The sequence below is a fragment of the Pseudomonas profundi genome (genome assembly GCF_008638305.1).
GTDB classification, from domain to species: domain Bacteria; phylum Pseudomonadota; class Gammaproteobacteria; order Pseudomonadales; family Pseudomonadaceae; genus Halopseudomonas; species Halopseudomonas profundi.
The window spans coordinates 229,020-286,690 of the sequence record NZ_VTPZ01000003.1 but is presented as its reverse complement, the minus strand read 5'-3'; the positions used below and the strand labels follow the sequence as shown (position 1 = coordinate 286,690).

The 57,671-nt window shown below is 59.4% G+C and carries 50 protein-coding genes (2 of these 50 cut by a window edge); 29 read left to right on the top strand and 21 right to left on the bottom strand.

Annotated elements, in window-relative coordinates; translation table 11 throughout:
- A protein-coding gene (locus FZE95_RS06365) for an amidohydrolase (RefSeq protein ID WP_150299998.1) crosses the window boundary here: on the top strand, positions 1–142 show its 3' portion. Its footprint begins 1,193 nt before the window's first position; only the last 142 of its 1,335 coding nucleotides appear in the window; its start codon lies beyond the left edge, outside the window; it ends in the stop codon at positions 140–142.
- A gap of 42 nt (positions 143–184) precedes the next feature.
- Here the strand turns inward: FZE95_RS06365 and mnmE are convergent, their stop codons facing one another.
- From mnmE to rpmH, 5 genes are all read right to left on the bottom strand, one after another.
- Positions 185–1,555 (bottom strand): tRNA uridine-5-carboxymethylaminomethyl(34) synthesis GTPase MnmE, encoded by a 1,371-nt coding sequence (gene mnmE / locus FZE95_RS06360; protein ID WP_150299997.1) that lies wholly within the window; start codon positions 1,553–1,555, stop codon positions 185–187.
- Between the two features lie 81 nt (positions 1,556–1,636).
- On the bottom strand, positions 1,637–3,334 hold the full coding sequence (gene yidC, locus FZE95_RS06355) for a membrane protein insertase YidC (RefSeq protein WP_150299996.1): 1,698 nt from the start codon (positions 3,332–3,334) through the stop codon (positions 1,637–1,639).
- Positions 3,331–3,582 (bottom strand): membrane protein insertion efficiency factor YidD, encoded by a 252-nt coding sequence (gene yidD, locus FZE95_RS06350; RefSeq protein ID WP_218573654.1) that lies wholly within the window; start codon positions 3,580–3,582, stop codon positions 3,331–3,333. The genes yidC and yidD overlap by 4 nt, the downstream gene beginning before the upstream one ends.
- Entirely contained in the window at positions 3,575–3,973 is a 399-nt protein-coding gene (rnpA, locus tag FZE95_RS06345) for a ribonuclease P protein component (protein WP_150299994.1), read from the bottom strand. The genes yidD and rnpA overlap by 8 nt, the downstream gene beginning before the upstream one ends.
- A 14-nt stretch (positions 3,974–3,987) precedes the next feature.
- Complete coding sequence (gene rpmH / locus FZE95_RS06340) at positions 3,988–4,122, bottom strand: 50S ribosomal protein L34 (RefSeq protein WP_105644045.1); 135 nt, start codon at positions 4,120–4,122, stop codon at positions 3,988–3,990.
- A gap of 589 nt (positions 4,123–4,711) precedes the next feature.
- Here rpmH and dnaA point away from each other — a divergent pair.
- Genes dnaA through gyrB form a run of 4 tightly spaced genes read left to right on the top strand, consistent with a single transcriptional unit; the run spans position 4,712 to position 10,880 of the window.
- Entirely contained in the window at positions 4,712–6,187 is a 1,476-nt protein-coding gene (gene dnaA, locus FZE95_RS06335) for a chromosomal replication initiator protein DnaA (protein ID WP_150299993.1), read from the top strand.
- Between the two features lie 52 nt (positions 6,188–6,239).
- Entirely contained in the window at positions 6,240–7,343 is a 1,104-nt protein-coding gene (gene dnaN / locus FZE95_RS06330; protein WP_150299992.1) for a DNA polymerase III subunit beta, read from the top strand.
- 8 nt (positions 7,344–7,351) lie between these two features.
- Positions 7,352–8,446 (top strand): DNA replication/repair protein RecF, encoded by a 1,095-nt coding sequence (gene recF, locus FZE95_RS06325; protein ID WP_150299991.1) that lies wholly within the window; start codon positions 7,352–7,354, stop codon positions 8,444–8,446.
- 19 nt (positions 8,447–8,465) lie between these two features.
- Positions 8,466–10,880: a DNA topoisomerase (ATP-hydrolyzing) subunit B gene (gene gyrB / locus FZE95_RS06320; RefSeq protein WP_150299990.1), complete on the top strand. Its 2,415-nt coding sequence runs from the start codon at positions 8,466–8,468 to the stop codon at positions 10,878–10,880.
- Positions 10,881–10,978: 98 nt separating this feature from the next.
- Here gyrB and FZE95_RS06315 read toward each other — a convergent pair whose 3' ends face one another.
- From FZE95_RS06315 to glyQ, 6 genes are all read right to left on the bottom strand, one after another.
- Positions 10,979–11,224, bottom strand: coding sequence for a hypothetical protein (locus FZE95_RS06315; RefSeq protein WP_150299989.1), 246 nt, complete (start codon positions 11,222–11,224; stop codon positions 10,979–10,981).
- A gap of 376 nt (positions 11,225–11,600) precedes the next feature.
- Positions 11,601–12,995, bottom strand: coding sequence for a glycoside hydrolase family 5 protein (locus FZE95_RS06310; RefSeq protein WP_223824987.1), 1,395 nt, complete (start codon positions 12,993–12,995; stop codon positions 11,601–11,603).
- A gap of 284 nt (positions 12,996–13,279) precedes the next feature.
- Positions 13,280–14,014, bottom strand: coding sequence for a lysophospholipid acyltransferase family protein (locus FZE95_RS06305; protein WP_150299988.1), 735 nt, complete (start codon positions 14,012–14,014; stop codon positions 13,280–13,282).
- Between the two features lie 2 nt (positions 14,015–14,016).
- Positions 14,017–14,550: a D-glycero-beta-D-manno-heptose 1,7-bisphosphate 7-phosphatase gene (gene gmhB, locus FZE95_RS06300; protein WP_150299987.1), complete on the bottom strand. Its 534-nt coding sequence runs from the start codon at positions 14,548–14,550 to the stop codon at positions 14,017–14,019.
- A 369-nt stretch (positions 14,551–14,919) separates the two neighbouring features.
- Positions 14,920–16,974 (bottom strand): glycine--tRNA ligase subunit beta, encoded by a 2,055-nt coding sequence (gene glyS, locus FZE95_RS06295; protein WP_150299986.1) that lies wholly within the window; start codon positions 16,972–16,974, stop codon positions 14,920–14,922.
- Positions 16,974–17,921, bottom strand: coding sequence for a glycine--tRNA ligase subunit alpha (gene glyQ, locus FZE95_RS06290; protein ID WP_150299985.1), 948 nt, complete (start codon positions 17,919–17,921; stop codon positions 16,974–16,976). The genes glyS and glyQ overlap by 1 nt, the downstream gene beginning before the upstream one ends.
- A gap of 521 nt (positions 17,922–18,442) precedes the next feature.
- On the opposite strand from glyQ, the gene FZE95_RS06285 reads away from it, so the two are divergent.
- The 3 genes from FZE95_RS06285 to FZE95_RS06275 all read left to right on the top strand — a co-directional run bounded on the left by FZE95_RS06285 (position 18,443) and on the right by FZE95_RS06275 (position 20,290).
- Positions 18,443–19,003: a DNA-3-methyladenine glycosylase I gene (locus FZE95_RS06285; protein ID WP_150300080.1), complete on the top strand. Its 561-nt coding sequence runs from the start codon at positions 18,443–18,445 to the stop codon at positions 19,001–19,003.
- 69 nt (positions 19,004–19,072) lie between these two features.
- Positions 19,073–19,960, top strand: coding sequence for a lysophospholipid acyltransferase (locus FZE95_RS06280; protein WP_150299984.1), 888 nt, complete (start codon positions 19,073–19,075; stop codon positions 19,958–19,960).
- Between the two features lie 60 nt (positions 19,961–20,020).
- Positions 20,021–20,290: a PilZ domain-containing protein gene (locus tag FZE95_RS06275; protein WP_150299983.1), complete on the top strand. Its 270-nt coding sequence runs from the start codon at positions 20,021–20,023 to the stop codon at positions 20,288–20,290.
- A gap of 39 nt (positions 20,291–20,329) precedes the next feature.
- Here the strand turns inward: FZE95_RS06275 and FZE95_RS06270 are convergent, their stop codons facing one another.
- The 5 genes from FZE95_RS06270 to def form a co-directional block, all read right to left on the bottom strand.
- Entirely contained in the window at positions 20,330–21,778 is a 1,449-nt protein-coding gene (locus FZE95_RS06270) for a TrkH family potassium uptake protein (protein WP_150299982.1), read from the bottom strand.
- A 13-nt stretch (positions 21,779–21,791) separates the two neighbouring features.
- Positions 21,792–23,165 carry a Trk system potassium transporter TrkA gene (gene trkA, locus FZE95_RS06265; protein WP_150299981.1) on the bottom strand — a complete coding sequence of 458 codons (1,374 nt, stop codon included), beginning with the start codon at positions 23,163–23,165 and terminating at the stop codon, positions 21,792–21,794.
- Positions 23,162–24,514, bottom strand: coding sequence for a 16S rRNA (cytosine(967)-C(5))-methyltransferase RsmB (gene rsmB, locus FZE95_RS06260; RefSeq protein ID WP_150299980.1), 1,353 nt, complete (start codon positions 24,512–24,514; stop codon positions 23,162–23,164). The genes trkA and rsmB overlap by 4 nt, the downstream gene beginning before the upstream one ends.
- Positions 24,511–25,464 (bottom strand): methionyl-tRNA formyltransferase, encoded by a 954-nt coding sequence (gene fmt, locus FZE95_RS06255; protein ID WP_150299979.1) that lies wholly within the window; start codon positions 25,462–25,464, stop codon positions 24,511–24,513. Before fmt ends, rsmB begins: the two co-directional genes overlap by 4 nt.
- 64 nt (positions 25,465–25,528) lie before the next feature.
- On the bottom strand, positions 25,529–26,041 hold the full coding sequence (gene def / locus FZE95_RS06250) for a peptide deformylase (protein WP_150299978.1): 513 nt from the start codon (positions 26,039–26,041) through the stop codon (positions 25,529–25,531).
- A 148-nt stretch (positions 26,042–26,189) separates the two neighbouring features.
- Here def and FZE95_RS06245 point away from each other — a divergent pair, with 148 nt between their 5' ends.
- The 5 genes from FZE95_RS06245 (at position 26,190) to aroE (ending at position 30,896) form a co-directional block, all read left to right on the top strand.
- Positions 26,190–27,215, top strand: a complete 1,026-nt coding sequence (locus FZE95_RS06245; RefSeq protein ID WP_150299977.1) for a LysM peptidoglycan-binding domain-containing protein — start codon at positions 26,190–26,192, stop codon at positions 27,213–27,215.
- A gap of 205 nt (positions 27,216–27,420) precedes the next feature.
- The gene (gene dprA, locus FZE95_RS06240; RefSeq protein ID WP_150299976.1) at positions 27,421–28,530 is read left to right on the top strand and encodes a DNA-processing protein DprA; all 1,110 of its coding nucleotides are present in this window, start codon (positions 27,421–27,423) and stop codon (positions 28,528–28,530) included.
- Between the two features lie 60 nt (positions 28,531–28,590).
- On the top strand, positions 28,591–29,148 hold the full coding sequence (locus FZE95_RS06235; protein WP_150299975.1) for an L-threonylcarbamoyladenylate synthase: 558 nt from the start codon (positions 28,591–28,593) through the stop codon (positions 29,146–29,148).
- A 9-nt stretch (positions 29,149–29,157) separates the two neighbouring features.
- Complete coding sequence (gene hemF / locus FZE95_RS06230) at positions 29,158–30,090, top strand: oxygen-dependent coproporphyrinogen oxidase (protein WP_150299974.1); 933 nt, start codon at positions 29,158–29,160, stop codon at positions 30,088–30,090.
- Complete coding sequence (aroE, locus tag FZE95_RS06225) at positions 30,090–30,896, top strand: shikimate dehydrogenase (protein WP_150299973.1); 807 nt, start codon at positions 30,090–30,092, stop codon at positions 30,894–30,896. The genes hemF and aroE overlap by 1 nt, the downstream gene beginning before the upstream one ends.
- A gap of 58 nt (positions 30,897–30,954) precedes the next feature.
- Here aroE and trpA read toward each other — a convergent pair whose 3' ends face one another.
- On the bottom strand, positions 30,955–31,767 hold the full coding sequence (gene trpA, locus FZE95_RS06220) for a tryptophan synthase subunit alpha (RefSeq protein WP_150299972.1): 813 nt from the start codon (positions 31,765–31,767) through the stop codon (positions 30,955–30,957).
- On the bottom strand, positions 31,764–32,978 hold the full coding sequence (gene trpB / locus FZE95_RS06215) for a tryptophan synthase subunit beta (protein WP_150299971.1): 1,215 nt from the start codon (positions 32,976–32,978) through the stop codon (positions 31,764–31,766). The genes trpA and trpB overlap by 4 nt, the downstream gene beginning before the upstream one ends.
- Before the next feature lie 125 nt (positions 32,979–33,103).
- Here trpB and FZE95_RS06210 point away from each other — a divergent pair, with 125 nt between their 5' ends.
- The 16 genes from FZE95_RS06210 (at position 33,104) to FZE95_RS06135 (ending at position 52,854) form a co-directional block, all read left to right on the top strand.
- Positions 33,104–34,024, top strand: a complete 921-nt coding sequence (locus FZE95_RS06210; RefSeq protein ID WP_150299970.1) for a LysR family transcriptional regulator — start codon at positions 33,104–33,106, stop codon at positions 34,022–34,024.
- A 2-nt stretch (positions 34,025–34,026) separates the two neighbouring features.
- On the top strand, positions 34,027–35,088 hold the full coding sequence (locus tag FZE95_RS06205) for an aminopeptidase (RefSeq protein ID WP_150299969.1): 1,062 nt from the start codon (positions 34,027–34,029) through the stop codon (positions 35,086–35,088).
- Between the two features lie 229 nt (positions 35,089–35,317).
- The gene (locus tag FZE95_RS06200; RefSeq protein WP_150299968.1) at positions 35,318–36,331 is read left to right on the top strand and encodes a zinc-binding alcohol dehydrogenase family protein; all 1,014 of its coding nucleotides are present in this window, start codon (positions 35,318–35,320) and stop codon (positions 36,329–36,331) included.
- A gap of 313 nt (positions 36,332–36,644) precedes the next feature.
- Positions 36,645–37,808: an isovaleryl-CoA dehydrogenase gene (locus FZE95_RS06195; protein WP_150299967.1), complete on the top strand. Its 1,164-nt coding sequence runs from the start codon at positions 36,645–36,647 to the stop codon at positions 37,806–37,808.
- Positions 37,809–38,114: 306 nt separating this feature from the next.
- Positions 38,115–39,719: a carboxyl transferase domain-containing protein gene (locus FZE95_RS06190; RefSeq protein WP_397387099.1), complete on the top strand. Its 1,605-nt coding sequence runs from the start codon at positions 38,115–38,117 to the stop codon at positions 39,717–39,719.
- Positions 39,720–39,763: 44 nt separating this feature from the next.
- Positions 39,764–40,555 (top strand): gamma-carboxygeranoyl-CoA hydratase, encoded by a 792-nt coding sequence (locus tag FZE95_RS06185; protein ID WP_150299965.1) that lies wholly within the window; start codon positions 39,764–39,766, stop codon positions 40,553–40,555.
- A complete protein-coding gene (locus FZE95_RS06180) occupies positions 40,552–42,474 on the top strand; it encodes an acetyl/propionyl/methylcrotonyl-CoA carboxylase subunit alpha (protein WP_150299964.1) in 1,923 nt (640 codons plus the stop codon). The genes FZE95_RS06185 and FZE95_RS06180 overlap by 4 nt, the downstream gene beginning before the upstream one ends.
- Before the next feature lie 21 nt (positions 42,475–42,495).
- A complete protein-coding gene (locus FZE95_RS06175) occupies positions 42,496–43,404 on the top strand; it encodes a hydroxymethylglutaryl-CoA lyase (RefSeq protein ID WP_150299963.1) in 909 nt (302 codons plus the stop codon).
- 11 nt (positions 43,405–43,415) lie between these two features.
- On the top strand, positions 43,416–45,371 hold the full coding sequence (locus FZE95_RS06170; protein ID WP_150299962.1) for an acetoacetate--CoA ligase: 1,956 nt from the start codon (positions 43,416–43,418) through the stop codon (positions 45,369–45,371).
- 544 nt (positions 45,372–45,915) lie between these two features.
- Positions 45,916–47,733 carry a thiamine pyrophosphate-requiring protein gene (locus FZE95_RS06165; protein ID WP_150299961.1) on the top strand — a complete coding sequence of 606 codons (1,818 nt, stop codon included), beginning with the start codon at positions 45,916–45,918 and terminating at the stop codon, positions 47,731–47,733.
- Positions 47,730–48,839, top strand: a complete 1,110-nt coding sequence (locus FZE95_RS06160; protein ID WP_150299960.1) for an enolase C-terminal domain-like protein — start codon at positions 47,730–47,732, stop codon at positions 48,837–48,839. The genes FZE95_RS06165 and FZE95_RS06160 overlap by 4 nt, the downstream gene beginning before the upstream one ends.
- A 39-nt stretch (positions 48,840–48,878) precedes the next feature.
- A complete protein-coding gene (locus FZE95_RS06155; RefSeq protein WP_150299959.1) occupies positions 48,879–49,841 on the top strand; it encodes a hypothetical protein in 963 nt (320 codons plus the stop codon).
- Complete coding sequence (locus FZE95_RS06150; protein ID WP_150299958.1) at positions 49,838–50,479, top strand: gluconate 2-dehydrogenase subunit 3 family protein; 642 nt, start codon at positions 49,838–49,840, stop codon at positions 50,477–50,479. The genes FZE95_RS06155 and FZE95_RS06150 overlap by 4 nt, the downstream gene beginning before the upstream one ends.
- Positions 50,469–52,127, top strand: a complete 1,659-nt coding sequence (locus FZE95_RS06145) for a GMC family oxidoreductase (protein ID WP_150299957.1) — start codon at positions 50,469–50,471, stop codon at positions 52,125–52,127. Before FZE95_RS06150 ends, FZE95_RS06145 begins: the two co-directional genes overlap by 11 nt.
- A gap of 149 nt (positions 52,128–52,276) precedes the next feature.
- On the top strand, positions 52,277–52,480 hold the full coding sequence (locus tag FZE95_RS06140; RefSeq protein WP_150299956.1) for a type II toxin-antitoxin system VapB family antitoxin: 204 nt from the start codon (positions 52,277–52,279) through the stop codon (positions 52,478–52,480).
- A 5-nt stretch (positions 52,481–52,485) separates the two neighbouring features.
- Positions 52,486–52,854 carry a type II toxin-antitoxin system VapC family toxin gene (locus FZE95_RS06135; RefSeq protein WP_223824990.1) on the top strand — a complete coding sequence of 123 codons (369 nt, stop codon included), beginning with the start codon at positions 52,486–52,488 and terminating at the stop codon, positions 52,852–52,854.
- Between the two features lie 28 nt (positions 52,855–52,882).
- Here FZE95_RS06135 and FZE95_RS06130 read toward each other — a convergent pair whose 3' ends face one another.
- The 3 genes from FZE95_RS06130 to FZE95_RS06120 form a co-directional block, all read right to left on the bottom strand.
- Positions 52,883–54,541, bottom strand: a complete 1,659-nt coding sequence (locus FZE95_RS06130) for a diguanylate cyclase (RefSeq protein WP_150299954.1) — start codon at positions 54,539–54,541, stop codon at positions 52,883–52,885.
- The gene (locus FZE95_RS06125) at positions 54,528–54,920 is read right to left on the bottom strand and encodes a response regulator (protein WP_150299953.1); all 393 of its coding nucleotides are present in this window, start codon (positions 54,918–54,920) and stop codon (positions 54,528–54,530) included. Before FZE95_RS06125 ends, FZE95_RS06130 begins: the two co-directional genes overlap by 14 nt.
- Positions 54,921–54,982: 62 nt before the next feature.
- On the bottom strand, positions 54,983–57,671 hold the 3' portion of the coding sequence (locus FZE95_RS06120; RefSeq protein ID WP_150299952.1) for a PAS domain-containing protein. The gene runs 1,781 nt beyond the window's last position; only the last 2,689 of its 4,470 coding nucleotides appear in the window; the start codon falls outside the window, past its right edge; the stop codon is at positions 54,983–54,985.

The window sequence follows — 57,671 nt, the reverse complement described above, 5'->3', positions numbered from 1 at the left end:
GGTTACGCCCCCAGACCAGGATCCAGCCGAGGCTGCACCCAATCACAACCCCGAGTTTTTCGTACATGAAGAGGCGCTGGTGGTGGGCGCCCGGGCCATGGCGTCAATGGCGGTGAGTTATCTACACCAATCCGAAGAGTGATATGTGCGCAGCCGTATGTTTTGCATGCGGCTGCGCAGCAGCTCACTTGCCGATACAGAAACTGGAGAAAATCCTGCCCAACAGATCGTCGGCACTGAAATCCCCGGTGATCTGACCCAGGGCCTGTTGTGCCATTCGAAGATCCTCTGCAAGCAGCTCTCCGGCGCCCATCAGGGTCAGCTGTCGATGCCCATGATCAAGATGCTCGCTAGCCTGCTCCAGCGCCTCCAGATGCCTGCGGCGAGCACTGAACAAGCTCTCCGCAGTCTGTTGATAACCCATGCAGGTTTTCAGATGCTCGCGCAGCAAGTCGATGCCTGCGCCCTGCTTGGCGCTCAGATGCAGTAATTCACTGCCGTCCTGGCCCTGCGTCTGGCCTACCGGCTCCTGCGTCAGGTCGGTCTTGTTGTAGATCAGCGTTACCTTGCCGGGGTCCGGCTGCTGCAGCAGAAACTCGGGCCATAGCTGATCGGGGTTCTGAGCTTCAGGCTGTGATGCGTCAACCACCAGCAAAATGCGGTCAGCCTCGTTTATCGCCGTCATGGCTCGCTCAACCCCGATTTTCTCCACCAGATCCTCGGTGTCACGCAGTCCGGCTGTATCGATGATGTGCAGTGGCATGCCATCGATGTGGATATGCTCGCGCAGGATGTCCCGCGTGGTGCCGGCGACATCCGTAACGATGGCGCTTTCGCGCCCGGCAAGCGCATTGAGCAGACTTGATTTCCCGGCATTGGGCCGACCCGCAATCACCACGTTCATGCCATCGCGCAACAACGCGCCCTGTCCGGCCTCGCTACGCACTTTTGCCAGCCTTTCACGTACGTCCTGCAGCTGGCTGAGTACATGACCATCGGCCAGGAAATCGATTTCCTCCTCCGGAAAATCGATCGCCGCTTCCACGTAGATACGCAGATTGGTGAGTGCTTCGGTAAGGCCCTGCACCCGCTGCGAGAAGGCGCCCTGAAGTGATTGCACGGCATTGCGCGCCGCCTGTTCGGAGCTCGCTTCGATCAGATCGGCAATGGCTTCGGCTTGGGCCAGGTCGAGCTTGTCATTCAGAAAGGCTCGCTCACTGAATTCGCCGGGTCGGGCCAGCCGCGCGCCGCATCCGATACAGGCCTTGAGCAGCAGATCCATGACGACGGGACCACCATGACCATGCAATTCGAGCACATCTTCGCCCGTGAAGGAATGTGGGCCCGGGAAGAACAGCGTCAGGCCCTGGTCCAGAGGCTGATCATCAGTCCAGAGCGTGCCGAAATGCGCATGCCGCGGTACCGGTTGCAATCGTGAAACCTGGCTGGCCACATCAAGCGCACCGGGTCCGGATACTCGCACTATGCCCACACCGCCTTGACCGGGAGCGGTGGCGATAGCCGCAATGGTGTCGGCGTGATAACTGCGATTCATGGGGCGCTCCTGAAGGAATTGCACGGATTATAGATAGCAAAACGCCCCGAAATCGGGGCGTTTTAAACGAGCTGCCAGTGATCAGGCCTTGGCTGCTGCGCCTTTTTCGATCTGGCGAGTAATGTACCACTGCTGCGCGATCGACAGCATGTTGTTCACTACCCAGTACAGCACCAGACCCGCCGGGAACCACAGGAAGAAGAAGGTGAAGATGATAGGTAGCATCTTCATCACTTTTGCCTGCATCGGATCCGGTGGTGCAGGATTCAGCTGCTGCTGGATGAACATGGTTGCACCCATCAGGATAGGCAGGATGAAGTAGGGATCTTTCTGTGACAGATCCACGATCCAGCCCAGCCATTCGGCCTGGCGCATCTCCACGCTCTCCATCAATGTCCAGTACAACGCGATGAATACGGGCATCTGCACAAGGATCGGTAGACAGCCACCCAGCGGATTGATCTTTTCCTTCTTGTACAGCTCCATCATCGCAGCCGACATTTTCTGACGATCGTCGCCATGCTGCTCACGCAATGCCTGCAGCTTGGGCGCCACGCGGCGCATGTTGGCCATGGAGCGGTAACTGGTCGCAGAAAGCGGGAAAAACACCAGTTTGATCAGAATGGTGAGCAGGATAATGCTCCAGCCCCAGTTACCGACAAAGCTGTGGATAAGACTCAGCACAAAGAATAGTGGCTGGGCGATCCACCAGAGGAAACCGTAATCAACCGTCAGCTCCAGCCCTTCGGAAATTTGCTCGAGACGGTCCTGAATCTTCGGGCCGGCATAGAAATCCGCTGAAATGGTGCCTTGTTGACCAGCAGCGACGCTGGATGCCGGGCTGATGAAACCGACAATGTAATTACCCTGGCTATCTTTGCGTGTCTGGTAGACGTTGCTCTGATCCGCTGCAGGTACCCAGGCGCTGACAAAATAATGCTGCAACCAGGCGATCCAGCCACCGTTGACCGGTTCGCGCAGACGTACGTCGTCCATATCACCGAGGCTGATTTTCTCGTAGGAATCATCCGCTGCCCAGTACGCCGCACCCAGATAAGTCGCCATGCCGGTCGCGCTGGAACTGGACGGATCACCGCTGCCATCGCGCTTGATCTGACCAAACAGGTTGCCGTTCCAGGTTGCTTCGCTCTGGTTATCGACAATGTACTCGACACCGATCAGATAATCGCCACGCGTGAAAGTGAAACGCTTGGTATAGCTGACATTGTTCTCTTCAAAACGAAGGTCGACGACCAGTGTGTCGTCTCCATCGTCCAGAACATAGGAGTTCTGCTCAACGCTGTACGTTGGCCGGCCGGCTTCGCGCGCATCCGGGCCATCCTGTCCGGCCAGTCCGCTCTGGGCGATATAGATACGGTTGGACGATTGTTCCAGTAGCTGGAATGGCAGGTCCGGCCGATCCTTGCGGGTCGGATAGCCCGGAAGAGACAACGAAACGATATCGCCGCCAACCGGATTGATGCTGACGTGGAGCTGGTCGGTTCTGACCCTGATCAACTCTGAGCCGGCAGCGGATTCAACCGGTGCACTGTCGTTCGCAGTCATAGGTGCACTGGCGTCAGGCACGTCATCATTGCCAGCTGTCTGGTTCTGATCTATCGCAGGTACATCCGGTAAATCGTTCTCACCACCAGCAGGAGCGGTGTCGGTGACAGCAGGCGGCAGGTCCACATCGCCATAGTCGTTATTCCACTGCAGCACCATGAGATAAGTAATCACGAGCAAGGCAGCTATGAGGATATTTCGTTGCATGTTCATGGTTTGTCGGCCATCTGGGAAGTACGGTGAGCAGGCTTTGACGGTACGGGATCGTAACCACCCGGGTTCCATGGATGACAACGAGAAAGACGTTGCGCACTCATTGCGCAGCCGCGAAGAAAACCGTGTTGCTCGATGGCTTCCTGGGCGTAACAGGAACAGGAGGGATAGAAACGACAATGACTGGCCATCAGCGGACTGATAGCGTATCGATAAATCTTGATCAGTCCGAGCGCGAGGTTACGCATTGGATGACGGAGATCCGGAACGGCGTGATTGATTCTGTTTGCCAGCCGACTTGATAAGCCGACGCCACATTTCTGAGAACAGCGAATGTAACGCCGCATTATCAATATCACCCAAGCCCCTGCGGGCCAGGACGACAATGTCCAGGTCTTCCAGTTCAGCACGATGATGTCTGAAGGAATCGCGTGCGATGCGTTTGACCTTGTTGCGATCTACCGCACGGCGGACATTCTTTTTGGCAATGACCAAACCCAACCTGCTATGGCTCAGGCCATTACGTCTGGCCAGCAACAACAAGTTAGGTCCCGAGGCCTTGCAAGTGGCTCCATCGAAGACGTTCTTGAATTGTGCAGGCGTAAGCAGCCTGTATTCAGGACCGAATCCGAGATCCACCTGTGATCCCGGGCTTAAGCTGACAGCTGCTTGCGGCCTTTCGCGCGACGACGGGCCAGAACGGCACGGCCGTTCTTGGTGGCCATACGGGCACGGAAACCATGGTTACGCTTGCGCTTCAAAACGCTGGGTTGAAATGTTCTTTTCATCTTCAGATACCTGATTGATTCATGCCAGAGCTGGTGAGCCCCTTCAAGGGACCGGTGATTCTAGAGAAGAAGGTCTGTTCGGTCAATTCGATTCGCATCCCATATTTAAAAAAACAATATAAGAGTAATTCTTTTTAAAAGATTGATGATGTTGATGTAAATGAGCAGCCACTTTTCTGTGGATAAGCCGCTCAAGGGCAATGACACTGCGCATTTCAGCGGAGCATAACCTGGTGCACAAGCTGTTTCGGAATGACCTCGACTGATGTGGACCTGCTGTGGATAACCAGGTCGGATATCCACAGGCCGTTTTCACACCCGGTTATCCACCCGGTTTTGGACAGAGTTCATCGCGGGTTGTACACAACCTTCAAGACCCCTGGTTTCGCTTGTTCGGCGTTTATATCGCTGCTTGTCGTTGCGAGAAACTGGCTTGTGGCATACCGCCGCAAACCATGGATCGGTGTGGATAAGTCGAGGGGTTCCAGCTAGAATACTGCCCCTAGGCAAAGCCAGAATGGCTGCACAGTGACGTGCACTGTTTTCATTCAAAAACAAGCCGCTAGGGTATAGCGCACCGGGGGATTTAGTGTCTGTTGCACTCTGGCAGCAATGCATCGATTTTTTACGAGATGAGCTACCTGCTCAGCAGTTCAATACCTGGATTCGTCCGTTGCAGGTAGACGGTGACGATCACGAGTTGCGGCTGTATGCGCCGAACAGGTTTGTTCTCGATTGGGTTAATGACAAATACCTCAATCGCATACAGGAGTTGCTGGATGATCTGTCGCAGGGGCAGGCTCCGTTACTGTCTTTATTGATTGGTAGCCGTCGCGCGACCTCCACCGGCAATGCTCAAAGCCCAGCGGTTCGGGCGGAGACAAATAGACAGGGGCCCGCTACTGCGACTGCCCCGGTCACGCCACGTACCCAGGTTATTTCCCAGGGCTTTCAACCCGAACCAACTGCGGACTCACCCCGACAAGCCGACTATGACCCGCATCCGCCGCAACGCGCCGATTCAGGTCCATCGGTCGTCAAGCACACAAGCTATCTCAACCGCAGCTTCACCTTTGAGAATTTCGTTGAGGGCAAATCCAACCAGCTTGCTCGGGCGGCAGCCTGGCAGGTGGCGGATAATCCCAAGCATGGTTATAACCCCTTGTTTCTATATGGCGGGGTCGGCCTGGGTAAGACACACCTTATGCATGCGGTCGGCAATCATCTTCTGAAGAAAAATCCGGCAGCCAAGATCGTTTATCTGCACTCGGAGCGCTTTGTCGCGGATATGGTCAAGGCATTGCAGATGAACGCCATCAATGATTTCAAACGCTACTACCGTTCAGTTGACGCCTTGCTCATCGACGACATTCAGTTTTTCGCCAAGAAGGAGCGCTCTCAGGAGGAATTCTTCCATACTTTCAACGCGTTGCTTGAAGGTAACCAGCAAGTCATTCTGACCAGCGACCGGTATCCCAAGGAAATCGACGGGCTTGAGGAACGTCTCAAATCGCGTTTTGGTTGGGGCCTGACAGTTGCTGTCGAACCCCCTGAGCTTGAGACTCGGGTCGCGATTTTGATGAAGAAGGCTGAACAGTCGCGGGTGGATCTACCCCATGACGCCGCGTTCTTTATCGCCCAGCGTATTCGCTCGAACGTCCGCGAGCTGGAAGGCGCATTGAAACGGGTTATCGCCAGCGCGCACTTCATGGGCCGCGACATCACTATCGAGTTGATTCGCGAATCGCTGAAGGATCTGCTGGCTCTGCGCGACAAATTGGTGAGTATTGATAATATCCAGCGAACCGTTGCCGAGTACTACAAGATAAAATTATCGGATCTGTTATCCAAGCGCCGCTCGCGTTCGGTAGCACGCCCGCGTCAGGTGGCCATGGCTTTGTCCAAGGAACTGACCAACCACAGTCTTCCGGAGATCGGTGACGCTTTTGGCGGACGCGATCACACTACGGTCCTGCATGCGACACGGAAAATTGCCGAGTTACGTGAAATGGATGCCGACATCCGCGAAGATTATAAAAATCTGCTCAGGACATTGACCACCTGATCAAGGTGATGCCTGGCAACCAAGCCATCCTGCACGAGGTCGAAGGAAGACAATGCAATTCACCATTCAGCGCGAAGCCCTGTTGAAGCCCCTGCAACTGGTGGCCGGTGTTGTAGAGCGGCGCCAGACTCTACCGGTGCTATCCAATGTTCTGCTGGTAGTCGACGGCAATACCCTGTCGCTCACCGGTACGGACCTGGAAGTTGAACTCGTCGGTCGCATCAATCTGGAAGAAGGCGCCGAGGCTGGCGAAATTACAGTCCCCGCGCGCAAACTGATGGATATTTGCAAGTCATTGCCGGACGACGCGACCCTCACGGTAAAGGTTGATGATAATAAAGCCGTGATCAAGGCAGGTCGTAGCCGTTTCACCCTGGCCACTCTGCCTGCAGCTGACTTTCCTAATGTCGAAGACGGCCCTGGCGCGATGAGTTTCGCGGTCGGCCAGAACAAGCTTCGTCGGTTGATCGAGCGCACCAGCTTTGCCATGGCTCAGCAGGACGTGCGCTACTACCTCAACGGCATGTTGCTGGAAATCAACAACGGCCAGTTGCGTTCTGTAGCCACCGACGGTCATCGTATGGCCATGTGTACGGTCGACGCCGGTATCGACTACCAGGAACGTTACCAGTTGATCGTTCCTCGCAAGGGGATACTTGAGCTGGCGCGCCTGCTGGGCGAGGCGGATGATCTGGTTAACATTACTCTGGGCTCGCATCATATTCGCGCGACGACGGGGGATTTCACCTTCACCTCCAAACTGGTGGATGGCAAATTTCCCGATTACGAGCGGGTACTTCCGCGTGGCGGCGACAAGGTGGTTCTGGCTGACAGGCAGACTATGCGTAACGCCTTTGCCCGTACGGCTATTCTGTCCAACGAAAAATATCGGGGGATTCGTTTGATGCTCAGTGAAGGTCAGTTGAAGATTCAGGCGAACAACCCTGAGCAGGAAGAAGCCGAAGAAGAAATTATTGTTGATTACTCAGGCGCTTCGTTGGAGATTGGCTTTAACGTTAGCTATTTGTTGGACGTGATGAACGTTTTGGGCAGTGAGCACGTGAAGCTGATCTTGTCTGACGCGAACAGCAGCGCGCTGGTGCAGGAGTCCGAGAATGACGACAGCCTGTACGTCGTCATGCCCATGCGTCTCTAACCCCAACAATGCCCCTTAAGCGCCTTGCCGTTACCGGGGTGCGCAATTTGCACCCGGTAACGCTCTTCCCTTCCCCCCGCATCAATATCATTTCTGGTCCCAACGGCAGCGGCAAAACCAGTTTGCTCGAAGCCGTTCATATCCTTGGTATGGCGCGATCATTCCGCAGCACCAAATTGCAACCGGTAATTCAGCACGAACAAGACGCCTGTACAGTGTTTGCTGAGGTTGTTCTGCATTCCGGCCAATCATGTTCCATGGGGATCACGCGGAACCGCCAAGCCGAATATCAGATTCGATTGAACGGTCAAACGGCGCGTAGCACAGCGCAGCTCGCTGAAACCCTTCCCTTGCAGCTCATCAATCCTGACAGTTTCAAGTTGCTGGAAGGTGCGCCCAAACAGCGCCGCCAGTACCTGGACTGGGGAGTGTTCCACGTGGAACATCGGTTCCTTCCCGCTTGGCAGCGATTGCAAAAAAGCCTCAAGCAACGGAATTCGTTGCTCCGGCGTGGTAGAATCGAGCGTTCGATGATCAGCCCTTGGGAGGCCGAACTGATACAGGCCGGTGAGCAGATCGATACGTATCGGCAGGTTTATCTCAAAAAGCTTAAGCCAGCCTTTGAGCATGTACTCGCTCAGCTGATCGAGTTGCCTGACCTTAAGCTGAGTTACTTTCGTGGCTGGGATAAGGATAAGGCGCTGAAGGCGGTGTTGGATGCTCAGTTCGAGCGCGATGTGCAATTGGGGCACACGCAAGCGGGTCCGCAGCGCGCCGATCTACGCTTGCGTATGCACAGCATGAACGCGGTTGACATACTGTCCAGAGGACAACAGAAGCTGGTTGTGTGTGCGTTGAAAATTGCCCAGGGCTATCTATTGCGGGATAGCGACAAGCTGAAGGATTGTGTATTTCTTATCGATGATCTGCCATCCGAACTTGACCAGCAACACAGGAAGTCGCTGTGTGCATTACTCGAAGCACTAGAGTGCCAGGTTTTTATTAGTTGCGTTGAGCCGGAACAGCTGGATGGCTGTTGGCAAGACGCAACACCTCGGGCCATGTTCCACGTGGAACATGGTCAAATTATACAGACCGAATGACGTCTGGAGTGACTACAAGATGACTGAAGAAAGAGCTTACGATTCCTCAAGTATTAAGGTCCTCAAGGGCCTCGATGCGGTGCGCAAACGCCCGGGCATGTACATCGGGGACACGGACGACGGTACCGGTCTCCATCACATGGTCTTTGAGGTGGTTGATAACTCGATCGATGAAGCCCTTGCCGGTCACTGCACGGACATCAACATCATTATTCACGCTGATGAATCCATCACCGTTAACGATAACGGGCGGGGCATTCCGGTAGACGCTCATGAAGAGGGTGTTTCGGCGGCAGAAGTGATCATGACGGTGCTGCATGCCGGCGGTAAGTTCGACGAGAATAGTTATAAGGTATCCGGCGGGCTTCATGGCGTAGGCGTGTCCGTGGTTAACGCGCTGTCTGAGAAGCTTGTGCTGACGATTCGCCGCGAAGGCAAGGTGTGGGAGCAGGATTACTCCCACGGCGTCCCTCTGGCGCCTTTGAAGCCCATTGGTGACGCTGATACCAACGGTACGCAGATCTACTTCAAGCCCTCCTCCGAAACATTCACCAGCATCAGCTTCTCATGGGATATCCTCGCCAAGCGTCTGCGTGAACTGTCTTTCCTGAACTCCGGTGTGGGCATTAATTTGATCGATGAACGTACCGGTCGGCAGGAACTATTCAAGTATGAAGGCGGCCTTCGCGCGTTCGTTGAGTACCTCAACGTGAACAAGACCGCGGTCAACTCCGTCTTCCATTTTGATATACAGCGCGACGACGGTATTGCCGTTGAGGTCGCGATGCAGTGGAACGACAGCTTCAATGAGAGTCTGTTGTGTTTCACCAACAACATTCCGCAGCGGGACGGTGGGACCCACCTGGCGGGTTTCCGCAGCGCACTGACGCGGACGCTCAATAGTTATATTGAGCAGGAAGGCTTGTTGAAGAAAATGAAGGTCAGCACTTCAGGCGACGATGCTCGTGAAGGTTTGACAGCCATCATTTCCGTTAAAGTCCCGGATCCGAAGTTTTCTTCCCAGACCAAAGACAAGCTGGTCTCTTCGGAGGTGAAAACCGCTGTTGAGCAGGAAATGAACAAGCAGTTTGCTGACTATTTGCTGGAACGGCCCAACGAAGCCAAGGCGGTCGTCGGCAAGATGATTGATGCGGCACGTGCGCGCGAGGCGGCTCGTAAGGCACGGGAGATGACGCGTCGTAAGGGTGCGCTGGATATCGCCGGGCTGCCAGGAAAATTGGCAGACTGTCAGGAGAAAGACCCCGCCTTGTCCGAACTCTACATAGTGGAGGGCGATTCCGCCGGCGGCTCAGCCAAACAGGGCCGCAACCGTAAAACACAGGCCATACTCCCGCTCAAGGGCAAGATTCTGAACGTCGAGAAAGCCCGCTTCGACAAGATGCTTTCTTCTGCCGAGGTTGGCACGCTGATTACTGCGCTGGGCTGCGGCATCGGCCGCGAAGAGTTCAATATAGACAAGCTGCGTTATCACAACATCATCATCATGACCGATGCCGACGTTGACGGCTCGCACATCCGGACATTGTTGCTGACGTTCTTTTTCCGGCAGATGCCGTTGTTGATCGAACGGGGTTACATTTATATCGCACAGCCTCCGCTCTACAAGATCAAGAAAGGCAAGCAGGAGCAGTACCTCAAGGATGACGATGCGCTGCAGGATTATCTCACGCAATCTGCGTTGGAGGATTCCTACCTGTTCGTCAACGAGCATGCACCTGGGATCACTGGCGAACATCTCGAGAAAATCGTTCAGGAATTCCGTGCGGTAATGAAGACGCTGGATCGCCTGTCACGCTTGTATCCAATTGAACTGATGGAGCATTTCATCTATCTGCCGCGCCTGACCGCCGAAAACGTGGCGGACAAGGCGTTCATGGAAGAATGGATCGGCAAGTTCGAAACCATGGTCAAGACCGGAGAGAAATCAGGCCAGCAATACAATATCAGCCTGCGCGAAGACCGCGAGCGTAATCTCTGGTTGCCGCAGGTAGAGTCGATTTCCCACGGTCTATCCAGCTATTACACCTTCAATCGGGATCTGTTTGCGAGTAACGATTACCGGACCATGGCTGAGCTGGGCGAGAAACTGCAGAGCTTGCTCGAAGATGGCGCCTATATGCAGCGTGGCGAAAAGAAAAAGCCGATCACCCATTTCAAGGAAGGTCTGGAATGGATGATGAACGAAACCGCCAGACGTCATACTATCCAGCGCTATAAGGGACTGGGAGAGATGAATCCCGATCAGCTGTGGGAGACGACCATGGATCCCGACAGCCGTCGCATGTTGCGAGTGAACATTGAAGATGCCATCGCCGCTGACCAGATCTTCAATACCTTGATGGGCGACCACGTCGAACCGCGGCGCGAATTCATCGAGAGCAATGCGCTGGCGGTGTCCAATCTGGATGTGTGACCACTAGAAGCGAACACAAGCCAGCGTTTCTGCTAAAAAACCCGGGAGGCATCAGCCTCCCGGGTTTTTTATTGGTTGTCGAGAGCACTTGATTCTATCTAGCCCACTGCCTGGCGACGCGGTTCTACGCTCTGCTCGGTTATGATCGATTCAGAGGTAGCGTGCAGAATATTACTGATCTGACCTTCCAGAGATTCGAGGTGCGCGAGCATGTTTTCATGAGAAATGAGCAACTCGCAGTCGTCAGGACATTGGGCTAGCGCCTGTTTTCCCATTTCTACAAACCATCTGGTTTTCTCTATACGAAGCTGAAGCTGAGCGATGTGATTATCGACTTGTATCATGAGGGTTACTTCCTTTTCAGGCGCTTAACAAATATCCCTTTCGCATCTCGAACGGCTGGATTTGGAGCCGGGATATGGCTTGTCATTTCTTGATGTCTGCTGCGGTCTTCAACGAACCGAAAGGTCAGAATCTTTCGCCATTTTTTTGTCTTGCATGAATTGTTATTTTCGCGGGAGCTGCCCTGCTAGCTCACTCAGTATCAGTCTAGTGCGGAAAATGTGTGACGCAGTACCGCTTGTCTGATTCGAGTGGTCTACTGCGCTCTTTCAGACAACTCGTCAACACAGATCTGACTCAGTGCGAGCGTATAGTGTCTGGTTGAACGTCGGCCAAAAAAAGACCGGCATAAGCCGGCCTTTGAAATGCAGGTATCAGTTACGGTAGCGGCCCGAAATCTGTGCAGTTGCCGGTATCGATGTATTTCTTGAGTACGTCCCACTGCGCCTTCTGCTTACCGTCCTTGCCAGGTTCGACCGAGAGCTTGTAGTTGCCCCAGGATGGCCCTGCTGCCCAATAGCTTACCGGAATGCAGTTCTCCTGCAGATACCCGAGCATATTATCCATAGCTTTCAGATACTTGGGATCGTTGGGTACGCCGAACTCCCCGATATGCCCGCGTTTGTAGTTCTCCTTGAGCCAGTTCACGAATGGCTTGACCCGGTTCACACCTACCATTGGATCGAATTTTTCATAGGCCTGTTTATAGCTGCCACTGGCGTCCGGATCGAGATAGACATGCGCTGAAAACACCAGGGTATTAGACGGGTCATCAAGTTCCAGTAGCGCGTCGGCATATTTAGGCCAGCGAGCGGCGCTGGACCAGGAGGTCCCTTCGATGAAGATCGGCTTCAGAGTGTCGTGCTTGCGCACTCCGTCGATGCCGGCCTGGGCGGCAGCCGGCCATTTATCGTCGGCGCCGTAGGGCTCGTTCATGATGTCATAGGCGTATAGCGCAGGGTGATTACCCCAGCGCTCCGCTATGCGCGACAGCAAGTCCTCAAAGGCTTCTACCGGTACCTTCTTGGTACCGATCACGTCGCCGCGGTAGCGGGCGTAATTGTGGACGTCGAGCAGGATATCAATGTAGTTGTGTTCAGCCTGATCCAACATATCGTCGATATGCCCGGCATACACTTCATCGAATTTGCCTTTCAGTTTTGGTTGAAGCCGCTCCCACTTGATAGGGAAGCGTACCGAGGTGATGCCTTTCTCTGCCCAGCGGTCGAAATAGGCGTCCGGTGGGAAAAAGTAATGTGTTCCTTCTTTACCTGGTAGCGCGCTGCTGGTGAACTCGGCCCCTGCCACGTTGAGACCGATCAATGCTATTGGACCGCCGGTGTCGATATCGCCAGCGCGCGCCTTGTTGTCCGATTTATTATTCGTTTTGGTGCCGGTCGACGGCGTGCTGCCCGCCTTTTGGTCGCCAGTGTCGCTGGCCTCCTCGCTGACAGAATCGGGCGCCTCGCCAGCTTCGATCTGTTCGATTTCAGGGTCTTCAAATTCGGGTTCGCTATCGCCACTGCCGCTACGACAACCTTGGCTGGAAACTACTATCAGACCAAGCGCGACAGGCATCAGCCATCTACGAAAGGGATGGAGGCTGTCCGTCTTCATGGGTAAACCTTCTTGTTCGAGTGAGTTGGGAACGGAGAAGATAGTAAGAGGCAGATGGCAATCTGTGGCCAAGGCGATGCCGGTTTGTGACCAAGGTTTGGTTGAGGCTTTAAAAGAGTGACAAGGGTCGCAAAACGAAACGGCAAAGCCGCGCATTTCGGGGACTCCGAGCGGTTGAGATGAGGCTTTCCTGAAGCGCTTAACCCGCCCCAAACCCTTGTGTTTGATGGTTTAGTGCCTTATACGGGTGCCCTTTCCTTGCGGCCCGGTAACCGACCAGATTGAAATCAAGGATTCGGTCGGTCAGGCTGTTTTTATGAATTAGCGTATGGGATTAAGGAGGACTCACAGGAGAGAGAAGGTTGTGCTGCCGTTGAGAAGACGAGCCCGGCGGTGTGTCCGTTGCCGGGCTGCTATGGCGGGGTGAAGGGTGAACTTGGTTAGCGGGCGGTGGTTTCGGCCAGCGCGTCGTTTACCCACTGCTCGGCGCGCTTGTTCAGCTCGACGATAGACCGTGGATCGGTGCCCTTGGGGTACATTGCCGGGCCGATTTTCACCGTTATGGTGCCGGGGCGTTTGCCCCAGCCGACCTTGGGCCAGAACTCACCGGCGTTGTGTGCCACCGGTACTACCGGCACGTTATTACTGCAGGCCAGCGCGGTGCCGCCACGTGAAAACTTCACCGGCGTGCCGGGAAGCACGCGGGTGCCCTCCGGAAATACCAGAATCCAGAAGCCTTCTGCCAACCGCTCCCCTCCTACCTTGGCGAGCTGCCTGAGCGAATCACGTCCATTGCTACGGTCGATGGCGATAGGTTTAGCCAGAGCGAAGGCCCAGCCAAAGAAGGGAACATAGAGCAATTCCTTTTTTATCAGTTGGGTCTGTGGACGAAACACTTGCTGCAAAAAGAAGGTTTCCCAGGTGCTCTGATGGTTCGCCAGAATCACTCCGACCTGCTCAGGGATATTTTCCTGGCCGATTACCTCATAGCGGATCCCGACCAGATGCCGGGTCAGCCAGATTGCCATACGGCTCCACCAGCCGATGATCAGCGTATATCGCCAATGCGGCGACAGAAAGGGCGCGACGATCAGCATCAGCAAACCCCAGATGCCTGCGCTTGCGGACAATAGCAGGTAGAAAAGAATGACGCGCAGGGGCATCAGAAAGGACATGTTCAGTCTTCCAGCAAGTAAGCGGCCACAGCGGCCAGATCATCAAATACCAGCGTGCCAGGCGGCAGGACCTTTTGCTCGGTAGTGGCGCCCTTTCCGGTCCGTACCAGGAAGGGTCGACAACCTACCGCTACGCCTGCCTGCAGATCCCGCAGGCTGTCACCAACAGTGGGAACGCCATCGAGCGGCACCTGAAAATGCGCAGCGATGTTTTCAAACAACCCTGACAGGGGCTTTCGGCAGGTGCAGTTATCATCCGGACCGTGGGGGCAGTGCACAATCAGATCAACCCGGCCGCCCTGCTGGGCAACCAGGTCCTGCAGATACTGGTGCATGGCCTCAAGCGTGGCCTGGTTGAAATAGCCGCGCGCCAGACCAGACTGATTGGTGGCGACTGCAACGGTCCACCCGGCCTGGCTGAGCGCGGCTATAGCTTCGATCGAGCCGGGTATGGGAATCCATTCATCCAGCGTTTTGACGAAATTGTCCGAGTCCCGATTGATGACGCCATCGCGGTCCAGAATGATCAGTTTCATAAGCCTAGGGTCTGTTGACGTTTCGTCGCGAGCCGCGTTGCTGTGCCAAATGAGGCCAGGCCGGGCGGCGTTCCGTAAGGCGCGGGACGCAGGTAATGGTTGTTCCCTTGCCAAGTCGTGCAACGCCGCATGGCGTCATTTGACACGCAACCCGAAGGGACGGGGGCCCGTTTGCTCCAGCACTGCGTTACTCGTCGCTCATTTGGAACAACCACAAAAACGCCTGGAGCGTTTTTGCGCGTAAGCCCCGAAGGGGTGAAACACATGGATGTGTTGAACAAACTTCACTCCTCGCGCCTTGTTCTGCACCAAACGGGCCTCCGTCGCGGCCGCTACGAAACGTCAATAGATCCTATCTCGATGCGCCGATCAACCCAGCAGCGAAATATCCGCTACTCCCAGGAACAGGCCACGCAGGCGCGCCAGCAAGGCGTAACGGTTGGCTTTTATCGCAGGCTCTTCGGCGTTGACCAGTACCTGATCGAAAAATGCATCCACTGGCTCACGCAGCGCGGCAAGTGACTCCAGGCTGCCGGTGTACTGGCGATCACGCGCGAGCGGCCCGGCGGCACTTTCGGCGTCCTGGACGGCCTTGGCCAGATCGACCTCGGCTGGCTCGTGCAACAGGGCCGGATCGACAGTGGCCTCGATAGCGATGTCGGCCTTGGACAGAATATTGGCCACGCGTTTGTTGGCGGCGGCCAGGGCTTCTGCTTCCGGCAGCCGGCGAAACGCTTGCACAGCCTGTACGCGCTGGTCGAAATCCAGTGGCGAGGTGGGCGCTACCGCACGCACGGACTGATACACCGCTACGTCGATGCCCTCGTCTTCATAGCGGGCACGCAACCGGTCGAAGATGAAGTCCTGAACCTGCTCAACCAGGCCCTGCGCCTTCACCGAATCGCCGTATTGGGCGACGGCCGTTTCCAGCGCCGCATGCAGGTCCAGTTCCAGTTTCTTCTCGATCAGGATCCGCAGCACGCCAAGCGCTGCACGGCGCAGAGCGTAGGGATCCTTGCTCCCGGTGGGCAGCATGCCGATGCCGAAAATGCCTACCAGCGTGTCCAGCTTGTCTGCCAGTGCCACCGCGGCGCCTGTCAGGGTAGACGGCAACTCACCGCCTGCGCCGCGCGGCATGTACTGCTCATTCAGTGCGAGCGCCACGTCCTCGGCTTCGCCGTCATGCCGGGCGTAGTAATAGCCTGCGATGCCTTGCAACTCGGGGAACTCGCCGACCATTTCGGTCGACAGGTCACATTTGCTCAACAGGCCTGCACGTGCCGCCTTCTCTGGCTCACCGCCGATCTGGCCGGCGATGGCCCCGGCAAGGCTCGACACCCGACTGGCCTTGTCATACACGCTGCCGAGCTGCGCCTGGAACACGACATTGGCCAGGCGTGCGTTATGGCTTTCCAACGGCTGTTTCTGGTCCTGCTTGAAGAAGAACTCCGCATCGGTCAGGCGCGGGCGCACGACCTTTTCGTTGCCCGAAATAATCTGCGCCGGATCGTGGCTTTCAATGTTCGCGACGGTGATGAAACGCGGCAGCAGGCGCCCATCAGCATCCAGCAGGCAGAAATATTTCTGGTTGTCCTGCATGGTCGAGATAAGTGCTTCCTGAGGTACATCAAGGAAACGTTCCTCGAAACTGCATACCAGTGGCACCGGCCATTCGACCAGGGCGGTGACCTCATCCAGCAGGTCGTCCGGCATGATCGCCGTGCCGTGCTGCTCTGCGGCAAGCTGTTCGACGCGCTGGCGAATCATCTCGCGGCGCTCGTTGAAATCCGCTATTACCTTTGCCTTGCGCAGATCATCGGCATAACTCGCCGGCGTGGTGATACGGACTTCATCCGGGTGATGAAAACGGTGCCCGCGCGAGGTGCGGCCAGCGTGTTGCGCCAGGATTTCGCCGGGGATCATCGAGTCACCCTGGATCATCACCAGCCACTTGGTGGGGCGGACGAACTCGGTTTTGCGATCCGACCAACGCATACGTTTGGGGATCGGTAGCGCAGCCAGCGCAGCGTCCACGATATCCGGCAACAGGTCATGCGCTGGCTGGCCTGGAATGCTCTGCACGTAACGTAGCTTCGGGCCGCTGCGGTCCAGTTCAGAAACTTCCACGCCACATTTGCGGGCAAAGCCCTGGGCCGCCTTGGTCGGATTGCCGTCGGCATCGAAGGCCGCCTGCAGCGGTGGGCCGTCCATCTGATTGGTACGGTCGGGCTGCTGGGTCGCCAGCTGTCCGACAAAGACCGCCAGTCGCCGTGGCGCGGCGTAATACCGGGCTGAATCGTAACTCAGACCGGCATCCTTCAAGCCTTTTTCGACGCCTTCCAGAAAGGCTTCAGCAAGGCGCTTGAGCGCTTTGGGCGGGAGTTCTTCAGTACCCAGTTCTACCAGGAAATCGAGCGGCAGCATTATTCGGCCTCCTTCAGTTTGGCCAGTACTTCATCACGCAATTCGGGAGTGGCCATGGGAAAGCCGAGTTTTGCCCGGGCTTGCAAATAGCTCTGGGCGATGGCGCGCGACAACCCACGCACGCGCAGAATGTAGCGTTGACGCTCAGTGACGGAGATGGCACGACGCGCATCCAGCAAGTTGAACGTATGCGAGGCCTTGATGACCATTTCGTAGGCCGGCAATGGCAGTTCGGCGGCAATCAACCGGTTTGCTTCGCTCTCGTAGAAGTCAAACAGCTCGAACATCCTGTCGACGTTGGCGTGCTCGAAGTTATAGGTCGACTGTTCCACCTCGTTCTGGTGGAACACATCACCATAGGTCACCTTGCCGAACGGGCCATCGGAATACACCAGGTCGTACACCGAGTCGACACCCTGCAGATACATTGCCAGCCGCTCGAGACCGTAGGTGATCTCGCCAGTCACCGGGTAGCACTCGACACCGCCCACCTGCTGGAAATACGTGAACTGGGTAACTTCCATACCGTTCAGCCAGACTTCCCAACCCAGGCCCCAGGCGCCTAGCGTCGGCGATTCCCAGTTATCCTCCACGAAGCGAATATCGTGAACCAGCGGATCCACGCCGATGTGTTTCAGCGACTCCAGGTACAGCTCCTGAATATCATCCGGGTTCGGCTTGAGCACTACCTGGAACTGATAGTAATGCTGGAGGCGGTTGGGGTTGTTGCCGTAGCGGCCATCAGTCGGACGGCGGCTGGGCTGAACATAGGCTGCGTTCCAGGTTTCCGGACCGATCGCCCGGAGGAAAGTAGCGGTATGGAAGGTCCCGGCGCCCATTTCCATGTCGTAGGGCTGCAGAATTACGCAACCCTTCTCTGCCCAGAAACTTTGCAGGGCAAGGATAAGTCCTTGAAAGGTATGGACGGCTGGATTGGTCTGAGTCACGTTTTCACCCGGTTAGGCTGTGAAGAAAGGCGGAAGTATACAGTCAGACCGGGGTGACATACAGGCGAAGACCGAGCGACTGACGCCCACAATGGCTAGGGTCTGTTGCCGTTGCATCGCGAGCCGCGTTGCTGTGTCAAATGGCGCAAGGCCGGGCGGCGATCCGCAAGGCGCGGGATGCAGGTAATGGTTGTTCCCTTGCCAAGTCCCGCAACGCCGCATGGCGTCATTTGCCACGCAACCTAGGCGGCCCCACCCGAAGGGACGGGACCCGTTTAGCGCAGCACTGCGTTACTCGTCGCTCATTTGGAACAACCACAAAAACGCCTGGAGCGTTCTTGCGCGTAAGCCCCGAAGGGGTGAAACACATGGATGTGTTGAACAAATTTCACTCCTCGCGTCTTGTTCTGCACCAAACGGGCCTCCGTCGCGACCGCGATGAAACGACAACAGACCCTAAGCTACACTGGCACCCTAACAACTGACGCAGCGAAGACCCCATGAACACATCTGTACCGCCTATCACCCGCTGCCAGTGGTGCTCCGGGGACCCTGTCTATCAGGCTTACCATGATAACGAATGGGGTGTGCCCGAGTTTGATGGTGACCGGCTGTTCGAGAAGCTGGTGCTGGACGGATTGCAGGCAGGCTTGTCCTGGATCACCATCCTCAAGAAGCGCGAGCGTTACCGCGAGATATACCGCGGTTTTGATGTCCGCTTCATGGCAAGCCAGACGGACCAGGACCTGCAGCGGCTGATGGACGATGCCGGCATCATCCGTAATCGGCTGAAAATCAGTGCGGCCCGGCAGAACGCCCGCGCCTGGTTGGCTCTCAGGGAGCAGACCGATCCGGCGCAGTGGCTTTGGCAGTTTGTCGGCGGCGCGCCACGCATCAATCACTTCAGCAGCTTCGCAGAGGTGCCGGCCATTACCCTTGAAGCCGAAGCCATGAGCAAAGCGTTGAAGAAAGCCGGCTTTTCCTTTGTCGGTCCGACCATCTGTTATGCCTTCATGCAGGCCACCGGAATGGTCATGGACCATACGACCGATTGCTTTCGCTACCCTGAGCTCGCCGGATGAGTTGGCGTATCTCGCCCTGACGCGCTGCTGCCTTTACAATGCGTTTTTCGAAACAGTGCGGGGTTACTTGTGGAACGGCTCAAGGGCGCTTTGATTGTCGGCTTTCTCCGGCTGTTTTCCATGCTGCCGTTTCGCTGGGCGCAGCGCCTGGGTGCAGGCATGGGCTGGCTTACCTGGAAGCTGCCCAACCGCTCCCGGGAAGTGGTGCGTATAAATCTCGCGCACTGCATGCCCGGGTTGAGTGCCGAAGAACGCGAGGCACTGGTCGGCGAGACGCTGATCAATACCGGCCGCAGCGTAGCGGAAAGCGCCTGCGCCTGGATGTGGAAGCCCTCCAAGACCCTGAGCTACGTCAAGGAAGTCGAGGGCGAGCACCTGCTGCGTGCTGCTCTGGATGCTGGTGAAGGTGTGGTGTGTATCACCAGCCATCTGGGTAACTGGGAAGTCCTGAATCACTATTACTGCTCACAATGCTCGCCACTTATTTTTTACCGCCCGCCCAAGCAGAAAGCAGTGGATGATCTGCTCAGGCGTCAGCGCACCCAGCTGGGCAACCAGGTGGCTGCTTCTACGCGTGAAGGCATTACGAATGTTATCCGTGAGGTGCGTAAAGGCGGTGCGGTGGGGATCCCGGCGGACCCCGAGCCCGCGCTCAAGAGCGGTGTTTTCGTACCTTTCTTTGCGGTCCAGGCGCTGACCAGTAAATTCGTTCCGGGACTGGTCAAGGGGGGCAAGGCGCGAGCCCTGTTCCTGCATTGCGTTCGTTTGCCTGACCATAGCGGCTTCAAAGTCATTCTCGAAGAGGCACCCGAGGCGCTATACAGTGATGATGAAACCGAAGCGGTCGCCGCCATGAGTGGGGTGATCGAGCGCTATGTCCGTCAATGGCCAAGCCAGTACATGTGGAGCATGAAGCGGTTCAAGAAACGCCCCTCGGGAGAAAAGCGCTGGTACTGAGCGTCCCGCTGGTAATGCGTGGTCACAGGGATAACAAAATATACAAGCAGGAGCTTGAGCATGGCCAATCAGCGTCAATATCCACGCACCATGATGCGGTGCCGAATCAGGATTACTCACCCGGATCTGGGTGATGTGTACGGTCAGACGCGTGATCTGTCCGATGGCGGTGTGTTCGTGGAGAACGCTGATCTGGCGACGCTGACGCCTGGCGCCGAAGTACAGGGGCAAGTGCAGGACATGCCAATCGAGGCGCCGGTCCTGCGCATGGTTGTTCAGCGGGTGATCCCCGGCGAGGGTGCAGGCCTGGCGTTTCTGGACGAAGAATAAGGATCCCGCAGCTAGCGGAGCTGCGCAATCCTCACGTCATCAACGACGCCAGAACATCGGAGTCAGCAGGATGATCAGCGTAAAGACCTCAAGTCGGCCCAACAACATGGCGAAGCTGAGTATCCATTTCACCGTGGCCGAGAGGTCCCCGTAGTGCGCTGATACGTCCCCCAGCCCCGGCCCCAGGTTATTGATACAGGCGGCCAGTGCCGAAAAGGCGGTGACGAAGTCCAGGCCAGTGCCGAGCAGAATCAGAAACATGACGGCAAAGGCGAACACGTACACCGCACAGAACCCCCATACAGCTTCTACGACCCGGTCTGGCACCGGCTTGTTGCCAAGCTTGACCGGGAACACCCCGTGCGGGTGCAGCAAGCGTTTCGTTTCACGTGTGCCCTGCTTGTATAGCAGGATCACGCGGATCACCTTCATCCCACCGCCAGTGGAGCCTGCGCAGGCGCCGATGAAACTGGCGTAAAGCAACAGGAACGGCAGCACTGTCGGCCAGACTGAAAAATCGGTGACACTGAAACCTGCCGTTGTGGCAATCGAAATCGTCTGGAAGGCACCGTAGCGGATTGAGGTCCAGGTATCGTAATACTCGACGTGGATCAGCATGGCGCAGCACACCACAAACAGCGCGACCAGAATCAACAGATACGAGCGGCATTCCGGATCGTGCCAATAGCTTTTCAGTGAGCGAAAACGCCACGCCAGAAAATGCAAGGCGAAGTTGATGCCCGAGATGACCAGAAACACCATGCAGATCAGCTCGATCAGTGGACTATCGTAGTAGCCGATACTCAGATCATGGGTAGAAAATCCGCCGATCGCTACCGTTGAAAAGCTGTGACCGATGGCGTCGAATGGCTCCATTCCCGCTGCCCAGTAAGCCAGCGCACAGGCCACCGTGAGCCCGGTGTAGATCAGCCACAGCACCTTGGCGGTCTCGGCAATCCGCGGCGTCAGCTTGTTCTCTTTCAGCGGCCCGGGCATCTCGGCGCGATACAGCTGCATGCCACCGACGCCCAGCAGCGGCAGAATGGCCACCGCCAGTACGATAATCCCCATGCCGCCAAACCATTGCAGTTGTTGACGGTAGAACAGCAAGGCACGCGGCAGGGTATCCAGCCCCGTGATGACCGTGGCGCCCGTTGTCGTGAGACCGGAGAAGGATTCAAACACCGCATTGGCTACGCTCAGATCCGGCATATCCAGCAGATATAACGGCACCGCGCCGAACAGCCCGAGAACCAGCCAGAACAGTACGGTAATCAGATAACCGTCGCGGGTACGCAGTTCGTTGCGTCTGCCACGAACCGGAAGCCAGGCCAGAAAGCCGAATGCAAAGGTAATCAGAAAGCCGGTGACGAAGGCCTCGCGGGCATGCTCGCCATAGAACCAGCCCACCCCCGCCGAGGGGAGCATGCTGGTGGAGAACAACATCAGCAAAATACCGATGATGCGCTGGATCTGTGGATACTGCATGGGGTCGGTTACCTTAGAGAAATGTCAGCCCGACCTGGAACAGGCGCTCGACATCGCGAATATGTTTCTTGTCGATCACGAACATGATCACGTGGTCCTCGGATTCGATCACGGTAGCGTCGCGGGCAATCAGCACCTTGTCGCTACGTACGATGGCACCAATGGTGGTACCGGGCGGCAGGTCAATGTCGCCAATGGCGCGACCAACCACCTTGGACGAGCGAGAATCGCCGTGCGCCACGGCTTCGATCGCCTCCGCCGCACCGCGTCGCAACGAGTGCACGTTGACGATATCGCCCCGCCGTACGTGTGCAAGCAGGGTGCCGATGGTCGCCTGGGAGGGCGAGATGGCGATATCAATTTCGCCGCCCTGTACCAGATCGACATAGGCCGGATTGTTGATCAGAGCCATGACCTTGCGCGCGCCCATCCGCTTGGCCAGCATCGAGGACATGATATTGGCTTCGTCATCGTTGGTGACCGCACAGAAAATATCGACTTCCTCGATGTTCTCCTCGATCAGCAGTTCCTTGTCCGAGGCGCTGCCGTGCAGAACAATGGCGCGGTCGAGGTTTTGCGCCAGGTAGTCCGCCCGAGCCTTGTTCTTCTCGATGATCTTGACCTGGTAGCGAGTCTCCATGGCCTCGGCGAGGCGTTCGCCGATGTTGCCGCCACCGGCAATAAGCACCCGTTTGTTGGTGCGATCAAGGCGCCGTAGTTCGCTCATCACCGCGCGTATGTCCGGCGTGGCGGCGACGAAAAATACTTCATCATCTGCCTCGATTACGGTGTCGCCCTTGGGGATGATTGGGCGATCCCGGCGGAAAATCGCGGCGACCCGCGTCTCGACGCCGGGCATGTGCTGACGCAAGAAGCGCAACTCCTGACCCACCAGCGGCCCGCCGTAATAGGCTCGTACGGCTACCAGCTGCACCTTGCCTTCCGCGAAGTCGAGTACCTGCAACGCGCCGGGATTCTCGATCAGACGCTTGATGTAGGTGGTTACTGCCTGCTCAGGGCTGATCAATACATCAATCGGCACCGCATCGTTGTGAAACAGCCCACCACGCGTGAGATAGGCCGACTCACGTATACGCGCGATCTTGGTCGGCGTACGGAACAGCGTGTAGGCGACCTGACAGGCGATCATGTTCGTCTCGTCGCTACTGGTCACCGCGATCAGCATGTCGGCGTCATCAGCACCGGCGTGGCGCAAGATGGTAGGAAACGAACCACGGCCAACCACGGTGCGAATGTCCAGCCGATCACTCAGATCGCGCAGGCGCACCGTATCGGTATCGATCACGGTGATGTCATTGGCCTCGCTGGACAGTTCTGTTGCCAGGCTGCTGCCCACCTGTCCGGCGCCGAGAATAATGATCTTCATGACGCAGACGGCTCCTTATCTTCAGTGGGAAAACGACCGCGGCGGGTACTGGCGGCTATTTTGACCAGTTTGGCCAGATAAAAGCCATCATGACCGTTCGGCTGCGGTAGAAGTTGCCGGCCGCACGGCTGCGGTTCGCCGTAATCTACGGCAATCGACAATTCCCTGGCACTGGGTTCGCGCTGCAGGAACGCCTCCACTACGCGGGTATTTTCTTCCGGTAGGACCGAACAGGTGGCGTAAACCAGAATGCCGCCGACCTCCAGCGTTTGCCACATGGCATCGAGCAGGCTCCCTTGTAGCGTCGCCAGTTCACTTATATCGGCCGGCTGTCTTGCCAACTTGATATCCGGGTGACGACGAATCACGCCGGTTGCGGAACAGGGTGCGTCGAGCAGGATACGGTTGAACGGTATACCGTCCCACCAAGCATCCAGATCGCGGGCATCCGCCGCTTTGAGCGTGGCCGTCAGGCCCAGTCGGTCCAGATTTTCCTGCACCCGTGCCAGGCGCGACGGCTCGAGATCCAGCGCAACCAGCTCACTCAGGGCAGGCTGTTGCTCAAGCGTGTGGCAGGTTTTACCACCCGGGGCGCAGCAGGCATCCAGTACCCGGTCGCCAGGTCTGGCTTCCAGTAATGGAGCGGCCAGTTGCGCCGCTTCATCCTGCACGCTGACCAGACCCTCGGCGAAGCCTGGTAATAGCTGAACGTCGCAGGGCTGCAGCAAGCGGATACCCACTGGGCTGTGAAGACAGGCCTCGGCGGTAATGCCAGCCTTTTCAAGCTGTTGCAGGTAAGCCGAACGCTCGGTCTGGCGCTGGTTGATGCGCAACGTCATGGGTGGATGGGCGTTGTTCGCCTCGCAGATGGCTTCCCAATGCTGCGGCCAGTCGGCCTTGAGCTGCTTTTGTAACCAGCGTGGATGGGCCAGGCGGACCACCGGATCGCGTGCCATGTCGGCAAACAGCTCTTCGGACTCGCGCTGCGCGCGTCGCAGCACGGCGTTGAGCATCCCTTTGGCCCAGGGTTTTCTCAGGGTTTTGGCGGCACTGACGGTTTCATCGATGGCAGCGTGGGCTGGAACGCGGGTGTAGAACAGCTGATACAGGCCGACCAGCAACAGTGCCTGGAGGTCACGGTCAGCGGCCTTGAGCGGTTTATCCAGCAGGCGGTTGGCCAGCGCTTCGAGGCGAAAGAACCAGCGCGCGGTGCCAAAGGCCAGTTCCTGAGTCAGTGCGTGATCACGTGGGGCAACCTGCTTCAGCTGGCCCGGAAGGCTGGTACCGAGCGAAGCCTTGCCGGCCATGACCAGCGCCAGTGCGTTGGCCGCCGCCAGGCGCGGACTCACTGGCCGTTTTCCAGGGTCAGGCCAGGCGTGAAGTGGTCGCGTCGCGCGTTGTATAGATCAGCAAAGGCCAGCGGCTTGCCGCCGGGCAACTGCACCCGCGTCAGACGCAGCGCGCCCTCGCCACAGGCGACCAATAAACCGCTCTTGTCTACCGCAAGGACTTCTCCCGCAGCCCCCGCGCCAGCTTCTGGCCGCGCAGCCCATATCTTGAGTGGCTGGTCATTCCAGCGGGCATGCGCCAGTGGCCAGGGATTGAATGCACGGACTATGCGATCAAGCTCGGTTGCTGAACGGGTCCAATCGATACGTGCATCACTCTTGCCGAGTTTGTGCGCGTAGGTTGCCAGGCTGTCATCCTGTATCTCGGGCGCTGCCTCACCTTTGGCCAGCTGGTCGATCACGGCGGTTACTGCCGTCGGACCTATCATGGCAAGCCGGTCGTGCAAGCTACCGCCGGTGTCTTCAGAGCTGATGGGCGTTGTGGCTTTGAGCAGCATAGGGCCGGTGTCCAGTCCTGCTTCCATTTGCATGACGGTCACGCCTGATTCGCTGTCGCCTGCTTCGATCGCACGCTGGATGGGTGCTGCGCCACGCCAGCGTGGCAGCAACGATGCATGGCTGTTGATACAGCCCAGACGCGGGATGTCCAGTACCGCCTGCGGCAATATCAATCCGTAGGCGACGACCACCAGCAGATCCGGTTTGAGCGCAGCCATCTCAGCCTGGCTATCAGCATTCTTCAGCGTTTGTGGCTGGTAGACCGGCAGTCCGTGTTTCAGCGCAAGCTGTTTAACCGCGCTTTGCGTGAGCTTGTGTCCGCGGCCCGCAGGTCGGTCAGGCTGGGAATAGACCGCCACGATATTCAGGCCCTGCTCGATAAAGGCGCCAAGATGAGCAGCGGCAAACTCGGGGGTGCCGGCGAAGATGATGCGAAGGTCTGACGCTTTCATGGGGATCCGTAAAGAAAAGGCTTGCCGAAGCAAGCCTTGAGACTATCCAGGCAGACCCACGTGTTCAGCCGTTGGCCTGCAGTTTATGCTGCTTTTCCAGCTTCTTGCGAATGCGGTCGCGCTTGAGATTGGAAAGATAGTCGACAAACAGCTTGCCGTTCAGGTGATCGCATTCATGCTGGATACATACCGCAAGCAGGCCTTCGCAAACCTGTTCGAAGGGTTTGCCATCGCGATCCAGGGCCTTCACCCGCACGCGTTCCGGACGCGTGACGGTTTCGTAAAAACCGGGCACGGACAGACAGCCTTCCTGCATCTCCTCCAGGTCCTCGGTCAGAGGCTCGAATTCCGGGTTGATGAACACCATCGGCTCGTCCAGATTTTCGGACACATCAATGACCACAATCCGCTGATGCACATTGACCTGAGTCGCAGCCAGGCCAATCCCGGGCGCTGCGTACATGGTTTCGAACATATCGCTGATCAGTTGGCGCACCCCGTCGTCTACTTCGACTACCGGTTGGGCGACAGTACGCAGCCGCGGATCAGGAAATTCAAGAATATTTAATATGGCCATATCGGTTTGTGATGCACTTGTGGATCAGATATAAGTTGTGCTGCTAAGATGATCGCAGCTAGGAAATAAAGCGGGTCTGGCTCCTCGTAGCGCAGGAGTATGTACTCAGACCTCGGGTGCTGACCTACATAATAAAGGGATTCGTGTCATGAGGAAAACATTACTCGGCCTCCTGTTGGTGGCTTCGAGCTTTTTAGCTCAAGCGCAGGAGTCGGTATTCAGGGAAGATCACCCGGAACGGTATCAGGTTGTGAAGGGCGATACGTTGTGGGACATATCAGGACGTTTCCTCAGTCTGCCATGGAAATGGCCAGAAATCTGGCATGCCAATCCGCAAATCGACAATCCCCATCTGATCTATCCGGGCGACATCATTTCGCTGGTCTACGTTGATGGCCAACCACGGCTGACAGTCAACCGTGGGCAGGGCGGTACCATCAAACTGTCCCCTACCATACGCTCCCGTCCGGTTGCCGAAGCAATCCCGACCATTCCGCTGGAAGCGATCAATGCCTTCCTGCGGGCCGGCCGCATCCTCGACACTGAAGAGCTACTGGAGCAAGCGCCCTACGTGATCGGCGGCGAAGCGGAAAGCGTTGTTGCCGGCGCCGGTAACCGGGTCTATGCCCGGGGTGACACAGAAAATGACGTAGCGGCCTATGGTATTTACCGGCGCGGCCGGTCCTATACCGATCCGGAGAGCGGCGAATTCCTCGGTATTCATGTGCAGGAAATCGGCAACGGCCAGGTCATGGGCTCGGAGCGGGATATCACTACGCTCAACATCACGCGCAGCCGCCAGGAAGTTCGGGTTGGCGACCGCTTGATGGAAACCGAAGAACGCGCCGTATCCTCCACTTTCTTCCCGAGCGATCCGGACCAGGAAGTGAATGGACTGATTCTCGACGTGCCAAACGGTGTCACCCAGATTGGTCAGTACGATGTCGTATTGCTGAACAAGGGTGCGGTCGATGGCCTGAAAGAAGGGAACGTGCTGGCGATCTACAAGACCGGCGAAGTGGTCCGCGATCGCATTCAGAACAACCAGGTTCAACTGCCCGACGAGCGCGGCGGCTTGCTGATGGTGTTCCGCGTCTACGAACGCATGAGCTACGGAATCGTACTCAATGCCAGTCGCCAGCTGGCGATCATGGACAAGGTCCGCAATCCCTAGAAACTGAATGTAGCGGCGCCTTAAGGGTCTGTTCCCGTTTCATCGGGTTGCGTGGCAAATGACGCCATGCGGCGTTGCGGGACTTGGCAAGGGAACAACCATTACCTGCGTCCCGCGCCTTGCCTGGCGCCATTTGACACAGCAACGCGGCTCGCGATGAAACGGGAACAGACCCTAGGCGCCGCTTTTTTATCAAGGATGATCCATGGCTATTCAGCTGTCCGATCCGCGACAGGCCTGGCTCGCCCTGTCCATGCTCGATGGTCTCGGGTCTCGATCCCTCAAGCGTCTGCTCAGTTACTTCCCGTCCGCCGTCGAAGCCCTCGATGCTGATTTTATGACCCTGCAACGCCTGGGTGTGAGCGCCGGGCTGCAAGACGGCATCCAGAAGCTGCAACAAGGCGATAACGAAATACTCGGCCGTATCGATGCTGCGTTGGCCTGGCTTGAAGCGCCCGGTTGTCACCTGTTGTACCGTGAATCACCGGACTATCCGCCATTACTGCGCGAGATTGCCGATCCGCCACCGGTGCTCTTTGTCCGCGGTAATCCCTTGTTATTGAAGGACCCGCAGCTGGCCATGGTCGGCACCCGGCATCCCGGGCCACATGGCGCCGCGACGGCCAGAGCCTTTGCGCGTAGCTTTACCGAGAGCGGGTTGGTAGTGACCAGCGGAATGGCTCTGGGTATCGACGGCGCCTGTCATCAGGGCGCGCTTGATGTCTCTGGCCAGACCATCGCTGTCTGGGGCACGGGGCTGGATAATTGTTATCCCAAGCGTCATCGCAGACTGGCGGACGACATCCTGGCCAATGGCGGTGCGCTTGTCTCGGAATTGGCACCGGCTATGGGGCCGCATGCCAGCCAATTTCCCAGGCGCAACCGGATCATCAGCGGCCTGAGTCTGGGCACGCTGGTGGTCGAGGCCAGCCTCAACAGTGGCTCGTTGATCACCGCACGCCTGGCACTCGAGCAGAACCGCGAAGTATTTGCCATGCCCGGCTCGATTCATAACACCCAGGCGCGCGGCTGCCACCGCCTGCTCCGTGACGGCGCTACGCTGGTCGAGACTGTCCAGGATGTACTCGACGTCTTGCGCGTACCGCTTACTGCCGCCCTTGCTGAACCTGCCACCCGCAACGGGACGAGCGAGACAGATCATCCGCTGGATAAATGGTTGAGTCATGAGCCGGTCAGCGCGGATTGGCTCAGCCAACACAGTGGGTTGCCGGTGCAACAGGTCCTGCAAGGTCTGCTCGAGCTTGAATTGGAAGGCTTCGTGCAACAGACTCCGCACGGTTATTCTCGTCGCTGATCTTGAGCGGTTCGTCTGGCTCGGCTACTGTCGCTACTTGCAATCGAGATGAGGCGCGGCATGTTGGCAAACTGGCGAATCAGGCAGGTGGACAGAGTTCTGCATGCGGGCGGAGTCATCGCCTATCCGACCGAAGCGGTGTGGGGCCTGGGCTGCAATCCATGGAAGGCCGATGCCGTCGAGCGCCTGCTTGACCTCAAGCAGCGGCCGGTAGAAAAAGGCCTTATTCTCATCGCAGGCGCGATCGAGGAGTTCGATTTTCTACTATGGGACTTGCCCGATAGCCAGTTGGCCAAGCTGCGTCTTTCCTGGCCAGGCGCCAATACCTGGCTGGTGCCGCATGAAGATCGGTTGCCGCCCTGGATAACCGGGCAGCACGAAACGGTTGCATTACGTGTCAGCAATCACCCGACTGTGCGTCAGTTGTGCGCCGTGACCGGACCTCTGGTTTCCACCTCCGCGAATCCGTCCGGTCGACCGCCGGCGCGCTCGCGGCTGCGGATAGAGCAGTACTTTCACGGTGCACTGGATGACGTCGTGCCCGGCCCGTTGGGAGGGCAGCGTAATCCGAGTATCATCAGGGATCTGAGAACCGAAGCCATCATTCGCCCTGCCTGAGAAACCGCTGTGAACAAGACTCCCCAACCCGCCGACGTTGCTGCAGTAAAAGCCTATCTGACCGGACTGCAGGACCGTATCTGCGCCGCGCTGGAACAGCTAGATGGGCGGTCGCAGTTTGCCGAGGACGAATGGCAGCGCCCGGGCGGCGGCGGTGGACGTTCGCGGATCATCGAGAACGGCAGCTTGCTGGAAAAAGGCGGTGTTGGATTCTCCCACGTATTTGGCGATGGCATGCCCCCGTCGGCCACAGCGCACCGGCCGGAACTGGCAGGGCGGCACTTCCAGGCGATGGGCGTATCGCTGGTCATGCACCCCGAGAACCCGCACATACCGACATCGCATGCCAATGTGCGCTTTTTCATCGCAGAGAAAGCCGATGCTGATCCGGTCTGGTGGTTCGGCGGTGGCTTTGATCTGACGCCCTATTACGCCCATGAAGAAGACTGCGTGCACTGGCACCGGGTCGCCCGGGATGCCTGCGCGCCCTTCGGCGACGACGTTTATCCGCGGTTCAAGGCCTGGTGCGACGAGTATTTTTATCTGAAGCATCGTCAGGAAGCGCGCGGGATCGGCGGCTTGTTCTTTGACGATGTAAACCAATGGGGTTTCGAGCGCAGTTTCGAATTCATGCGCGCCATTGGTGATGCCTACCTCGAGGCGTATCTGCCGATTGTCGAGCGGCGCAAAGCGCAGGCTTACACAGCCGAGCAGAAAGCCTTTCAGGAATACCGCCGCGGTCGCTATGTCGAATTCAATCTGGTCTATGATCGCGGCACCCTGTTCGGATTGCAGACGGGCGGCCGCACCGAATCGATACTCATGTCTTTGCCGCCCACCGTACGCTGGGGCTATAACTGGCAGCCTGAACCGGGCAGCGCCGAGGCGCGACTCACCGAGGACTTTCTGCCGGTCCGTGACTGGCTCAAGGAGCAACCCTGATGGATCGTTACGCCGTGATCGGCAATCCGGTCGCGCACAGCAAGTCCCCGCGGATTCACCGCATGTTCGCTGAACAGACCGGCCAACAGCTGTCTTATGAAGCGCTACTGGCACCGCTGGATGATTTCGCCGGTACCCTGCGCACCTTTCTGACGGTCGGCCAGGGCGTGAATATTACCGTACCCTTCAAGGAACAGGCCTGGGCGATTGTCGATCAGCGCACAGCCGCTGCCGAGCGTGCCGGCGCGGTGAACACCATCATGCGTTTGCCAGACGGTCGGCTATTGGGCGATAACACTGACGGCAAGGGTCTGGTCCGGGATATCCAGCACAATGCCGGTCTCTCGCTGGCGGGCTTGAAGATATTATTGGTCGGGGCTGGCGGCGCGTCCCGCGGAGTGCTGCAACCTTTACTGGAAGCCGCGCCGGAGCAACTCTGTGTGGTCAATCGCACTGTGGAAAAAGCCGAGCAGCTCGCGGCTATCTTCGCTGATCTGGGGCCGGTCAGTGCAGCGGGTTTCGACTGGATCGAAGAACCGGTGGACTTGATCATCAATGCCACCTCGGCAAGCCTGCACGGCGAAGTGCCCGCGATGTCTTCCGATTTGATTCGCCCAGGGCATACCTGGTGCTACGACATGATGTACAGCAAGGAGCCGACTGCGTTCAATCGCTGGGCCAGCGAACAGGGCGCCGCGCGCTGTATTGACGGGCTCGGGATGCTGGTCGAGCAGGCAGCCGAAGCCTTCCTGCTCTGGCGGGGTGTGCGGCCGGATACCGGTCCGGTACTGGCTGCCCTGCGCTAGAGAACCGCTGAGAACTGCTGCGCTCGGCCATGTTGCGTTGAAATCTCGCGGCGCAGCGTTACTGCCGCGCCGAACGCACCGCCGCGGCCAGTTGTCCGGTCAGCTCCAGCACCGCCTCGACGGCTTTCTCACCTGTTGCTGCGCGTTCGATACATTCCACCAGCGCCGAGCCTACTACCACCCCTTCGGCGTCCCGGGCGAAGCTGGCAGCCTGTTGCGGAGTGCGCACGCCGAAACCCACACACACCGGTAATGCGGACTGCTGCCTGATGGCGCCGATTGCATCGCGTACCTGAGCCCCGTCTGCCTGGCCGACTCCGGTGACCCCATTTAGCGAAACGTAGTAGAGAAAGCCGCTGGCCTGCGCCAGGACTCTGGGCAAACGCTGGGCATCGGTGGTCGGCGTCGCCATGCGGATCATGTCGACGCCATATTGCCGTGAGAGTGGCCCGAGTTCGGCATCGTGCTCGGCGGGCAGGTCGACAATAAGTAGCCCGTCGACGCCCGACGCGCTGGCATCACGCATGAACTCAAGCGCGCCGTATCGATGGATCGGGTTGTAGTAACCCATCAATACCACCGGTGTGGCGTCGTCGTGCTCACGGAATTGACGCACCATTTCCAGCGTCTTGCGCTGGGTCTGGCCGCCGCGCAGGGCGCGCAGTGCTGCGGCCTGGATTGCCGGGCCGTCTGCCATTGGATCGCTGAAGGGCATGCCTAACTCGATGATATCCGCGCCTGCGCCCGGCAATTGTTTCAGCAATGCCAGACTGGTCTCGTAATCAGGATCGCCGGCACACACGTAGGTAACCAGCGCGGCGCGATTCTCAGCCGACAGTTGCTGAAAACGGGCTTCGAGACGTGAGTTCATGCTTGTTCCTCCATCAGACGCAGCACGGTGGGCATATCCTTGTCACCGCGCCCGGACAGGCAGACCACCATCAGATGATCGCTCGGCAATTGCGGCGCCAGCCGGGCTACCTCGGCCAGGGCATGGGCGGTTTCCAGCGCAGGGATGATGCCTTCCTGGCGACAGCAGGTGTGAAACGCCGCCAATGCCTGGTGATCATCGATGGCGGTGTATTCCACCCGTCCCTGCTCATGCAACCAGGCGTGCTCGGGCCCGATGCCGGGGTAGTCGAGGCCGGCGGAGATCGAATGGGCATCGGTTATCTGGCCGTCTTCATCCTGCAGCAGATAGGTGCGGTTGCCGTGCAGCACACCGGCGAATCCCCCTTTGAGACTGGCCGCATGCTTGCCGCTGGCGAGGCCTTCCCCCGCTGCTTCGACACCAATCATGCGCACGGCTTCGTCATCCAGAAACGCATGAAACAGGCCCATGGCGTTCGAGCCGCCGCCGATGCAGGCCACCAGACTGTCCGGCAGACGACCCTCACGGTCGAGCATCTGCTGGCGCGTTTCACGGCCTATTACAGCCTGGAATTCACGCACCATGGTCGGATAGGGGTGCGGACCGGCTACGGTTCCGATCAGATAAAAGGTGTTGTCGATATTGGTGACCCAGTCGCGCAACGCCTCATTCATGGCGTCTTTCAGGGTGCCGGTACCGGAGGTGACCGGGATGATCTCTGCGCCCAGCAAGCGCATGCGCGCCACATTGTCACGCTGGCGCTCGATGTCGGTTGCGCCCATGTACACCACGCATTGCAGGCCGAAGCGCGCCGCCACGGTGGCAGTCGCCACGCCGTGCATGCCGGCGCCGGTCTCGGCGATGATGCGGGTCTTGCCCATGCGCCGCGCCAGCAGAATCTGCCCGATACAGTTGTTGATCTTGTGCGCGCCGGTGTGATTGAGCTCCTCACGCTTGAAGTAGATCTTTGCTCCGCCGTAAAGCGCCGTCAGCCGCTCGGCGAAGTACAACGGGCTGGGCCGACCAACAAACTCGGCCTGGAAGCGATCCAGTTCGGCGAGAAAGTCGGGTTCGGCCATGGCTGTATTGAAGGCTTGCTCAAGCTGCAGAATCAGCGGCATGAGCGACTCGGCGACGAAACGACCGCCGAACGAGCCAAATTGTCCGTGGGCGTCTGCGCCCTGGCTGAAACGCGTTGTGGCTGTCTGCATGATCGGTTCCTCTACTGAGTTCAGCATCGCGGTTATGAAAAAACCATGGAGGCGATGCTAAGGCAGGCAGGACCAGGAAAAAATCGATAAGATGGCTGCAACCTGTGAGAAAAAGTGACCGATCGATGACCAGCAGATTGCCCTCGCTCAATGCGCTGAAAGCCTTCGAAGCGGCCGCTAGCCTGGAAAGCGTGAGCCAGGCAGCGGATCGGCTGAATGTCACACACGGTGCCGTCAGTCGCCAGATACGCACGCTGGAGGACGAGCTCGGGGTTAGGTTGTTCGAGAAGGCTGGCCGTGGCGTGCGGCTAACACCAGCCGGCAAGCGCCTGCGCGATGGCAGCCGGGATGCCTTCGAGCTGTTGCGCGCCACCTGTGCGGAAATCGCCGAGCTGCGGGTAGGCGCTCCGTTTCTGTTGGCCTGCCCGGGGAGTCTGCTGGCGCGCTGGTTCATTCCCCGGCTCGATCGGTTGAATGCAGAACTGCCCGGGCTCAATCTGCATCTGTCGGCCAGCGAGGGCGAGCTGGACCCGCGTCGTTCTGGCGTCAGCGCGACGCTGTTGTTCGCAGCGCCACCCTGGCCGGCGGATATGCACCTGTATCCTCTGCTGGGCGAGCGCATCGGACCGGTGTTCAGCCCCGGTTATGCCGGTGCCGCGGCGTTGCAGGGCAAGCCGTCCGCGGTGCTTGCCGGTGAGCCCCTGTTGCATACCTTGTCCCGCCCGCAGGCCTGGACAGACTGGGCGCGCGCGGCCGGGCTGGATGCGGCTTCGTTGCAGACCGGACAAGGTTTCGAGCATCTGTATTACCTGCTTGAAGCAGCACTGGCGGGGCTCGGCGTGGCGATCGCACCTGAGCTGCTGGTCGCCGATGACGTCGCGTCCGGCAGACTGCTGGCCCCCTGGGGGTTTGTCGAAACGGCTAACCAGTTGGCGCTCTGGGTGCCGGCGCGCCAACCGCAACGGCAGGCAGAAGCGTTGGCCGACTGGCTGAAAACCAATCTCGTTTCCATCAACAGTCCCGCCAAGCCCGGGTCAGCGGAGTAAAGATGCGAGCTCCTGCAGTCAGAACCCTCCGAGCGATTTTACTGTTAACACTGGCCGGCCTGTTTGCTGGATGCAGCACCGCGGAATACGCCCACCAGGCATGGCAAGGCCAGCGCGCCGTGATCCGTGACAGCGTGCCGATACGAGCCATTCTCGAAGATCCAACAGCCGACCCGAATCTGCAATCGAGGCTGGCGGCCGCCTTGCAAGCGCGGCGTTTCGCCAGTGACACCCTCGCCTTGCCGGATAACCCCAGCTATACGCGCTACACCGCCTTGCCTCGCCTCTACGTGGTGTGGAATGTGTTTGTCACACCGGAATTTTCGCTGGATCCGGTGGAACACTGCTATCTCGTTGCCGGCTGCGTTGCTTACAAGGGGTATTTCCAGGAAGCGCGCGCACACCGGGAAGCATCAGCCTGGCGCGAGCGGGGCATGGATGTGTTCGTTGGCGGTGTGCCGGCCTATTCCACGCTTGGCTGGTATGACGACCCCGTGCTCAGCTCGATGATGCACTGGGACGATGACTACGTAGCCAAACTGATATTCCATGAGTTGGCCCACCAGCAGTTCTATATCAAGGACGACACGGCGTTCAATGAGTCCTTCGCCAGCTTTGTCGGCCAACAAGGGCTCCGCCAGTGGCGGGCGTCTCGGAACTTGCCGCCACCCGACATGGCATTGGATCGGCGCCAGCAGCAACTCACGGAACTGGTACTGGCGGCGCGCGATGGTCTGGCAACTCTCTATGCCAGTGACCTCAGCGAGGCAGAAAAACGCGCCGCCAAGACTGAGCGTTTCGCTCAACTGCGCGCTGACTACCAAAGGCTGCGCGACGAGCAATGGGAGGGTTTTGCCGGCTTCGATCAATGGTTCGGGGATTCCTTGAACAACGCCGCGTTGCTGCCATTTGGATTGTATGACCAGTGGATTCCTGCCTTTGAGCGGCTGTTCCAGCAGCTCGGGGAAGACTGGACGGCCTTCTACGCGGCGGTAGAGCAACTTGGAAATATGGAAGGCCCGGACAGAACCCGACGTCTCGTTCAGCTGGTTGGCGAGTCCTGACCAGCCGTCGTTTATTACTTACAACAACCGTGGTGGTGAGACCTTTGTTCCATTTTCGCGCTGGCAAGGCTCCACTTTACCGTTGAACAGGCCGACAGGATCAGCCGCTCTGCGGCGATTCACCAGTGTATTGACTGTGATGGCGGGACATTTTGATAATTTGTCCAAACCCCTGCGAAGCGTCTAGCATGGTACTCTAAGCCAAAATAACAGCAACCGAGGCCTTACCATGAAAGCAGTTGGATATCATCAGGCTGGCGACATCAATCGTGCAGACGCGCTCATCGACATCCATTTGCCGATTCCCTCCCCCGGTCCGCGTGACCTGTTGGTCAGAATCAACGCAATTTCGGTCAATCCAGTCGATACCAAAATTCGTAGAACGCGTGAGCCTGCTTCGGACGTCGCTGAGGTGCTGGGTTGGGATGCGGTAGGTATCGTCGAAGGCATCGGCGAGGAAGTCAGCGGCTTCGCAGTGGGAGATCGGGTTTTTTACGCCGGTGCGGTCAATCGGCCTGGCAGCAACGCCGAATATCAACTGGTCGACGAGCGCATCGTCGGGCACGCTCCGGAAAACCTGAGCGATGCAGAAGCCGCCGCGTTGCCGCTTACAGCCATCACCGCCTGGGAATTGCTGTTCGACCGTCTCGGTGTCGCGGAAGGCAACGGCGCCGGACAGAGTCTGCTGATTGTCGGGGCTGCGGGTGGCGTAGGTTCGATACTGGTGCAGCTGGCGAGCCGGTTGACGCGGCTGAAAGTGATCGCGACCGCTGCCCGTCCGGAAAGTGTGGAGTGGGTAAAGACGCTTGGCGCGAAATACGTCATCGATCACAGCCAGCCCTTACTGCCTCAACTGGAAGCCCAGGGCCTTGGGCCGGTGACCATGGTTGCTTCGCTTACTCATACCGCTGAACACTTTGATCAATACGTGGAATGTCTGGCGCCGCAGGGCAAGCTCGCCTTGATTGATGATTTCGAAACACTGGATATACGCAAACTCAAGCCCAAGAGCATCTCCTTGCACTGGGAATTCATGTTCACCCGCAGTCTGCATCAGACACCGGATATGCATTCGCAAGGGCTTCTGCTCGACCGGATCGCAGCCCTGGCGGACAAGGATACGCTGCGTACCACGCTGGCCGAACACTTTGGCGTCATCAACGCGGCCAATCTGATCAAGGCCCACCAATTGCTTGAAAGCCATAAATCACGCGGCAAGATCGTACTTGAGGGCTTCGCGTAACCCCTGGGTGTTCCGGCGTATTTCAGTGCTGCTGTGCTGCCCTCTGGCGGCGCGCAACAGTTTTACCTAATCTGTGAGGATCGACTGATCTTAAGGAGCCTTTGACAACTCAGCGAGCGAAGGCCAGGCAAGGCGAAATCCGGCGAAAAAGCGCACCGGGCTGGGCGTACCAGCCTAGGTTGTGTGGATGGAGCGGTTTTGAGACGCCGGGTTTCGGAAGGATTTCAACGCAGCATGGCCGAGCGCAGTAGCTGTTCAGAGGCTCCTTGAAGGGACTCGCTTTCCAATAATAATAAAACAGGCAGGTGGAACCATGAATTACCCAAGCCTCGGCTTTGCCCTGGGTGAGACGCTGGACATGCTGCGCGATCAGGTTCAATCCTTTGTCGCGGCAGAATTGGCCCCGCAGGCGGCTGCCATTGATCGTGACAACCAGTTCCCCGCTGGCATGTGGCGCCGTTTCGGCGATCTGGGGCTGCTCGGCATCACGGTTGAAGAGCAATATGGCGGCGCGGGACTCGGCTACCTGGCCCACGTTATCGCCATGGAGGAGATAAGCCGTGGCTCTGCCTCGGTCGCCCTGTCCTATGGCGCCCACTCCAATCTCTGCGTCAACCAGATCAACCGCAACGGCACCGCCGAGCAGAAGGCGCGTTATCTGCCGAAGCTGATCAGCGGCGAGCACGTCGGTGCGTTGGCCATGAGTGAACCCAATGCCGGTTCCGATGTGATGAGCATGTCCCTGCGTGCCGAGCGCCGCGGTGACCGTTTTGTTCTGAACGGCAGCAAGACCTGGATTACCAACGGTCCTGATGCCGATACTTATGTCATCTACGCCAAGACCGAACCCGAAGGCGGATCTCGCAGCATCAGCGCATTCATCGTCGAGCGCGACTGGCTCGGCTTCAGCCGGGGCGACAAGTTCGACAAGCTCGGGATGCGCGGCTCCAACACCTGCCAGCTGTTTTTCGATGACGTCGAGGTGCCCAAGGACAACCTGCTCGGCGAACTCAACGGCGGCGCGCGAGTGTTGATGAGCGGTCTGGACTACGAGCGCGTGGTGCTGTCCGGCGGCCCGGTGGGCATCATGCAGGCCTGCCTGGACGCCGTGCTGCCCTATATCCACGAGCGGCAGCAGTTCGGCCAGAGCATCGGCGAATTTCAGCTGATACAGGGCAAGGTGGCGGACATGTATACCCAGCTCAACGCCAGCCGCGCCTATCTGTATGCCGTGGCTCAGGCCTGTGACCGCGGCGAAGCCACCCGTAAGGATGCCGCCGGGGTGATTCTGTACACCGCTGAGCGCGCCACGCAGATGGCGCTGGATGCAATCCAGATTCTCGGCGGCAACGGCTACATCAACGACTACCCCACCGGCCGCCTGCTGCGCGATGCCAAACTCTATGAGATCGGTGCGGGCACCAGCGAAATACGGCGCATGTTGATCGGGCGGGAGCTGTTCAATGAGACGCGCTAAAAGACTTCACCCAATAGTCCGAGGGGGTATCGGGTCACGTTGTTTGGTCATAGGCCGAAGCAGCCCCAACCCTTGGCGTAGCGCAGGCGCACTACACCCCCAGGGAGCCCAGGGAGCTGCACGGGCGCGGGCCTCCTGGGGTTGTCGAGCGCCGGCTCGACGACAGCGTTCAGCGAGCACTCAGCTCGTCGTTAGATGCGGTCTAATTGAAGTCTGTCTGGCCAGCGCACCACGCGCCGACACTAAATATCGGCGTAGCGCAGGCGCGCTACACTCCCAGGGCGCCCCGCAGCGAGCCCGCATCTGATGATTCTCAATAGCCGTATCAGCCCACAATCCAGCGACTTCATCGAGAACGCTAAATCCATGCGTACGCTGGTCGAGGAGCTCCGCACGCTGCTGGCGCGCATCGCCGAAGGCGGCGGTGCCAAGGCACAGGAGCGACATTTGGCCCGCGGCAAGCTGCTGCCGCGTCAGCGTATCGATACCCTGCTCGACCCCGGTTCGCCCTTTCTGGAAATCGGCCAGCTGGCGGCGCATGACGTTTACGATGAAGCCGTGCCAGCCGCGGGACTGATCGCCGGTATCGGCCGTGTCGAAGGCGTCGAGTGCATGATCCTGGCCAATGATGCGACGGTGAAGGGTGGCTCTTACTACCCACTCACCGTGAAAAAGCATCTGCGCGCCCAGGCCGTCGCCAACGAAAATCGCCTGCCCTGTATCTATCTGGTCGATTCCGGCGGGGCCAATTTGCCGCGTCAGGATGAAGTGTTCCCCGACCGTGAACACTTCGGCCGCATCTTTTTCAACCAGGCCAACATGAGCGCCCAGGGCATTCCCCAGATCGCCGTGGTGATGGGCTCCTGCACCGCTGGCGGCGCCTATGTCCCGGCCATGGCAGATGAAGCCATCATGGTGCGCAACCAGGCGACCATCTTCCTCGCCGGCCCGCCGTTGGTGAAAGCCGCCACCGGCGAAGTGGTCAGTGCCGAGGATCTGGGCGGTGCCGACGTGCATTGCCGGTCCTCGGGCGTGGCCGACCATTACGCCGAGAACGACGAGCATGCGCTGGCGTTGGCCCGGCGTTGTATCGCCCATCTCAACTGGCGCAAGCAGGGCGTGCTGAACAGTCGCGAGACCATTGACCCGCGCTTTCCGGCAGAGGACTTGTACGGGCTGATCCCGGCCGACCCCAAGCACCCACTCGAGATACGCGAAGTCATCGCCCGGCTGGTTGATGACAGTGCTTTTGATGAGTTCAAGGCGTTATTCGGCACCACCCTGGTATGCGGCTTCGCTCACCTGCACGGTTACCCGGTGGCGATACTGGCAAACAATGGAGTGTTGTTCAGCGAGTCGGCGCAAAAGGGCGCGCACTTCATTGAGCTAGCCTGCCAGCGCGGCATTCCGCTGCTGTTTCTGCAGAACATTACCGGCTTCATGGTCGGGCAGAAATACGAGGCCGGCGGTATTGCCAAGCACGGTGCCAAGCTGGTCGCCGCGGTGGCCTGCGCCCGCGTGCCCAAGTTCACCGTCATCATTGGCGGCAGCTTTGGCGCCGGCAACTACGGCATGTGCGGCCGGGCCTACGATCCGCGCTTTCTGTGGATGTGGCCGAACGCGCGAATCGGCGTGATGGGCGCCGAACAGGCCGCCGGCGTGTTGGTGCAGGTCAAGCGCGAACAGGCCGAACGCCACGGCGAGACGTTCTCCATTGATCAGGAACAGGCGCTGCGCCAGCCGATTCTCGATCAGTATGAACATCAGGGGCACCCTTATTATTCCAGTGCCCGGCTCTGGGATGACGGCGTGATCGACCCGGCGCAGACCCGGGATATCCTTGGCCTGGCGATTTCCGCCGCTCTCAACGCACCCATTGAGCCGACGCGGTTCGGTGTATTCAGAATGTAAGCGCCTTGCCAGGCACAGCTTCACAGACAGCGGAAGACAGATGTATGAATGATTTCAATACCATCGAGCTGGAACGTGATGCACAGGGCATCGCCACGCTGTGGCTCAACCGGCCAGACAAGAACAACGCCTTCAACGCCGCGATGATTGCCGAACTGCTGCAGGCTATCGATCAGGTGCAATCTGACGACTCGCTGCGCTTTCTGGTTCTGCGCGGACGTGGCCGACATTTCTCCGCGGGCGCGGACCTGGCCTGGATGCAGGCATCCGCGGAACTGGATTACAACGCCAATCTCAGCGATGCCCGTGAGCTGGCGCAATTGATGGCCAGCCTCAGCCAGCTGCGGCTGCCAACGCTGGCCGTGGTGCATGGTGCCGCCTACGGCGGCGCGCTGGGGCTGGTGAGTTGTTGCGATATGGCGATCGGCGCTGAAGAAGCGCAGTTCTGTCTGTCGGAGGTACGCATCGGCTTGATTCCAGCCGTGGTCAGCCCCTTTGTCGTGCAGGCCATAGGCGCGCGCGCTACCCGACGTTACGCGTTGACCGCCGAGCGCTTTGATGGCCGGACCGCCCGCGAGCTGGGATTGCTTGCCGAGTGCTATCCGGCCGAGAGTCTCGATCAGGCCCTGCAGGGCTGGGTCGACAATATGCTGCTGAATAGTCCAGCGGCCATGCGTGCCACCAAGTTGCTGATGCTGGAGGTCAAGCAGGGCGAGGTTTCTACACCGCTGCGCCGCTACACCGAAGCCGCGATCGCGCGCATCCGTGTCAGCCCCGAGGGTCAGGAGGGGCTGAAGGCCTTTCTGGAAAAACGCAAACCGGTGTGGCAAGCATGATCAATCGGCTGCTGGTCGCTAATCGGGGTGAGATTGCCTGCCGCATCATGCGCACCTGTCGCGAGCTGGGCATTTTCTCTGTTGCCGTGCACAGCGACATCGACCGCAACGCCCGGCATGTGCGCGAGGCGGATATGGCAGTCGGGCTGGGCGGCGCCAAGCCCGCCGACAGTTACCTGCGCATTGACGCCATCATCGAAGCCGCACGTCAGAGCGGTTGTCAGGCGATTCATCCGGGCTACGGTTTCCTCTCGGAGAATGCCGAATTCGCCCGCGCCATCGAAGCTGCCGGGCTGATCCTGCTTGGTCCACCTGCGTCGGCTATCGATGCCATGGGCAGCAAATCCGCCGCCAAGGCATTGATGCAGGAAGCCGGTGTGCCGCTGGTACCGGGTTATCACGGCGCGGATCAAAGCCTCGATACATTCCGGGATGAAGCGGCACGTATCGGTTATCCGGTGCTGCTCAAGGCCAGCGCCGGCGGTGGCGGCAAGGGCATGAAGGTGGTCGAGTCCGAATTGGAACTGGCCGAGGCGTTGGCCTCGGCTCAGCGGGAAGCGCGGTCATCCTTCGGTGATGAGCGGATACTGGTTGAGAAATATCTGCTCAAGCCCCGGCACATCGAGATCCAGGTGTTTGCCGACCAGCATGGCGGCTGCATCTATCTCAACGAACGGGATTGCTCCATTCAGCGGCGGCACCAGAAGGTGGTCGAGGAAGCGCCAGCTCCGGGCCTGACATCCGCGCTGCGTGCCGCCATGGGCGAGGCGGCGGTCAAGGCTGCACAGGCGATCGGATATGTCGGTGCCGGGACGGTTGAATTCCTGCTCGACGAGCGTGGCGATTTCTTTTTCATGGAGATGAATACCCGGTTGCAGGTCGAACATCCGGTGACCGAGGCGATTACCGGGCTGGATCTGGTCGCCTGGCAGATACGCATTGCCGAGGGTGAGCCGCTGCCGTTAAGTCAGTCTCAGGTGCCGCTCAATGGTCACGCCATAGAAGTGCGGCTTTACGCCGAGGATCCTGCCAGCGGCTTTCTGCCGTCCACGGGCCGGCTTGAGCTGTACCGTGAGCCGGCGGCGGGCCCCGGCCGTCGAGTCGACAGCGGCGTTGAACAGGGCGACGAGGTTTCGCCCTTCTATGATCCGATGCTCGCCAAGCTGATTGCCTGGGGCGAGACGCGGGAAGTGGCCAGGCGCCGGTTGCTGCAAATGCTCGGCGAGACGGTGATTGGCGGTCTGCACACCAACCTGGCATTTCTCACGCGGATCATCTCCCATCCCGCCTTTGCCGCGGCAGAGCTGGATACCGGCTTCATCCCGCGTCACGAGGCGCAGTTGCTGCCCGCTCCCGAGCCCTTGCCTGGTGCGTTCTGGCAGGTTGCCGCCGATGCATGGCTGGCCACTGAGCCGCCCATCCAGCGGGACGATGATATCCATTCGCCCTGGACCCGCCTCAATGGCTGGCGCGCGGGCCTGAGCAATTCCCAGCCGCTGCATCTGAGCTGCGCTGGCGAACGTAGGCGAATAGTCCCCTTCGCCGATCATGCCGCAACCGCTGCTACACAGTACATTCGCCAGGGCGCGACGCTCTACTTGCAGTGGCACCACGACTGGCTGGCGGTACGGGCCGTCGATCCGCTGGCGGAAGTGCAGGCTTCCGTTGCGCCGCAGGGCAGCCTGACTGCGCCGATGAACGGCAACATCGTTCGGGTACTGGTGAAGGCCGGGGATGAGGTGACAGCTGGCGCGCCTCTGGTTGTGCTGGAGGCGATGAAGATGGAGCATAGTATCCGTGCCCCAGCCGCCGGTCAGGTGCGTGATATTTTCCACGCTGAGGGCGAGATGGTTGCCGAAGGCGCGGTATTGATAGATCTGCACAGCGCCACTGAAGCCCAACAGCGCAGCGAAACCTGAGCATCATTAAAGGACAACAGCATGAATCAGAGCCTGCCCACCCAGGTACGCCTTGTTGAAGTGGGCCCCCGCGACGGGCTGCAGAACGAGAAGCAGCCAATCAGCGTTGCGGACAAGGTGCGGCTGGTCGATGACCTGACCGACGCTGGTCTGCCATATATCGAGGTGGGCAGCTTCGTCTCGCCCAAGTGGGTGCCGCAGATGGCCGGCAGCGCCGAGGTGTTCGCCGGTATCAAGCAGCGTCCCGGCGTGATCTATGCGGCGTTGGCGCCGAACCTCAAGGGACTGGACGCGGCGCTGGCGGCGGGTGTGAAGGAGGTGGCGGTGTTTGCCGCCGCCTCGGAGTCTTTCTCGCAGAAAAACATCAACTGCTCCATCGCCGAAAGCCTGGCGCGCTTCGCTCCGCTCATGCAGCAGGCGCAGCGGCACGGCATGCGCGTGCGCGGCTATGTCTCCTGCGTGCTGGGTTGCCCCTATGAGGGCGCGGTGCCGCCTGAGCAGGTGGCGAGTATCGCCACTGAGCTGCTGTCGATGGGCTGCTATGAGGTGTGCCTGGCCGATACCATTGGCGTGGGCACCGCCGGCGAGACGCGCAGCCTGTTCGATTTTGTCGGCCGCGATATCTCGCGTCAGCAGCTGGCCGGCCACTTCCACGATACCTATGGCCAGGCGCTGACCAATATCTACGCCGGACTGCTGGAAGGTATCAGCGTATTCGACAGCTCGGTTGCCGGACTCGGCGGCTGCCCCTACGCCGCAGGTGCCACGGGAAATGTCGCCACAGAAGACGTGCTGTATCTGCTCAACGGGCTGGGTATCCATACCGGCGTCGATCTGGACCAGGTGATAGCTGCCGGACAACGCATCTGCACCCTGCTCGACAAGCCGAACGGCTCGCGTGTCGCGCAAGCCAGCCTGGCTAAAGCCTGAAGGATTACGTTATGTCCGCACCGCTCTGGACGCCCTCACCCGACCGCATCTCTGCCAGCCGCATGGACGGCTTTCGGCGGTATGTTGAACAGCGCCATCAAGTTGAACTGGCCGACTATCCTGCGCTGCACGCCTGGAGCATGGAGCAGCGCAGCGCCTTTTGGCAGGCCATTGTGGATTTTTTCGATGTGCGCTTTGCGACTCCCGCCACAGACGTCTTGCTGGATGCTGATGCCATGCCGGGCGCTCAATGGTTTCCCGGCGCGACGCTGAATTTTGCCGAGCATTTGTTGCGCCGCCGGGATGATCATCCGGCATTGGTTGCCATCGCCGAGGACGGGCATCGTGAGCAGCTTTCCTACGCCGAACTGAGCGCCCATGTTGCCGGACTACAGCGGGCGCTGCGTGAAGCAGGTGTCGTGGCAGGCGACCGGGTTGCCGCCTTTATGCCGAATACCTGGCAGACGGTGGTTGGCATGCTCGCTGCGACCAGCCTGGGTGCCGTGTGGTCATCCTGTTCGCCGGACTTCGGCACTCAGGGTGTGGTTGATCGTTTCGGTCAGATTGAGCCCAAAGTACTGATCGCCTGCGCCGGCTATCGATACGCCGGCAAGCAGATCGATCTCACCGACAAGCTCAAAGACATCCTCGCTCAACTGCCGTCGCTGGAGCGGCTGGTGCTGGTGCCCTATACGCACGCCGAGGCAAGTTCAGCAGATTTCGCATCCGTTGTACCCACCAGCCTGTGGCAGGATTTCTGTCAGCCCGGCGGCGAGCCGGAGTTCGTGGCAGTACCCTTCGGTCATCCGCTGTACATCCTCTACTCCAGCGGTACCACGGGCGTGCCCAAGTGCATCGTGCACGGCACCGGCGGCACGCTGCTGCAGCACCTCAAGGAACACGGTCTGCATACCGACCTCGGGGCGGAGGACACCCTGTTCTATTTCACCACCTGCGGCTGGATGATGTGGAACTGGCTGGTCTCGGGCCTGGCGGTAGGCGCCACGCTGGTGCTGTACGACGGTTCGCCCTTCGAGCCGCAAGCGCAACGGCTGATGGATCTGATCGACGCAGAGGGCATCAGCGTATTCGGTACCAGCGCACGCTATATCGCAGCGCTGGAAAAGGCAGGCTGCAAACCCCGCGAAACCCATCAGTTGAGCCGCCTCAAAACACTGCTGTCGACCGGCTCGCCGCTGGCACCGGAAGGCTTTGAATATGTTTACCGTGAGATCAAGGCGGACCTGTGCCTGTCTTCCATCTCCGGCGGTACGGATATCGTCTCCTGCTTCGCGCTGGGCAATCCGGTACTACCGGTGTGGCCCGGTGAGTTGCAGTGCGCGGGATTGGGTATGGCGGTCGAGGTGTGGGATGAGCAGGGCAAGCGCGTCCACGGCGAGAAAGGCGAGCTGGTCTGTACGCGTCCGTTTCCCTCCGTCCCGGTCGGCTTCTGGCGCGACCAAGACGGCAGTCGCTTTCACGAGGCCTACTTCGCACGGTTCCCCGGTGTCTGGGCGCATGGTGACTACGCAGAGGAAACGCCGCACGGCGGGCTGATCATTCATGGGCGGTCCGACGCGGTGCTCAACCCGAGCGGGGTGCGTATCGGTACCGTCGAAATCTATCGGCAGGTGGAGAAGGTCGATGAAGTGCTCGAATCCATCGCCGTTGGCCAGCACTGGCAGGGCGATGAGCGGATAGTGCTCGCGGTGCGGTTGCGGGATGGGGTGGTGCTGAACGCGGCCCTCGAACAGCGTATCCGCCAGGTAGTTCGCGCCAATGCCACACCGCGGCATGTGCCGGCGCGCATCTTTGCGGTCACCGATATCCCGCGCACCGTCAGTGGCAAGATCGTGGAAGTGGCGGTTCGCGAGACGATCCACGGCCGGCCGGTGAAAAACACTGATGCGCTGGCAAATCCCGAGGCGCTGGCATACTTCCGTGATCGGCCGGAGCTGGCCCGATAAATCCCCTTTTCTCGGGGCAAGTGTCTCCGGCCGCGTTCGGACGCGCCGATGGGGTTTGGTGCTCTTCGCGAATTTGGCGTAGCGCAGGCGCGCTACACCCCCAGGGGGAGCGCTGCTAGGAAGTGCTGCATTTTTTCAGCTGGCGTAGCGGCTGCCGAGTGGTTTTCCTTGGGTTGGCGTGCGCCTCGGGCCGCGTTCGGACGCGCCGACGAAGCGGGGTCAACCTGGGGTTGGCGTGCGCCTGCGCGCCGACGGGGTTTGGAGCGGCTCCCGAGTTTGGCGTAGCGCAGGCGCGCTACACCCCCAGGACACGCACCGTGTATCGAGTCTTGATTCCGGGCGGGTCCTCAAGATGCCTACGCGCGATCGTCGACTTTAACCGAATCAGGGAAACCCTCAGACTACTCTCCGGTCACAACCTCATGACAGGCATTTGAGGCTGAGCCAGTCAAGACCATTCTCCCCGGGCGCGCGCTTCTTCAGCGGCCTGCGGTCAGCCTCTCTTTGTCTGCATGCAGTCACATCCAGATCAAGCGAGGTTCCCATGGCTACAGTCAGCGAATATTTTGTCGAACGGCTTTACCAGTGGGGTATACGCCGCATCTACGGTTACCCCGGTGACGGCATCAACGGCGTGTTCGGCGCGCTCAGCCGAGCCAACGGCAAAATCAAGTTCATTCAGGCCCGGCATGAGGAAATGGCGGCCTTCATGGCTTCAGCTGACGCCAAGTTTTCCGGCGGTCTCGGGGTCTGTATCGCCACGTCCGGCCCGGGCGCTTCGCATCTGTTGACCGGACTCTACGACGCGCGCATGGACCACATGCCGGTGCTGGCCATAACCGGACAGCAGGCGCGTACCTGTCTGGGCGGCCATTACCAGCAGGAGCTGGATCTGATGTCCATGTTCAAGGACGTCGCCGGTGCCTTTGTGCAGCAAGCCAGTGCGCCTTCGCAGGTGCGCCACCTGGTCGATCGGGCCATTCGCACCGCCTACGGCGAACGCAAGGTCACCGCAATTATTTTGCCTAACGATCTCCAGGAGATGGAATACAGCGAACCTGAGCGCTCCCACGGCACTATCCATTCCGGTATCGGTTACAGCCGCCCCAGGGTGGTGCCCTATGAGGCAGATCTGCGGCTGGCTGCGGAAGTGCTGAATGAAGGCAAGAAAGTCGCCATTCTGGTGGGCGCTGGCGCGCTGCAGGCCACTGACGAAGTTATTCAGATCGCGGAAAAACTCGGTGCTGGTGTTGCCAAGGCGCTGTTGGGCAAGGCTGCGCTGCCCGACGATCTGCCCTGGGTGACGGGCTCGATCGGCCTGCTTGGCACCGAGCCCAGCTACAAGCTGATGACCGAATGCGACACCTTGCTGATGATCGGATCGGGCTTTCCCTATTCCGAATTTCTCCCTGAAGAAGGCCAGGCGCGCGGCGTGCAGATAGACCTGAAGGCCGATATGCTCAGCCTGCGCTATCCGATGGAGGTGAATCTGGAGGGCGACGCCGCAGAGACCTTGCAGGCGTTGCTTCCGCTGTTGCAGGACAAGACCGATCGCAGCTGGCGCAAGGAAGTGGAAGGCTGGCGCGCCGACTGGGAGCAGACCCTTGAAGCCCGCGCAATGGTATCGGCCAACCCGATCAATCCGCAGCGGGTGGCGTTCGAACTGTCGCCGCGCCTGCCGGACCGCGCAATCATCACCTGCGATTCAGGGTCTGCCGCCAACTGGTTTGCCCGCGACATCAAGATCCGCCGCGACATGATGTGTTCGCTGTCCGGCGGGCTGGCCTCCATGGGTGCTGGTGTGCCCTACGCCATAGCCGCCAAGTTCACCCATCCTGATCGGCCGGTGATTGCTCTGGTCGGCGATGGCGCGATGCAGATGAACAACATGGCCGAGCTGATAACAGTGGCCAAATATTGGCAGGAGTGGACCAACAAGCAGTGGATCTGCGCCGTATTCAATAACGAGGATCTCAATCAGGTGACCTGGGAGCAGCGGGTCATGGAGGGCGATCCCAAATACGAAGCGGCTCAGCGTATTCCCAGCGTGCCTTATCACCAGTTCGCCGAATCGATCGGACTGAAGGGCATCTATGTCGACAGTGAAGACCGTGTAGCGGCAGCCTGGGAGGAGGCACTGGCTTCCGATCGACCCGTGTTGATCGAGTTCAAGACTGACCCGGACGTTCCGCCGCTGCCGCCGCACATCAAGCTGGAGCAGGCCAAACAATACGCTTCGACATTGTTGCAGGGCGATCCGGACCAGCGCGGCATCATCACCCAGACAGTCAAACAGGTGCTTGGGGGCGTGCTGCCACAGGCTGACGACAGCAGTAGCGGGAAGGACCAGGGCGGGCAATGAGTTTGTCCCCCGCTCCGCTGATCAGCAGCGTGCGCGCCTCGGCTTATCGCCTCCCGACCGAGGCGCCCGAGGCGGACGGCACGCTGCAATGGGCCGCCACCACGCTGGTATTGGTCGAGCTGGAGGCCGCAGGCGAAACCGGGCTGGGTTATACCTACGCCGATGCTTCGCTGGTGCCTTTGATCGACAGGCAGCTGCGTCCGGCGCTTGAAGCTGCCAGCGCGCTGGATATCGGTGCCATTCTCGATGAATTGTGGGCTAGCGTGCGCAATCTCGGGCGCTCCGGGCTGTGCGCCTGCGCCATTTCCGCCGTCGATACGGCGCTATGGGATCTCAAGGCCAGGCTGCTCGGTCTGCCGCTGGTGCGGCTGCTGGGCGCCAGACGCGAATCGGTCCCTGTCTACGGTAGCGGTGGCTTCACTACCCAGGCCGGCATCTCGCTGTGTGAGCAGCTCGCAGCCTGGACGCGGGATGACGGCTGCCGCTGGGTCAAAATGAAAGTGGGCGCGGACCCGGCTGCGGATATTCACCGTGTGGAGGAGGCGCGACAGGCGATAGGCGATGCCGGTCTGTTTATCGACGCCAACGGAGCGCATAGCAGCCGCAGCGCTATTGCTTTCGCCCGCCGGATCGCCGATTCACAGGTGAGCTGGTTCGAAGAGCCAGTCAGTTCCGACGATGTGCGCGGGCTACGCGCCGTACGCGATGCCATCGGTGCCTCCGGCCAGCCGATGGATATCGCCGCTGGTGAATACGCTTACACCCCTGACGATGTCCGCCGTCTGCTTGAAAGCGGCGCGGTTGATGTCCTGCAGGCCGATGTGACGCGTTGCGGTGGTATCAGCGGCTTTCTGCAGGCGGCAGCGCTGTGCGAGGCGTTCCATGTCGACCTTTCGGCGCATTGCGCGCCGGCCTTGCATCGGCACGTGGCCTGCGCTGCGCCGCGTCTGCGCCATATCGAATGGTTTCAGGACCATGTGCGGCTTGAAAGCATGCTCTTCGAAGACGCCCCGCAGGCCCGGGAAGGGGTGATCAGGCCTGATCTAGATCAGCCCGGGCACGGGTTGGAATTTCGCCACGCCGATGCCCGGCGCTACGCAATCTGACGCAACCCGACAGAATTTGACGGAATTTAAGGAGTCGCGATGTTCTCCAGAACCCAGCTCAGGGCGCTGGCAGCCGGCGTCACCACGCTTTTGAGCCTGGCGTCATTGCTCTGGCAGAGACACGAGCGGCCAGGACGGGGCCGTCTGTTGCATACCCACGGGCGGGAACACGTCATGCTGGACGCGGCGCACACGCTGAACCGTGGCGCAGGTTTGCTGGCGTTCTCCGTGGCGGCGGACAGCGCGATGGAACACTACCGCGGTGATTTCCAGAATCGCGCAATGTACACGCCGCTAGTGACCTCGGTGCTCTCGCTGGTGATAAGCGGGCAGGGGCAGCAGGATCCCCGCGCTGGCAATAACCCGCTGCGCAACGCCGTTTACGTCGGCACGATAGGAACCGGTCTGGCCGGGACCGCATTCCATCTCTACAACATCGGCAAGCGTCCGGGCCGGTTGAGCTGGAGTAATCTGTTCTACGCGGCGCCTGTTGGTGCACCCTCTGCGTTGGTTTTGTCCGGAGTACTGGGTTACTTCTCCGAGCGCCTGCGTGGTGAGACACAGGACTTTATCCCGCGGATATTCGGCTTGCCGGTTGGCCAATCGGTCGGGTTGATGGCTGCGGCCGGGTTGCTCGGCACGGCATTGGAGGCTGGTCTGTTGCATTTTCGCGGCGCCTTTCAGAACCCGGCAATGTACATTCCGGTAAGCGCTCCCCCATTGGCCGCCGGCCTGCTGGTCGCCACCGTAGCGGCGGGTCCGGCATACGGCCGGTTGCGTTGGTTGTCCCGGTTGGTCCTGCGTTTCACTGCGGTAATGGGGCTTGCGGGCGCGGGTTTCCATGCGCTGGGTATTGCCCGCAACCACGGCGGTTGGCGCAACTGGCGACAGAACCTGCAAGCGGGCCCGCCCTTACCGGCTCCGCCGAGCTTCACCGGTCTGGCATTCGCCGGGCTGGCCGCGCATACCTTGCTGGAAGATGGCCGGGAGCTGGCGCCATGAGCCGGCGATACCCCGAATATGACGTGCAGTCCAAACGGGGCGGGCCATCCTGGAACGACGTGACCCGACAGATTGTGGACGCGCGTCTGGCCATTCCGCGTGAGCCGCGGTTTCTGGACGCCACGCAATGGACCATTTTGTGTGCGCTCTGTGCCTGTGTCGTACCGCAACCGCAGAATCGGCCCGAGGTACCCCTGGCGGCGCTGATTGACGCGCGCTTGCTTGCCGACCACGGTGACGGCTATCGGGACGCGCGGCTGCCCCCGTTCCGGCAAGCCTGGCGCATCGGCCTGGCCGCGCTGGATGCCGAAGCGCTGGATCGCCATGCTGAAGGCTTCGCCGGGCTGAGCCGCACGCAACAGGACGAGCTGCTAGCCGATGCGCAGGCCGGCGACCTGGTTCACCCTGCCTGGCAGGGCATGCCGTCTCGCTTGTTTTTCAGTCTGCGCCTGGCGCACGACATCGCCGCCGCCTATTACCGCCACCCGGTAGCCTGGAATGAAGTAGGGTTCGGCGGCCCCGCAGCGCCCCGGGGCTATGTACGTCTGGGCGCCAATCACCGTGACGCCTGGGAACCTGCTGAAGCCAGGCCAGGGGCTGAATCCAGAGCGCGGGAGTTGAATCGCCATGTCCGCTGAGTTGTATCTCGAGGCGCTGGAAACACCGCGTGCCCGTGGCGGACGCGCGCCGGATGTGTTCAGCCCGACCGGTTGGGTGCCGATGCGCGAGTATCCGCTCGACGAGCCGGTGGATTTCGCCATCGTCGGTACGGGCGCGGGCGGCGGTACGCTGGCTGCGAAACTCGCCGAGGCAGGTTTTTCAGTGGTGGCCTTCGACGCCGGCGCATGGTGGCGGCCGCTGTCGGAATTCGCCTCCGATGAAGAACATCAGCAGAAGCTGTTCTGGACCGATGAGCGGGTATGCAGCGGCGATAACCCGCTGGTGCTCGGCACCAATAACAGTGGCAAGGCCGTTGGCGGCAGTACTGTGCATTACGCCATGGTATCGCTGCGGTTCCGTCCTGAATGGTTCAGATCGCGCAGTCTGCTGGGCTATGGCGTCGATTGGCCGATTGACTGGCAAGACATGTGGCACTACTACCGTGAAGTTGAGCAGGTGCTGGGTATTTCGGGTCCGGTCCGCTATCCGTGGGGACCCAAGCGTCCGCGCTATCCCTATCGCCAACACGAGCTCAACGCCTCGGCGCTGGCCCTGGCGCGCGCCTGTGAAGCGCAAGGCATCGACTGGACGTCAACCCCGTTAGCGACACTCTCGGCACCGCGGGACCAAGCGCCGCCCTGCGTTTACCGGGGGTTCTGTGTGACCGGTTGTTCAACCAATGCCAAGCAGAGCGTGTTGAATACCTGGCTGCCGCGGGCGCTGAAAGGCGGCGCGGAGGTGCGTGACCTGGCTATGGTCGGACGCATCGAGACCGGTCCGGACGGCCTGGCCAGTGGTGTGCATTATCACCGGGATGGCAGCTGGCATTTCCAGCGCGCCCGTCATGTGGTGGTAGCCGGCTACGCCATTGAAACGCCCCGGCTTTTGCTTAATTCGGCCTGCCCGCGTTATCCGGATGGGCTGGCCAATAGCTCAGGACTGGTCGGCAAGAATCTGATGGTGCACAGCAACCAGGCGGCCTGGGGGCTGGTCGACGACGAAATCCGCTGGTACAAGGGCCCACCTTCACTGGCTATCAGCGAACACTGGAACTACTGCGACGACAACAAGGACTTCTTCGGTGGTTATGCCTTCATGAGTCAGGGGCCGCTGCCGGCCGCCTGGGCCGAAACCCAGGTCGGCAATCGCGGTCTGTGGGGCCAGGCGCTGGTTGATGAGATGGAGAAGTACAATCATCAGGTGGGCCTGAAGATTGTCGGCGAGACGCTGCCCCAGGAACGCAACAGGGTCAGCCTGGCAGACGAGCGCGATGCCTACGGCTTGCCCATCGCGCGCGTCAGTTATTCCTTCTGCGATAACGATCTGCGGTTGATCAATCATGCGATGCGTTTTTTGCGTGGCGGTCTGGAAGGCATCGACGCACGCGAGATATGGTCCGAGACCGAGGGCACCGCGCATCTGATGGGCACCGCCAGAATGGGCGATGACCCACGCACCAGCGTGGTCAACGCCGATTGCCGCAGCTGGGATATCCGCAATCTGTGGATCTGCGACGGCTCGGTATTTCCAACTTCCGGCGGTGTTAATCCGTCACTCACCATCCAGGCTATCGCCTGCCGCACGGCTGACCGCATAGGCGACATGGCGCGGCGCGGAGAGCTTTAGGCGGCTCTATCAAATCCCTGCACAGCTCGGTCAGCTCTTCGCGCACTTGGAGCTTCTGGAATGTGGTGAGTATAGACGCGCGGTCTTGTTTGTCTCTTCATTGGTCCTGATGCATGATGGCATCAATATTGATGTAATGAGGATTCCAGATGAGAACAACCGTTACGATTGATGACGCATTGTACGAAGAGGCGCTGGAAGTTGCCGATCCGGCGATGGATAGGAATGAGCTTTTCAGAGAGGCAGTGAAGACCTTCATTCGAGTCCAATCGGCCAAGCGACTCGCAGCGCTTGGCGCAACCATGCCCGAAATGCAAGATATCCCCCGGCGCAGCGTGGAGGCTCCAGATTGAGCGAGGTGATAGTCGACACATCGGTTTGGGTCGATCACTTTCGTCACGGCAACGATGCCCTGGTTCGTCTTCTTGAGTTTGATCAGGTATTAACGCATCGGCTAATCGTTGGTGAAATTGCCTGCGGGACCCCTCCGAGTCGCAACCAGACTCTGTCCTGGCTTGGTAGGCTGAAACAGGCTCAACAAGCTAGCGTTCAGGAAACCGTAGATCTTATCCAGCGTGAACGTTTGTATGGCATGGGTTGTGGCCTTGTCGATTTAATGCTGCTTGCTTCGACCCTGGTCACGCCTCGGGCGCAAATCTGGACGCTGGATAAGCGGTTGTGCGCTATGGCAGAACGATTCGGCGTTATGCACCGGCCGATTCATTAAGCAAACCAGAACCTCCTCGAAACTCTGTTCAGACAGCATCAGGCCGCTCGGCCGCAGCGATCACACAGTTGCGGCCCTGCGATTTCGCCAGGTACAGCTTGGCATCGGCCCGCTCCAGCTGCTCACGGGGCTCCCACAGTGGTGCCTGGCAGGCGCTGATACCGGCGCTGAAACTGCAGCGGAACAGGCCATTGCTGCCGCTGAATTGCAGTTCGTTGAAAGCAACGCGGATCTCATCGAGGATGCGCTTGGCGTCTGCCGCGTGACAATCGGGCAACACCGCGACGAACTCCTCGCCGCCATAGCGCCCCAGACGGTCGATCTTGCGCAGGCGCTGGCGCAACAGGTTGGCCAGCGCGCGAATCACGCTGTCGCCCACCGCGTGCCCGTGCTGATCGTTGACCGATTTGAAGTGATCGATGTCGATCATGGCGATGCTCACCGGGCGGTGCGTGCGGCAAGCGCGCTCCAGTTCGATTTCCACCTGCTCCTTGATGTCGGCGTGTTTGAGCAGGCCGGTCAGACTGTCGCGCGCCAACGCCTGGCTGAGCAGCCTGGCGCGCTGGGCGCGGGAATACACGGCATTGACCAGAGCATTGTCGGAAATCGGCTTGGTGATGAAATCGTCCCCGGCCTTGAGCAGGGCATCCTTCTGCCGGGTAACGTCGGTCTCGGCAGACAGATACACCACCGGCACGCGTAACCAGTTGTCGTCCAGACGGATGATCTGCGCCAGCTCGGGCCCCGAATAGTCCGGCATATTGATATCCATGAGGATCACATCCGGCATGAAGGCATCCATTTGCTCGAGCAGTCTGCGCGGATCATTGACGATCTCCACGCGCATGGCCGCGTTGTTCAGCACCGCCTGATACCGCTGCGCCAGGGTTTCATCGTCATCGACCAACAGGATGCGGAACGGCTCGCTTAGCAGATTGTTGAAGCAGCGCTCGAGTCGGTCTTCCAGCTTCGCCAGATCCACCGGTCGGGTGAACAGCCCCTGGGCCCCAGCGCGCACGGCGCTCAACTGAAGTTCGAAATCCTCGTTGTCGCTGATCAGGAGCAACGGCAAAGCCATGGTGCGTTGTGCCTGAATTTCCTGGAGCTTCCCGAGCAAGTCGCTGTTCTGGGCATCGGGGCTGATATTTAGAATCAGCGCATCTGCTTCAGCCCCCTTCAAGGCATGCAGGAGTTCACTTGTCTGGGTGTGAAGCACCACCTGATAGCCAAAGCTCTCCAGGGTATGACACAGACGATTGGCGAACTGATCGTCGTGCTCAAGAACATGAATGCAGTGCGGACGATCGATGCGCTCATCAGCGGGTTGCGGCGGAGCGACCGGCGACTCTTGCGTTTCGTTGCGTCGCAGCAGGGCCAGTTGACTGAAACCTTCGATCAGGGTCTGCCGTGAGATGCTGTCACATTGCTCGCGTTCCTTCAGCTCGCGGACATAGAGTTCCAGCTCGCGCGCGCGCGCGCCCAGGGCCGGGTAACCAAAGGTGCCCGCCGCACCGGCCAACTTGTGCAGCTGTTCGCGAATATACTGCAGCGAGTCTGAAGCAGATTGCCATGTGTCGGGCAGCTCATGTACCAACTGTTCCAGCGCGGGGAGTTCGCTATCCAGACGCTCGCGAAAGCCATCGGCGAGGATCGCCAGCTGCTGGCGAAGTTGTTCAGCCTTGTCCATGCCAAGCCTCCCAGACCTGTCGTAGTTGGTCAGACAGCGCCATGGGGTCGAACGGTTTGACAATAACGTCGGCGGCGCCCAGGCGCTTGTATTCGTCGATCTCTTCGGGTTGCATCTTGGCGGTCATGAACACCAGCGGACAGCTGTCGAGCACTTGCATCTGTTCGAGTTGGCGCAGCGTTTCCGGCCCGTCCATTTCGGGCATCATCACATCCAGCAGGATCAGATCCGGCTGAAAGTGCTCCACGGCGGCCAGGCCTGCGGCCCCGGAGGCGCAGGTCCTGACGGTGAAGCCGCCGAGAACTTCCAGGGCGACCCGAGCAATTTCCTGAATCGATACGTCGTCTTCAATGTGCAGGATACGTTCAAGCTGTTTCATGTAAGGGGCTCCAGCGGTGACTCCGCCTGCATCCGTGCTGCGTTGCAGCTGATCAATGTCCATCAGGTTTCACTTCCGTCGGTCGGTTCTGCAGCCAGCTCGCACCAGAACACCGAGCCTTTGCCAGGTTCGGATTCGAACCCGACCTGCCCTCCCATATGCTCCACCAGGTCTTTGGTCACGGCGAGCCCCAATCCCGTTCCGCCGCGCCGCCGGGTCGTTGAACTGTCGACCTGAGAGAAACGCTCGAACAACCGGGCGTGGGCTTCCTGCGGTATACCTTCACCTTCATCGACGACGCTGATGCAAACACGACCCTCAGCGTAACGGGCATCAAGGGTAACGGTACCGCCCTGATGGGAAAACTTGGCCGCATTGGAAAGGTAGTTAGCCAGTACCTGGGCCAGCCGGCGCGGATCGGCGTGGACCAGTACCGGATCTACCTGACCACAGCGCAGCGTGACATCGAACTGGTCAGCGTAGCTACGGTTTGCATCCAGCGCCTGCTCCAGCAATGGCTGCAGCGGTACATGTTGCATGTCGAAATGCATTCGATTGACCGCCAGCTTGTCCAGGTCCAGCAGATCGTTCACCAGATGGGTCAGGGTGCGGCTGTTGTTCGAAGCAATGGCCAGCATCTTGTGCATCGGCGCAGGCAACTCGCCCAGCGCGCCGCCTTCGATCAGGCCCAATGCACCGCTGATGGCCGTTAGCGGTGTGCGTAGCTCATGGCTGACGGTGGAGACGAACTCCGATTTCATCTGTTCAATCCGGTAGCGCTCGGTGACGTCCCAAACAAAGCCGCTGATCCACAGCAGTCGGCCCTCGCTGTCGTATTCGCCGCGGCCCTTGTCGCGCACCCAGATTTCATGGCCCTGGGCGTGAACGATTCGATAGGTCAGCTCGAAGCTTTCGCCCTGGGCCAGGTTCGCCGCCCCGCCTCGATTACGCGGTGTGTCTTCGGGGTGAATAATGCTGACGTAACTGCGCACCTGGCTGTTGACGAAATCCTCTGCCGGATAACCGGTGATCACTTCGATTTCATCGCTCAGATAGGTGACGGTCCAATGCTCATCCGCCGCGCAGCGATAGACCGCTCCGGGCAGATTACTCACCATGTTGCGGAAACGGGCTTCGCTGCGCTGCAGCTCGCGGGTTGCCTGGATGAGTTCGGTGATATCCGTGGCAACGCCAAGGAAGCCGGTCAACTCATTATTCTGATCGCGGATGCCGGTCACGGTCAGGTTGACCAGCCGCTGACTGCCGTTCTTGTTGATATAGGTCCAGGGCAGGGTTTCCGGTTTGCCGCGGCGCGCATTGGCCAATAGCGCTTCGCGGTGGTCCACGGCATAGCCAAGCTCGGTGCTGAGTATTTGCGCCCGCCGCTCCAGTTCGCTATCCAGGTGGTAGCTTACCGGTGTGCGCTTGCCGATCATCTCATCGGCGTTGTAGCCGAGCAGTTTGCAGGCACCGGTGTTGAACAGGGTAATACTGCCTTCCAGATCTGTCGTGACCACCGCCACCTCGGTGGAAGCATCGATAACGGCCCTGAGGAACGCCCGCGCCTGTCGGATTTCCGTGTCGCGTCGCATGTCATCGGTAATATCCGTGCATGTCCCACTGGCCCAGAGCGGCTGGCCGTTGGCGTCACGGCTGATGAGTTGGCCACGGTCATGAACCCAGACCCAGTGGCCATCCTTGTGCCGTACCCGGTATCTGAAATCGATGTGTTCAAGCTTCCCGTTGAGGTGCGCCTGTATCAGGCGATCCGCCTCCCCGCGGTCCTCGTGGTGGATGAGCTCTCGCCAGACATCCACCGTCGTGGCCTGGATGTCCGCGGGCGTGCGGCCGTTGATGTTATACCAGCGTTGGTTATAAACAGTCTCACCGGTTTGCACGTTCCATTCCCAGGTGCCCAGGTTGGCGCCCTGAATAATGCTGGCCAGCCGCGCGCGTTCCAGCTCCAGAGCCATTTCCATCTGTTTGCGCTGGGTAATATCGGCAGCGAAGCCGTGCCAGATCAGGGTGCCATCGGGCAAGGACTCGGGGCTGGCAATGGCGGCTATCCAGCGCTCGCCGAAAAGGGGGTGTTCTATGCGGAATTCATCTTGCCACTCCGTAACCATCTGACGAGAGAGCTGGATGCTCTCGGTGACGCGCTGACGATCGTCCCCATGTATTCTGCAGAGCACTGTCTCGACATCTTGCTGCGCCTGCTCGGTGCTGGTGCCGCATATTTCCTCTAGGCCCTGGCTGCAATAGGGGAACCAGCCGTGCCCTGAGCTATCTTGTTGATATTGATAGATAACGCCTGGCAGGTGTGTGGTCAGCTTGTCGAAGCGCGCCAGCAATTGTTCGCGCTCCTGTTGCATCAGGTCCCGTCGCAATGCCTCGCTGACCCAGGGGCCGAGCAGACGTACGAATTCCAGGTCGGTTTCATCGAAGGGATGAGGTCGCGGCTCCGATGAAGAGAAATTCAAGGTGCCGTAGCGCTCGTCGCCAACCTGCAGGCTAACCGCGATATAGCTGCGCAGACCAAAGGTGCGATAGCAGGGATGGTCGTTATGAGGTGACTGCTCCATATCATTGATGGCCAGCACATCCTGGTACTGCAGCGTCAGCGCACAGTAGGTTGTCCCGAGAGGAAACTGCTGCCCCTCGGTTACTTTCCCGTTCTTACTGTGCACGGCAACGACGCGGTAATTCTCGTCCTGAATATGGCTGACGATGCCCATGTCCATGCCCAGGTAG

Bases quoted from the DNA above. Each gene is read 5' to 3' on its own strand.
- mnmE (WP_150299997.1), bottom strand. From the start codon at position 1,555: ATGAATCGCAGTTATCACGCCGACACCATTGCGGCTATCGCCACCGCT.
- yidC (WP_150299996.1), bottom strand. From the start codon at position 3,334: ATGAACATGCAACGAAATATCCTCATAGCTGCCTTGCTCGTGATTACT.
- yidD (WP_218573654.1), bottom strand. From the start codon at position 3,582: ATGCGTAACCTCGCGCTCGGACTGATCAAGATTTATCGATACGCTATC.
- rpmH (WP_105644045.1), bottom strand. From the start codon at position 4,122: ATGAAAAGAACATTTCAACCCAGCGTTTTGAAGCGCAAGCGTAACCAT.
- dnaN (WP_150299992.1), top strand. From the start codon at position 6,240: ATGCAATTCACCATTCAGCGCGAAGCCCTGTTGAAGCCCCTGCAACTG.
- recF (WP_150299991.1), top strand. From the start codon at position 7,352: ATGCCCCTTAAGCGCCTTGCCGTTACCGGGGTGCGCAATTTGCACCCG.
- gyrB (WP_150299990.1), top strand. From the start codon at position 8,466: ATGACTGAAGAAAGAGCTTACGATTCCTCAAGTATTAAGGTCCTCAAG.
- FZE95_RS06315 (WP_150299989.1), bottom strand. From the start codon at position 11,224: ATGATACAAGTCGATAATCACATCGCTCAGCTTCAGCTTCGTATAGAG.
- FZE95_RS06310 (WP_223824987.1), bottom strand. From the start codon at position 12,995: ATGCGCGGCTTTGCCGTTTCGTTTTGCGACCCTTGTCACTCTTTTAAA.
- FZE95_RS06305 (WP_150299988.1), bottom strand. From the start codon at position 14,014: ATGTCCTTTCTGATGCCCCTGCGCGTCATTCTTTTCTACCTGCTATTG.
- gmhB (WP_150299987.1), bottom strand. From the start codon at position 14,550: ATGAAACTGATCATTCTGGACCGCGATGGCGTCATCAATCGGGACTCG.
- glyS (WP_150299986.1), bottom strand. From the start codon at position 16,974: ATGCTGCCGCTCGATTTCCTGGTAGAACTGGGTACTGAAGAACTCCCG.
- FZE95_RS06275 (WP_150299983.1), top strand. From the start codon at position 20,021: ATGGCCAATCAGCGTCAATATCCACGCACCATGATGCGGTGCCGAATC.
- FZE95_RS06270 (WP_150299982.1), bottom strand. From the start codon at position 21,778: ATGCAGTATCCACAGATCCAGCGCATCATCGGTATTTTGCTGATGTTG.
- trkA (WP_150299981.1), bottom strand. From the start codon at position 23,165: ATGAAGATCATTATTCTCGGCGCCGGACAGGTGGGCAGCAGCCTGGCA.
- fmt (WP_150299979.1), bottom strand. From the start codon at position 25,464: ATGAAAGCGTCAGACCTTCGCATCATCTTCGCCGGCACCCCCGAGTTT.
- def (WP_150299978.1), bottom strand. From the start codon at position 26,041: ATGGCCATATTAAATATTCTTGAATTTCCTGATCCGCGGCTGCGTACT.
- FZE95_RS06245 (WP_150299977.1), top strand. From the start codon at position 26,190: ATGAGGAAAACATTACTCGGCCTCCTGTTGGTGGCTTCGAGCTTTTTA.
- dprA (WP_150299976.1), top strand. From the start codon at position 27,421: ATGGCTATTCAGCTGTCCGATCCGCGACAGGCCTGGCTCGCCCTGTCC.
- FZE95_RS06235 (WP_150299975.1), top strand. From the start codon at position 28,591: ATGTTGGCAAACTGGCGAATCAGGCAGGTGGACAGAGTTCTGCATGCG.
- aroE (WP_150299973.1), top strand. From the start codon at position 30,090: ATGGATCGTTACGCCGTGATCGGCAATCCGGTCGCGCACAGCAAGTCC.
- trpA (WP_150299972.1), bottom strand. From the start codon at position 31,767: ATGAACTCACGTCTCGAAGCCCGTTTTCAGCAACTGTCGGCTGAGAAT.
- trpB (WP_150299971.1), bottom strand. From the start codon at position 32,978: ATGCAGACAGCCACAACGCGTTTCAGCCAGGGCGCAGACGCCCACGGA.
- FZE95_RS06210 (WP_150299970.1), top strand. From the start codon at position 33,104: ATGACCAGCAGATTGCCCTCGCTCAATGCGCTGAAAGCCTTCGAAGCG.
- FZE95_RS06205 (WP_150299969.1), top strand. From the start codon at position 34,027: ATGCGAGCTCCTGCAGTCAGAACCCTCCGAGCGATTTTACTGTTAACA.
- FZE95_RS06200 (WP_150299968.1), top strand. From the start codon at position 35,318: ATGAAAGCAGTTGGATATCATCAGGCTGGCGACATCAATCGTGCAGAC.
- FZE95_RS06195 (WP_150299967.1), top strand. From the start codon at position 36,645: ATGAATTACCCAAGCCTCGGCTTTGCCCTGGGTGAGACGCTGGACATG.
- FZE95_RS06190 (WP_397387099.1), top strand. From the start codon at position 38,115: ATGATTCTCAATAGCCGTATCAGCCCACAATCCAGCGACTTCATCGAG.
- FZE95_RS06185 (WP_150299965.1), top strand. From the start codon at position 39,764: ATGAATGATTTCAATACCATCGAGCTGGAACGTGATGCACAGGGCATC.
- FZE95_RS06180 (WP_150299964.1), top strand. From the start codon at position 40,552: ATGATCAATCGGCTGCTGGTCGCTAATCGGGGTGAGATTGCCTGCCGC.
- FZE95_RS06175 (WP_150299963.1), top strand. From the start codon at position 42,496: ATGAATCAGAGCCTGCCCACCCAGGTACGCCTTGTTGAAGTGGGCCCC.
- FZE95_RS06170 (WP_150299962.1), top strand. From the start codon at position 43,416: ATGTCCGCACCGCTCTGGACGCCCTCACCCGACCGCATCTCTGCCAGC.
- FZE95_RS06165 (WP_150299961.1), top strand. From the start codon at position 45,916: ATGGCTACAGTCAGCGAATATTTTGTCGAACGGCTTTACCAGTGGGGT.
- FZE95_RS06160 (WP_150299960.1), top strand. From the start codon at position 47,730: ATGAGTTTGTCCCCCGCTCCGCTGATCAGCAGCGTGCGCGCCTCGGCT.
- FZE95_RS06155 (WP_150299959.1), top strand. From the start codon at position 48,879: ATGTTCTCCAGAACCCAGCTCAGGGCGCTGGCAGCCGGCGTCACCACG.
- FZE95_RS06150 (WP_150299958.1), top strand. From the start codon at position 49,838: ATGAGCCGGCGATACCCCGAATATGACGTGCAGTCCAAACGGGGCGGG.
- FZE95_RS06145 (WP_150299957.1), top strand. From the start codon at position 50,469: ATGTCCGCTGAGTTGTATCTCGAGGCGCTGGAAACACCGCGTGCCCGT.
- FZE95_RS06140 (WP_150299956.1), top strand. From the start codon at position 52,277: ATGAGAACAACCGTTACGATTGATGACGCATTGTACGAAGAGGCGCTG.
- FZE95_RS06130 (WP_150299954.1), bottom strand. From the start codon at position 54,541: ATGGACAAGGCTGAACAACTTCGCCAGCAGCTGGCGATCCTCGCCGAT.
- FZE95_RS06125 (WP_150299953.1), bottom strand. From the start codon at position 54,920: ATGAAACAGCTTGAACGTATCCTGCACATTGAAGACGACGTATCGATT.